Source organism: Streptomyces sp. sk2.1, assembly GCF_008120935.1.
Lineage (GTDB): Bacteria > Actinomycetota > Actinomycetes > Streptomycetales > Streptomycetaceae > Streptomyces.
Window position 1 is genome coordinate 829641 of sequence record NZ_RDBO01000077.1, and the last position, 57671, is coordinate 887311.

The window sequence follows — 57671 nt, forward strand, 5'->3', positions numbered from 1 at the left end:
CCAGAACCGCTCCTCCTCCCACCAGACGAAACGTCCCAGCCGTAGCGCTTCCCATCGAAACGCGGCAGGAATAGTAGGAAAAGATCCGATCTGCGAGGTTCCACAGGTTCGCCACGAGGCAGATCCCGAAGCCCGCCACGACGGCTCCAACCATGACAGCAAACATCAGCCACTCTTCCCACGCTCACGCGTTCAGATGAGTATGCATCTTCATACCCCGCTGCCCTGAGCAGCCCCCACACGGCGAACCGATCGCTTGCCCTCATTCAAGCCGTGCCGCCATAAGAAACGACCTCTTAGGCGCGTGAGTAGGCGTCGGCCGAAGGTCGCCTTCACTGTAGGCGGCACCACCATAGCCGGTAGGCATGCTGCCTCCCGTCACTTTCCAGCCCCCACAATCACAAGCCGACGAGTGCCTACTTCTCCTGCATGGCGCGGACGGCGAAAGGAGTTTGCCCCTTTTGGGAGGGATTCGGCCTCGTTGGCTTATCAGTGAGTCTGGTAGTAGCTGCGCCCATCCGGAAGACGCACGTGTTTCAGTATTGGTCTCCAGGCCCGCCGGAAGACGGTAGCGAGATGGCGGTGTGCGACAAGCGCCTCACCCGCCCGGTGGGATGCGTCGAAGGCCTGGGCGCGACGTTGCTGTGCAAGTCGCGTGGCAGAGCTCAGGGTTGGCTTTCGCAGGTACCGTATCTGGTCGTGGATGTAAATAGGAGAAAGCGGCTGGAGTTTGGCATTCATGTTGGCCCAGTGGCTGATGGGATCGTCGTCATGCTGTTTGTATCGGTATTTTGGGTGTCCTAGACGTCGCGCGATTTCGATGTGGAATTGGTGTCGGTCCCAGTTTGCTTCCTGCGCTGCTTGTCTCCAGTAGGACGACGCGAAAAGCGAGGCCAGCGCGACGGCTTCGGGGTAGACCGCGGCGCAGAGACGGGCCACGGAGAAGGTCGCTTCGGCTGTGCCGGGCGGGATGAGGACGTTGGCCCGGCGGATCCAGTCGTGCCACGCTTCGCCATTCTCGTTCTCCGGGAGTGACCAGAGCTGGCCGCAGATGAGTATCGCGGTGAGGACGGCGTCGTAGGTGATGGCCCAGCCGTGACGCTGGAGGATACGCAGATGTTTGCGTTGTGCCTGGACGATCTCTGGGAGGGTGTCGAGGGACGTACTCTGCCCGTCCGCGTCGGACGGGCAGAGCCATAGCCGGTGTCGAGCGCAGACATAGCGGTGGTGCGGCAGGATCCGGGTGACCTCGCCGCCGAGGTGTTTGGCGTTGCAATGATGGCAGCCTGATTGTGGCTGGTGGCGGTACATGGCCCAGTCGGGCTGTGGCATGCGTAGTTCGGGGAGGGCCCCGGCGAGGGAGTGGATGGTCCGGCCGGTGATGGCGGCGAGCCGTTCGGGGACGATGACGCGGCGCATGCCGCCAGAGGCTTCGCGTTCGGTGACGCACCGCCAGAGGACGTTGATGTCGAGACCGTGAAGGCGGGCCAGGCGGCCGATGTAGGAGGCAGCGATCTCGTGCTGTGCGGGCGGGACGGGGTCGGGTAGGCGGGGGAGGAGCATCAGGCGATGCGCCTGCGGCGGGAGCGGGGTTTCTCCGGGGCTGTGAGGGCTTGGCAGCGTTCGGCGGCGTAGTCCACCGGAACTGACTCCAAAAGGTCTTCTGTGATGCGTTCGCTGCAGTCTTCGATGGCGAGTACGCCGGCGCCCCGGACGAGTTGCGACAGGCTGCCGATCATGCCGCCGGTGCGGTGGTAGAGGTACTCGCTCAGACCCGTCAGCGTTCCGGGCTGATGGTGGTGCAGCCGGAGCATGGACTCCAGGGTGCCAACTAGGGATTGCCAGGCCTCCCGGTCCGTCCCGGAGGCGTAGGAGAACGGGGCGGCGGGGATAACGGTGAACCGTCCGGCGATCTGGCGGCCGCGGGTGCCAGCGAACAGGCCCTGGGCCTCAACATCGATGCCTGCGTAGGCGAATGTGGCGGGCAGTCGCTCGGCGAAGTACTTCAACTGGTCGGAGGCTTCGGCGCCGGTGCGGGTGGCGAGGTTCAGGTTGTGCAGCTCGTCGACCAGGACCAGGTCGACATGGACGTGAGCGCCGGTCGCGCAGACCGCGTTGACGACGTCGGTGATGTTGAAGCGGGTGGGGAAGTCCAAGCCGAAGAACCGGGCGAACTCCATGGCGAGCATCTTCGGTGTGGCGGCCGGCGGGACGGTGACATAGACGACCGGGAGCCGGGCGCGGTCGCGTGGGTGGCGCTTGCGGACCGCGATCTCGTGGGCCCGCCCGAGTTGGGAGAGGGCGGTGGTCTTCCCTGTGCCGGAGGCGCCGCTGATGATGACTCCCCGACGGGCGGAGATCTGCTGCCGGTTGAGCTGGATCAGGAGCCGTGAGGTGGCGATGACCTTCTGGATGGTCGGGGTGTTCACCAGCGGCAGGTCGGCGTGGTAGTTCCGGCGCGCGTCGTCATGGTGCAGCTTCTCCTTCTCGGACAGGGCGGCCTGCCGGGCTGCGGTCAGCAACGGAGGCGGGGACGGTTTGTGTTCGACGAAGCGACGCCATCCCTCCTTCGTAGTCAGCGGGCTGTCCGGCGGCAGCTCCTGCCCCGTTGCCTGCTGCGGGACGAACGTGGTGCGGGAAGGCCTGTTCATAGCCACCTTTCGGCTTCTGCGTGGGCGTCGAAGACACCGAACGGGATCACCCGGGCCGGTTCGGTGCTGGAGTCGGGCGGGGCTGGTTCCGGGGCTGCGGGCGGTGCGGGCGGCCGGTGGGAGGCGCCTGCGACACGTGTGCGGCCGACGACCTTCGCAGTACGGGTGTCCGGGCCGTGCTCGGCGCGGGTCAGCAACTCGTCCAGGACCCGGGCGACCGCCGCTTCATTGGTGTCGTCCAGCCCGGCTTCGGCGGCCAGCCGGCGGGCGTGCTGCCAGGTGAAGTCCGCGAACGGCGCGTTCACCAGCGGAAGATGCACCCAGGGGATTGTGACCCAGCCCCGCTGGGTGCGTACGAACACCTGAGACAGGTCGTAGGGGTCGTAGTGGATCTCCCAGAGACCGCGCTTGGCTGCATGCCCAGAGTGCTGGCGCCGCAGAGGCCCCAACTCGGCGCTGTCGTAGGTGCGGTAGTTGATCCGGATGCCGTAGCCGTTGATGGCCCGCCAGGTCACCGGCAGCAGTTCCAGGTAGTCCTCACCGCGCAGGACCAGCGGCAGGTAGCCGCAGGCCGCGACCAGCGAGGTGTACTTGTCGTTCGGCGACATCGCCTTCTTCGGGCGGAACGGGTCGCGCAGAGCATCGTGTGCTCTGGCTTGCCACCCGGCCAGCAGCCACTCATCCAGCAGGTCCTGGAGTTCGGGGACCGTCCAGATAGCCCGGTCCTCGATCCGTTCGCCGCGGCGGGAAACCTCCCGCCCTGTGTAGGCGGGAAGATGCTGGACGAACAGCGTGTTGACCGCGGAGAACGTCGCCTCCACGATGGCCTTGTCGGTCGGCGTGCGCGGACGCGCTCTCTGCACCGAGATGCCGAGCCGGTCGCAGGCCCGTACGAAGGTGTCGGAGATGAACACCTTGCCGCCGTCGATTACGACGGTGTCCGGCACGATCACCGGTTTCGCCGCGGCCTGCTCCATCCGGGAGTCCACGTCCAGCAACCGCAGGTGCGGCATGCGCGACGCTCCCATCCGCAGTGAGGCGGGCCAGCCGGGCCGCATAGGCTCGGGCACCAGCATCCGGGCCAGCAGTAGCGAGGCGTCCACCGCCTTGGTGCCCATCGGCCGCAATACTGCGGCGCAGATCGTCCGCGTCGCGACGTCGACCGCGATCGTCAGATCCGCGCGGGCGGTCAGCCCGGAATCGAGCACCACCATCACATCCAGGGGGGTGGAGTCGATCTGCACCTGTTCCCCGGGGCGGTCGGCGAACGTCGGGGTGAACGGGCCTTCGGGTCGGTTCGCCGTCTGCCGCCGCGTGACGGCCGAGCCGAAGGTGTGCCTCCCCGTGGATAGCGCGTCGATCAGCTTGTAGAAGGTCCGCTGACTCGGCAGCGGCACCACCCCCTCGCCGTGGGTGGCCTCCACCAGCTTGACCACCCGGCGGATCAGTCGGGATCGGGTCCCTGTCGAGGTGCGCGTCTCCGCTTCCAGGGCCTCCTGGACGGCCGCGACCAGCCGAGCGTCCGCCCGCCCCGTCGCCTCCCAGGTCTGCGTCGCCCGTTGGTCCACCAGCCCCCAGACCCCTTGCCGGACGTAGCGCGACCGTCGGCTCTGTACGGTCCGAACGGTCACCCCCAGCTCTTGCGCCTTCGCGGCCATCCGCTCCATCAGCGAGAAGGCGGCTGGGTCATAGCCGGGGCGGGGCGGCGTGCCCGGCGCGGTGCCGGGCAGCAGCCCGGTCTCGACCTCCACCATGTGCTGTTCCCACTCGCGCGCCGCCTCCAGCACCGGCTCCGGCAACGTCGCCAGCAACCCGGACGGCTCCACCGCGGGCAGCGGCTCCGTGCCGATGACGGCGAAGTCCGGCGCCGCCATCAGATGCGACGCGAGCACCACCGATTCCGCCCCCGTCGCAGAGCGCAGCCGCACCGATGTGCCAGCGAGCGCCACCACCTGGTGATCCCCGTCGTCGTAGGCGACCCAGTCGCCAGGCCGCAACACCGGCTTGCCCGGCCCTGGTGTCACCGCCGCACCCCCGCTGACACCAGCGAGAAGGCATGCAGTGGCACCGACACATTCGCTGTCAGCTCGTGCGACCACAGCAGGTGGAACAGCACCGGCAGCACCCTGATCGGGTCCCCCACCGAGGAGGCCCCGCCCATCAGCGGCTGTGGCTCGGAGTACGCCGCCAGCAGTTCGGAGGCCACCGGTTCCGGCCGGTGCCGGGGGTGGCGGTAGCCCGCCAGCCAGCGCACATTGCGCACCACGATCGCGTCTGGCGCACCCACCAGCCGGAACTCCCACCCCACCTGAGAGCAGGCTGTCTGCGTCGCCTCGAACTTCGCCACATCCCGTGGCTTGCGCTGATCCGCCGGGCGGCAGTCGACCACCACCGCCGTGCCGTCGTCACGGCGCGCGAAGTAGTCCGGCGCGTGCGAGACGCTCTTGCCCGCATCCGACCGCCAGAACAGCCAGAACGGCTGAGACGAGATCCCCACCACCGACGGGTCGAAGTCCAGGAGCATCACGTGGTCGCGCTCCAGCCAGGACTCGTACCCGATGTGCCCGCCCACCGTGGACGACCACCACAGGCCCGGCAGGTGCCGCTGCCCCTTGTACGACTTGAACGCGCGTACAGGCGCGGCGTCCTCGAACCGGACTGCCCAGGCATCCACCAGCGGGCGACGGAACCCAGACCCGTCCCGGTCGGCGTACGCGACTTCGAACCCCTTCGCCGGCGGCCCGGAGACACCGCCCGGCAGTACCTCTAACGAACCTGCCACGACTCTCTAACCCGAGCCCGCGACGAAAGGTCACTCTGCAAGGCGAAAGGCGAGACGAAGGACGAAGCTGCAAAACGAAGAGATCCATGTCAAAGGACAGCGACCGGCTGATCGCTCAGAGCGAACACTCTCCGGGGAACAATGGGCGGCTCAGGAGCATTGAGTCTGCATAGCTCAACTTGACTGCCGAAGGGGAGATCATGGCTACCGATTCCAATGCGGTCACTCCGCTCGCCCTGCCCGTGCTGCCGCTCGACGACGAGGTCGTGCTGCCCGGGATGGTGGTGCCTCTGGACCTGTCCGACACGGATGTACGCGTCGCGGTGGAGGCCGCGCAGGTCGCAGCCCGGGACGGCGGGGGCAAGCCCGAGGTGCTCCTGGTGCCGCGGATCGACGGCACGTACACCGGTACCGGTGTGATCGGCACCGTCGAGCAGGTCGGACGGCTTTCGGACGGAGATCCGGGCGCGCTCATCCGCGGCCGGGGCCGGGTGCGGATCGGGGCCGGTACCAGCGGGCCGGGCGGAGCGCTGTGGGTGGAGGGGACCAGGGTCGACGCGGTCGTTCCCGACCCGCTTCCCGGCGCCGCCGCCGAGCTGGTCAAGGAGTACAAGGCGCTCGCCACCAGCTGGCTGAAGAAGCGCGGCGCCTGGCAGGTCGTGGACCGGGTCCAGCAGATCGAGGACATCTCCGCGCTCGCCGACAATTCCGGTTACTCGCCCTTCCTCACCACCGCCCAGAAGGTGCAGCTCCTGGAGACCACGGACCCGGTCGCCCGGCTGAAGCTCGCCATCCAGTGGCTCGGCGAGCACCTCGCCGAGCAGGACGTCGCCGAGTCCATCGCCAAGGACGTCCAGGAGGGCGTCGACAAGCAGCAGCGCGAGTTCCTGCTGCGGCGCCAGCTCGACGCCGTGCGCAAGGAGCTCGCCGAGCTCAACGGCGACCCGGAGGACGAGTCCGACGACTACCGGGCCCGTGTCGAGGCCGCCGACCTCCCCGAGCACGTCCGTGAGGCGGCGCTCAAGGAGGTCGAGAAGCTGGAGCGCTCCTCCGACCAGAGCCCCGAGGGCTCCTGGATCAGGACCTGGCTCGACACCGTTCTCGAACTGCCGTGGACCGAGCGGACCGAGGACGCCTACGACATCCGCGGCGCCCAGCAGGTGCTCGACGCCGAGCACGCCGGTCTCCAGGACGTGAAGGAACGCATCACCGAGTACCTGGCCGTGCGCAAGCGGCGTTCCGACCGCGGCCTCGGGGTCGTCGGCGGGCGGCGCGGCGGCGCCGTGCTGGCGCTGGTGGGCCCGCCCGGCGTGGGCAAGACCTCGCTCGGCGAGTCCGTCGCGCACGCCATGGGCCGCAAGTTCGTCCGCGTCGCCCTCGGCGGCGTGCGGGACGAGGCGGAGATCCGGGGTCACCGGCGCACGTACGTCGGAGCCCTGCCGGGACGCATCGTCCGGGCGATCAAGGAGGCCGGCTCGATGAACCCGGTCGTCCTGCTCGACGAGATCGACAAGGTCGGCTCCGACTTCCGGGGCGACCCGGCCGCCGCCCTCCTCGAAGTCCTCGACCCGGCGCAGAACCACACCTTCCGCGACCACTACCTGGAGGTCGAGCTCGACCTCAGCGACGTCGTCTTCCTGGCCACCGCCAATGTGCTCGAAGCGATCCCGGAGGCCCTGCTCGACCGCATGGAGCTGGTCCGGCTCGACGGCTACACCGAGGACGAGAAGGTTGTCATCGCCCGGGACCACCTGCTCCCGCGCCAGCTGGAGCGGGCCGGTCTGGAGAAGGACGAGGTCGCGCTCGACGAGTCCGCGCTGCGCAAGCTGGCCGGCGAGTACACCCGCGAGGCGGGCGTGCGGAACCTGGAGCGGGCCGTCGCCCGGCTGCTCCGCAAGGTCGCGGCCCAGCACGAACTGGGCGACCGGGAACTGCCGTTCACGGTCACCGAGGCGGACCTGCAGGGCCTGATCGGGCGCCCGCACCACGTCCCGGAGTCCGCCCAGGACCCGGCCGAGCGCCGGACGTCGGTGCCGGGCGTGGCCACCGGACTCGCGGTGACCGGCGCCGGCGGCGACGTGCTCTTCGTGGAGGCGTCGCTCGCCGACCCGGAGACCGGGGCGTCCGGACTCACCCTCACCGGTCAGCTGGGCGACGTGATGAAGGAGTCCGCGCAGATCGCGCTGAGCTTCCTGCGGTCGCACGGCGCGGAACTGGAGCTGCCGGTCGCGGATCTGAAGGACCGCGGCGTGCACATCCACTTCCCGGCGGGCGCGGTCCCGAAGGACGGCCCGAGCGCCGGCATCACCATGACGACGGCGCTGGCCTCGCTGCTCTCCGGGCGGCTGGTCCGTACGGATGTGGCGATGACCGGTGAGGTCTCGCTGACCGGACGGGTGCTGCCGATCGGCGGCCTGAAGCAGAAGCTGCTGGCCGCGCACCGGGCCGGGATCACCACCGTGGTGATCCCGAAGCGGAACGAGGCCGACCTGGACGACGTGCCCGCCGAGGTCCTGGACACGCTGGAGGTTCACCCGGTGACGGACGTCCGCCAGGTGCTGGAGATCGCCCTGGCCCCGGCCTCGGCCCGGACCGACGAGAGGATCCCGGCCGCGGCGTGACCGCCACGGCGTGACGGACGCGGCGTCACGCGCGCGACCGGTACGGACGGCCCGCCTCCCCGGCAACGGGAGGGCGGGCCGTACCCGCGTACCCGTGGGCTTGAACGCCCCGCACCCGTACGCCTCAACATCCCGCGCGCCCGTGAGCCTTGAACGCCCCGCGCACCCGTACGCCTCAGCATCCCGCGTACCCGTGCGCCTCAAGCGCCCCGCGAGCGCTCCACCTACCGGTACTCCCCGAGCGCCCCGCGTGCCCCGGTCATACCTCCAGCCACCCCCGCAGCGTCGCCCGGGCCCCGCCTGGAAGCGGGTCTGCGCGCCCAGCTGGTCCAGCAGCACGCTGATCCGCCGACGGGGCCGCGCCCGGCGCAGGCACGCCCGCGAAGGCGGCCGGGGCACAGGCCGCCCCGGCGGCCGGGACCCCCCGGGACGCCCCCGGCGTCAAGGGCACCGGCCTGCGCGTCGACGGCACCGAGGTCCCCCTCGACCCGTACCACGACGAGACCACCGACCAGTACCTGATGCGGGACTGCTCCCGGCTGTGGAACACCAGCGAGGGCTCACTCGCCACCTGGGACGCCCGGGGCGTCGACGTGGCCGCCGCGTCCGGGCGCTGGCCCAGCGGCATCGACGTGTTCAGCCACCCCACCAGCGACTTCGGCAAGGACGCCGGCCAGTCCGGCGCGACGGACGCGCACTGGGCGGCCGGGCAGGTCCACGACTACTACAAGGAGCGGCACGGCCGCGACAGCCTCGACGGCCGCGGCATGAACATCGACTCGCTGGTCGGTGTCACCTTCAACGGCCGGCCGTACGTCAACGCCTTCTGGGACGGCCGGAAGATGGTCTACGGCAGCGGCGACAACGAGTACAAGCCGCTCTCCGCCGACCTCGACGTCGTCGGTCACGAGATGCCCCACGGCGTCGTCGAGTCCACCGCCGACCTGGTCCACGCGGGCCGGTCCGGCGCCCTGAACGAGGCGGTCGCCGACTACTTCGGCAACGCCATCGACGTCACCGCGTCCGGCACCCCGATGGACGACCCGGACGCGGGCCTGATCGGCGAGGACCTGTGCCGCACGACGGCGCCCCGCGCCTGCGCGTTCCGCGACCTCAACGACGGCGCCACCACCTCGAAGAACTTCCTCGGCGTGGCGTTCTCCACCGACAACGGCGGCGTGCACCTCAACTCCACGATCTACTCCGGAGCCCTCTGGGACATCCGCGAGGACCTCGGCGCCGAACTCGCCGACAGGATCGCCTACCGGGCGTTCGACTCCTACCTGACCCCGCTCGACGGCTTCACCCGGGGCCGTGCCGCCACCATCGCGGCGGCCAGGGAGCTGGGCGTCACGGCGAAGCAACTGAACGTCGTCAAGCGGGCGTTCGCCGCCCACGGCATCGTCCCGGGCCGGGAGCAGGCGCTCGGCGTCGACTCCGACAAGCTCTTCGGCAGGCTCAACACCGCGGGCACCGGCATCGGCGCGGGCGGCGGCTGGTGGGCCGCGTCCAAGTCGAACGACGACGGCTCGGAGCCGTACTCCGTCTACGCCGGACGCACCGACGGCCGGGGAGCTCCCCGGCTCGTCAGCCCCAACGACGGCCGCCACCACGTGTACCCGGCGACCGACGGGAAGACCGTGGTCTGGGCGGCGTTCGGCGACACCGGGATCGACGTCCTCCAGCGGCCGATCGCCGGCGGACCGATCAGGACCGTCTGGTCGTCCTTCACCGGAATCCAGGGGCTGCGCGTGGACGGGGACCTGGTGGTGTTCACCGAGTCCGACCCCTTCGGCAGCCGGCATGTCGGCCATGTGAACACCCGCACCGGCAAGCAGGCGTACGTCGACGGCGGGCGCTACCACCTCTCCACCGCCGTCGGGTCGGTCAAGGGCTCCACGATCGCCTACGGCAAGCTCTACCCGGGCGAGGAGGAGTACGAGCTCGGCGTCGAGGTGTTCGACGTCACCACCGGGAAGACCCGGCTGCTGCCGCAGAGCGGCAGGCCGCAGGCGCTCGGCCAGACCGCGGTCACCAAGGACTCGGTGTTGTGGCTGGTCGACGAGGTCGAGGACCGGGGGCAGCTCGCGGTGCGCCGGGCCGGCCACGACGGCACCGGACTCGAGGACATCAGCCCGGAGACCGGTGACGGCGCGCTCCTCGCGTACGACCTGACGGCGTCCGACGAGGCGGTCACCGTGTCGGCGCAGGTCCCGGACACGACGTACCGCAACGAGACGCTGTCCAAGCTGTGGCAGCTGACCCCGGACGGCTCGCGCGTCCAGCGGGTCTCGTGCAACCGCGGCGAGCAGTCGTACGCGGCGGCCGACGGCGGCCGGCGGGTGGTGTGGATCGACGGCACCACCGGCTGGACGGACCTGGTGACCCGGGAGCGGCCCGCGGGCGACTGCGGCTGACACCACCCCGGTACGGGGTACCGGGCACGGAACGGAGGAGCACGAAGGCGGGGCCCCCGGCGCACGGACGCCGGGGGCCCCGCCTTCGTGCGGTCCGGCTCAGGGGCGGTAGATGGTGCCGGGGACCAGCTCGGCGGGCGCCATCAGCTGGGGGACGGTGACGAAGGTGTAGCCCTGCTTCTTCAGCGCGTCGATGATGCCCGGCACCGCGGGCACCGTGCCCTTGTAGATGTCGTGCAGCAGGATGATGCCGTCCTTGCTCGCCTGGTCCAGGATGCGCTTCTTGATCAGCGCCGAGTCGTTCGTGGAGAAGTCCTTCGCGGTGGCGCTCCACAGGATCTGGGAGAGCCCCAGGTCCTTGCTGATCTCCGAGACGGTGTCGTCGGTGCGGCCCTGCGGCGGGCGCATCAGCCGCGGCTTCTTCCCGGTTATCGCCGCTATCGCGTCCTGGGTCTTCTCCAGCTCGGCGCGTATCTCGTCCGGTTCCCGGTCCGTCAGGACCTGGTGGGTCCAGGTGTGGTTGGCCACCTCGTGCCCTTCGGCGGCGAGCCTGCGCACCATGTCGGGGTGCTTCTTGACGTGGTTCTTGCCCAGCAGGAAGAAGGTCGCGTGGACCTTCTCCTCCTTGAGGATGTCCAGCAGGCGCGGGGTGTACTCGCCGGGTCCGGCGTCGAAGGTCAGGGCTATGCACTTCGCCTTGCGGCAGTCCACCGGGCCGAAGGAGCCCTTGGCGTCGGAAGCCGCGTCGTCACGTGCCGAGCCCGGTGCGGTGGTCTCCATGGAGCAGCCGCTCAGCGTCAGGGTGAGGGCCGTCACAAGGGCGGCGACCAACCCCGTACCGATCGACTTCGTCTTCAGGGACAAGGCGGTTCACTCCTCCATGGCGGTGCGGGCACACGTTGTGCGGCGGAGAAGGACTATACACAGGGTGTATACAGCGGGTTTATAGGGGGGGTCGCCCCTCGGACCGGGGAGGAAATGCCCGGCCGGGGGCGGGAAACGGTGACGCCCCGGTGACCGGGTGGGTCACCGGGGCGTCGCGATGCGGGGAGGTGTGCCGCGCGGCTCGCGGCGGGCCGGATCAGCCGTTGGCGAGCGCCTGGAGGCGGTCGTAGGCGCCGTTGAAGTGGTTGTGGTCGCCGACGTAGGGGCCGGACGAGGTGTACTGCCACATCGTGTAGAAGCCCCAGCCGGCCGGGAGCTCGCCGACGGTGGAGTTGTAGCGGGCCACCCACAGCGGGTTGGTGGTGCCGAAGCCGCTGTTGTTGCCGGTGCAGGTCTTCCACCAGCTGGTCGCGGTGTAGATGACCGCGTCGCGGCCGGTGCGCGCCTTGTACCGGTTCACGAAGTCGCGGATCCAGGAGACCATGCCGGCCTGGGTCTTGCCGTAGCACTGGTCGCCGTACGGGTTCCACTCGATGTCGAGCACGCCGGGCAGCGTCTTGCCGTCCCGCGACCAGCCGCCGCCGTTGTTCACGAAGTAGTCGGCCTGGGTGGCGCCGCTCGTGGTGTTCGGGGTGGCGAAGTGGTAAGTGCCCCGGATCATGCCGATGTTGTACGAGCCGTTGTACTGCTGAGTGAAGTACTCGTTCTTGTAGTACGTGCCCTCGGTGGCCTTGACGTAGGCCCACTTCACGCCGCTGTTCCAGAGCGTCGACCAGTTGACGTTGCCCTGGTGGCCGGAGACGTCGACGCCTTCGGTCTGGACGGCGAGGGTGCCCATCGAGTCGCTGTCCTGCTTGCTCTGGCCGTCGTGGGCGATGACGCCCATGCCCATGGTGGCCGTGCCGCGGGCGGGCTTCTTGGCGGCCCGGTCGTGATCGGCGGCGGAGGCCGCGCCCGGCAGGGCGATGAGCAGGGAGAGGGCCGCGAGCAGGGTTCCGGCCGCGGCGAGGCGGGGGCGACGGGACTTTCCGGACGTGGATCTGAGCACCGGCATGGGAGTGCCTCCGAGGACTTGGTGGGGGGACGCGGGGATCCCAGGGGGCGTCCTGCGCCCCCTGTCGCATGTCATGGTGTGGACATGCCATGCATGACTCTACGCACGTAGAAACGTGCTGCGGAAGAGGGTCCGGGCGCCGTCGTTGGTCTATGCCTGCGAAATACTGGCCGAGCTGCGGCGATGACCGGCGGCGAAAGAATTTTTCAGCGGCAGGAAAGCTTACGAGGGGTGTTGACGTGCACGGGAGCGAAAGCGGTAGTGAACGCGGCGCGACCGGGGAAAGTGGTGTGGACCACGCATTCCTCGCTCTGGAACGCGAGTTGGCCGTCTTTCTGCGCCGGGCGCGGGCCAATTCCGGGGAGATGGCGCGCGAGGTCCATCCGGAGCTGGAGTCCGCCGCGTACGGACTCCTCGTCCGGCTGGAGTCGGCGGGGCGGCAGCGGGCCACCGATCTCGCGGCCTACTTCGGGGTGGGCAAGGCGACCATGAGCCGTCAACTGCGCGCCCTGGAGGGCCTCGGACTGGTGGCGCGCGAGCCCGACCCGGCCGACGGCCGGGCCTTCCTCGTCCACCTCACCGCCGAGGGGCTGGCCCGTTACCGCAGCGTGCGCGACGCCCGCCGCGAGCGCTACGTCCGCAAGCTCGACGACTGGGACCGGGCCGAGGTGGCCGAACTGGCCCGGCTGCTGCACCAGTTGAACGCCCGCGCCGAGGAGTGACGCCGGGCGGGGCGGTCGTGGCCGCCGATCAGGCCCTTCGGTGCTTCGTTCTTCCGGTTCCCCGTCACAGCACCGCGTAGAGCGCCGTCGCGTCGTCATGGGTCTTGCCGCGGCGCGGACGCGCACGTTCCGTGTCCCCCTCCTCCAGGGCCCGCACCCGGTCGATCAGCCCCTGGGCCCCCTCCTTGCGCAGCACTTCGAGGCAGTCCGCCCAGTCGCCCTCGTGGAACATCTCCGTCCAGCGGGCCGCCCCGTCGGTCAGCGCGGCCAGCGCCCGCACCCGGCCGGCGGGGGTGCGACCGGTGACCGCGCGGTCCGCCACGGAGGGGTCGGCGGCGGCGGTGAAGAAGCCGCCCTCCTTGTTCCGCACCCGGGCGTCGGCGATCGCGGCACTGGCCAGTGAACCCGGCGGAAGGCGGTCGAGCCGGTCGTCGAGCAGGGGGCGCACGGTTCCGTCGTGTGCCTCGATCAGCAGTACGGAATCGGAGAGCACCAGATGCTCGACCCCGCCCTCGTCCCAGCGGGCCATGATGACCGTCGCCTGCGGTGTGCGGACGTGAGAAAGGTCACATGAGGCGCGGTGTGCGTCGGCGGTGCGCCGAATGGACGTGGCCAGAATCTCCTGGAGGGTCAGATCCCGCCGCGAAGCGGACAGTTCGACCAGGGTGCCGCCCAGCCGCGCGGTGAACCAGGGGACCGAGTGCACACAACCGTCATCGCCCGGGGGAGGAGTCACCCCGTCGAGCAGGACCAGCGCCCCACCCTGCCCGGACGCGGGCAGTGCGGTGGCGGCCCAGTCCTCGTTCGGGCGTTCCGGGCTGCCGGCGGCGGTGGCCAGGTCGATGCGCATGCGGCCAGTCTGCACGATGCCTTCACGAGGCCCACATCGGGCCGATATTGGCCTGTACCAGCAGGTCAGGATCGCGCCAGGGCGGAAGGGAGGCCTCCGTGCGGCGTGCGGGCGGGCATCCTGCCAAAGCCCGCGCGGAAGTTCCAACCGGCGGATCGCGGGTACCCGAGAAGGTTTGAAAGGAAACTTGTTTGCTAACTCTGGAGTGATGTTCACTCGTTCAGGTGGCGGAGTGGTTGATGCGCGCCCCCCTCTCAAAAGCACTGGAATGGTCGGAAGCCGTACCAGGGGTCGGGACGCTCATCATTTGTGACCGTGCGTCACCTCTGCTTCAAGGGCGGACGAGTACAAGATTGCGAGCACCGGTGCAGAAGAAGCGGCCTCGGAGCAAGGGCAGCAGGCACGGCGATTCCGGGGTCACGCCGCCGGAAGCCGCCGGGAGCGGGAGCACCAGGCGCCCCGTGCGCGTACGGAGTCGGCTGGTCGCCGGTGTCGCCGTCGTCGGCATCACCGTCATCGCCGCGGGCACCCCGGCGATCCTCACCGCCTCCTCCGTGCTGAACGATTCACAACGGCTGGTCACCCTCGCCGAGCTGAACCAGCAGGCCATCGCCCTCGCCCACGCCCTCGCGGACGAGCGCGACGAGCTCACCGCCCACATCGCGGCGGGCCGGGACGAGAAGTCCGGCCCGGCGTCGGACGGCGCGGGCGCCGGCAGCCGCAGCGCCCGCGTCGACCAGCAGGTCGACGAGATCAGGGAGGCGGCCCCGGCCGCACTGCGCCGCGACCTCTCCACCATCCCCTCCCTGCGCCGTGACGCGCTCGGCGGCAAGGGCACGGCACTGGACGCCCACCGGGCGTACTCCGAGGTCATCGCCAAACTCCACGACCTCGCCGACGAACTCGCCGAGAAGACCCCGCCGCGCGCGGCCGAGGCCACCCGCGCCCCGCTCGCCCTCGGGCAGGCCACCGAGCAGGCGTCCGCCACCCGGGGCCTGCTGATCGCCGCGCTCTCGGTGCCCCGGCCGGTCACGACCCCGCAGCTGGACCCGATCACCGGCCTGCCGGTCCAGCCCCAGGACGGGAGCGGCGACAGGAACGGGCGCGTCCGCGACGAGCTGAGCGCCGCCGCCCAGCAGTCCCGGGTCCGCGAACTCGCCGCGCTCTCGGACTTCGACCAGGCCGCGGGCTCCACCGCCCGCGACAAGCTGTCGTCCACCGTCACCGGGCCCGAGGTCAACAGCGCGGAGAAATACCTCAACACCCTCACCGACCGTCCCGAGCTGTCCGAATCGGACCTGCGGACCAGCCGCAAGAAGGCCCAGGCGGCGCTCTCCGCCCGGATCGACCGGATGCGGAGCGTCGAGTCCGCCCTCGGCACCCAGCAGGTGCGGCGCCTGGAGCAGCTGCGCGACGACGACGTCACCGCGCTCGAACTGCGCATCGCGCTGCTCGGCGGCTGCCTGCTGATCGCGGTCGGCGTCTCCACGGCGGTGGCCCGCACCCTCACCCAGCCGCTCGCCGTCCTGCGGATCGGCGCCGCCCGCCTCGCCGCGGAGCCCGAGACCGCCGAGCCGATCCGCTACACCGGCCGCAACGACGAGTTCGCCCAGGTCGTGGGGTCCCTCAACAGCCTGCACGGCAGACTCCGGGGGCTCCTCCAGGAGTTCAACGGCCGCTTCGAGGAACTGCGGACCGAGCGTGCCGAACTGGTCGCCGGGCGCGAGGCCCTCGATGCACAGCGTGCCGAGCTCCAGGCGCAGACCGCCGACCTCACCGCCCAGCTGAAGCGGCTGGAGCACACGGTCCACCACACCTTCGTCAACCTCTCGCTGCGCACCCTCGGCCTCGTCGAGCGGCAGCTCGGTGTCATCGAGAGCCTGGAGGAGCGGGAGCACGACCCGGAGCGGCTCGCGACCCTCTTCAAGCTCGACCACATGGCCACCGTCATGCGCAGGCACAGCGAGAACATGCTGGTCCTCGCGGGCACCGAGCACAGCCACGGGCACGCGGGACCGATCCCGCTGGTCGACGTGGCGCGCGCGGCCGTGTCCGAGATCGAGCGGTACGAGCGGGTCACGATCCAGTCCCTGCCGCCGCACGCCCAGATCGCCGGTTTCGCCGCCGACGACCTCAGCCATCTCGTCGCCGAACTCCTGGAGAACGCGACCTCCTTCTCGCCGCCCGACTCCCATGTCCAGCTCTCCGGCTGGCTGCTGGAGAGCGGCGAGGTGATGCTCTCCGTCCAGGACGCGGGCATCGGGATGTCGCCCGAGCGGATGGCCGAGCTCAACGCCCGCCTCGGCGACCCCGCGCTGTTCGACTCGGCCGAGCAGGACGGCGAGGGCGCATCGGAGGCCGGGCTCGGTCTCCGGGTCGCCTCCCTGCTGGCCGCGCGCCACGGCGTACGGGTCCAGCTGCGCGAGCACAAGGGCAGCGGGGTCACGGCCGTCGTCGTCCTGCCCGAGGCCCTGCTGCCGAAGGCGCCGCCGGCCGCGGTGCCGCCGCCGGTCCAGGTCCCCGGCGAGGCACCCGCGCTGAACCTGCCGGGTTCGGTCGCCGAGGCCAACTCCAACGCGCTGCCGGGAGGACGCGAGCCCGCCCGCTCCGCCGACCCGCTGATCGAGGCGGCCGAGCGGGCGATCCGCGCCTCGGGCGTCGACGGGCCGAGCACCGGGGAGGCCGGTGCCGAAAAGGCGGCCGCCGACGGGCCGAGCGCCGAAGAGGCGGACCTCGAAGAGGTGGGCGCCGGAAAGCCGGGCGCGGAGGAGCCGGGTGCCGACACGGACCCCGAGCCCGCCGCCGAGGCCGTGGCGGAGCCCGCCACCGCCCCCGAGTCCGACTCCGAGACCACGATGCAGTTCCGGCTCCCGGTGGCCCCGGCAGCCGTTCCCGACCCGGCGGACCCCGAGCCCGCTCCCGGGGCCGGTGCGCCCGGCCCGTACGCCATCGGCCCCGACCGCCACGAGCGCACCGCGGACGAGGCCCCGGAGCCGCACACCGCACCGGCCACCGCGCCGGCTCCCGCACCCACGACCGTGGCCGAAGCGCTGCCCGGCCCCCGGCGGCCGGAACCTGAGCCGGAGTCGGAGCAGGAGGAGGACCGGCCGCGGGCGACGGCCGAACGCCTCACGGACAAGGGGCTGCCCAAGCGCACCCCCAAGATCGTCAAGCCCGCCGCGGAACCCGCCGCCGAGCGCAGGGGAACCCTGGACAAGGAGGCGCTGCGCCGTCGGCTCGGCGGCTTCCACCAGGGCGCGAAGGACGGCCGCAGGGACGTCGAGGCGGAGATCGCCGAACTCACGGCGACCGGGTCGTTCCCGGTGGCCGCCGCACCCGGCGGGGGATCCGCACACACCGGGCGCGGCGAGAGCGACCGCGGTGTGACCGACCGCGGCACTGTCCGAAACGACCAGACGACGGATGAGACGGGGGACACAGTCGAGGAGGCACACAGTTGACTGCGCCCAGCACGCTCGGGCTGAGTACCGAGGCCCGGAACCTTCACTGGCTGCTGAGCAATCTGGTGGAGGAGGTGCCAGGGGTCCACTCGGTCACCGTCGTCTCGTCCGACGGACTGATGCTGCTCTCCTCCGACCCCGGCCACCTGGTCACCCGGACCGGGGGCCCGCAGGACGGGCCCAGGGGCTCCAGCGCGGACCTCGCGACCGTCGTCTCCGGCATCGGCAGCCTCACCATCGGCGCCGCCGGGCTGATGGACGGCGGTGGCGTCAAGCAGACCATGGTCGCCATGGACGAGGGCAGCGTCTTCGTCATGTCGATCAGCGACGGATCGCTGCTCGGGGTGCACGCCACGCCGGACTGCGACATGAGCGTCATCGCGTACCACATGGCGCTCTTCGTCGGCCGGGCCGGACACGTACTCACCCCCGAACTCCGCAGTGAGCTGCGCAAGTCGATGGAGGGCGCCGAGTGAAGCCCGCCGCCGAAACCGCCCGCAGGCTCCCCGTCCGCGGCGCCGACCGCAGGCCCGCACGGGTCCGCCCGTACTCGCTCACCGGCGGCCGTACCCGCTTCGGCCACGTCCTGCTCGTCGAGACCTTCGTCGCCGCGCTCGAAGCGCCCGAGGAGCGTCGCGAACTGCCCCAGGGCAACGGGTCCGCCCGCCTCATGCCGGAGCTGCGGGCCATCGTCGAGATCTGCCGCCGGATGCGTACCGTCGCGGAGATCTCGGCCCTGTTGAAGATGCCGCTCGGTGTGGTCCGGGTGCTGCTCAGCGACTTGGCCGACCAAGGAAAGATCCGCGTGTACGGGACCGGTCACGGCACCGGCCAGCCCGACCGCGCACTGCTCGAAAGGGTGCTCAATGGCCTCCGCCGTCTCTGAGTCGCCGCTCTTCACCCCTCGTCAGCCGGGCACCGGCAACCGGGCCGAGGAAGCGCCGCAGGCCTGGCAGCTGGACCACACCAGGGCCCCCACCGCCGCGAAGATCGTGGTCGCGGGCGGCTTCGGCGTGGGCAAGACGACCTTCGTCGGATCGGTCTCCGAGATCACCCCGCTGAAGACCGAAGCGCTGATGACGCAGGCCAGCGAGGAGACCGACGACCTCTCCGCCACGCCCGACAAGATCACCACGACCGTCGCGATGGACTTCGGCCGGCTCACGCTCGACGACGACCTCGTGCTGTACGTGTTCGGCACCCCCGGCCAGCAGCGCTTCTGGTTCATGTGGGACGACCTGGTGCGCGGCGCGATCGGCGCGGTGGTGCTCGCCGACACCCGGCGGCTCGCCGACTGCTTCCCCGCGCTCGACTACTTCGAGAGCTGCGGCCTGCCGTACATCGTCGCCGTCAACCACTTCGAGGGAACGCCGGCGTTCGAGGAGGAGGATGTCAGGGAGGCCCTGACCGTACCGCCGCACGTACCCGTCGTGATCATGGACGCGCGCAACAGGATCACGGTCGTCGAGTCGCTGCTGGCCCTCGTCGGCCACGCCCTCGACGCCACCCCGGCCTGACCCGGCCCGAAGCCCGGCCCGGGCTCGCGGGGCCCGGGCCGGGCCCTTCGGCCCCGTCCCCGGCCCCCGCCCGGCTCGTACGCAACACGTAACGGAGAACCGCGATGCGGAGAATACTCATAGTCGGAGCCGGTCAGTCCGGACTCCAGCTCGCCCTCGGACTGCAGTCCAAGGGCTACGAAGTCACCCTGATGTCCAACCGGACCGCCGACGAGATCCGGTCCGGCCGGGTCATGTCGACGCAGTGCATGTTCCACACGGCGCTCCAGCACGAGCGCGACTACCAGCTCAACTTCTGGGAGTCCCAGGCCCCGCGCATCGAGGGACTCGGCGTCTCCGTCGCCGGGCCCGACTCCTCGCGCGCCGTCGACTGGGTCGGCAGGCTGGACGGCTTCGCGCAGTCCGTCGACCAGCGCGTGAAGATGGCCGGCTGGATGGAGACGTTCGCCCAGCGCGGCGGCCAGCTCGTCATCCACGGCGCGGCCGTCTCCGACCTGGACTACTTCTCCCGCACCTACGACCTGGTACTGGTCTCCGCGGGCAAGGGCGAGCTGGTCTCCATGTTCGGCCGGGACGCGTCCCGTTCGCCGTTCGACGCCCCGCAGCGCGCCCTGGCCGTCGCATACGTCCACGGCATGGGCCCGCGCCCGGAGCACCCCGACTTCGACGCGGTCCGCTGCAACCTGGTCCCCGGTGTCGGCGAGCTGTTCGTGATGCCGACCCTGACCACGTCCGGCCGCGCCGACATCCTGTTCTGGGAAGGCGTCCCGGGCGGGCCGCTCGACGCCTTCCAGGGCATCAAGGACCCCTCCGAGCACCTCGCGAAGACGCTGGAGCTCATGGAGCGGTTCACGCCGTGGGAGTACGCCCGCGCCACCAAGGTCGAGCTGACCGACGCCAACGGCACCCTGGCGGGCCGCTACGCGCCGACCGTCCGCAAGCCGATCGGCCGGCTGCCCGGCGGCGGACTGGTGCTCGGCGTGGCCGACGTCGTCGTCGCCAACGACCCGATCACCGGCCAGGGCTCCAACTCCGCCTCCAAGTGCGCCAACGCGTACCTGGACGCGATCGTCGAGCACGGCGACCGGGAGTTCGACGCGGAGTGGATGCAGGCGACGTTCGACCGCTACTGGGAGACCGCGCAGCACGTCGTGAAGTGGACCAACGCGATGCTCGGCGTACCGCCGGAGCACGTGCTGAACCTGATCGGCGCCGCCGGCGGGCTCCAGCCGGTCGCCGACCGCTTCGCCAACGGCTTCAACGACCCGGCGGACTTCGAGAACTTCTTCTTCGACCCCGAGAAGGCCAACGCGTACCTCGCCGAGGTGTCGGGCGCCGCGTAGGCGTCCGGACATCGCGACGGGGCGGGTCCGGGACACCGGACCCGCCCCGTCGCGTCGCCGTCGTGCGGGGGCGTTCCCGGGGCTATCGCCCCGGCGCCGACGACGAGCCGTACCCCGTGTCCGAGCCGGAGGAGGCGCCCGACGGGAGCGCCGGCAGGCGGTACGAGGACAGCGACGCGCCCAGCGGGTCGGGCCGCACGGCGCCGAGCAGCGGGTTCGACGCCACCGGCGAGACCTTCACCCGCGAGCCCGGCCGGGGCGCCTGCACCACCAGACCGTTGCCGATGTACAGCGCCACATGGGTGGCCTTCGGGAAGTAGATCACCAGGTCGCCCGGGCGCAGCGCGTTCAGCGGCACCTTCCGCAGCTGCCGCCACTGCTCCTGCGAGGTCCGCGGAATGACCAGGCCCGCCCGCGCCCACGCCTGCGAGGTGAGCCCCGAGCAGTCGAACGAGTCCGGCCCCTCCGCGCCCCACACGTACGGCTTGCCGATCTGGTCGATCGCGTACGCCACCGCCTCGGCGCCCGCCCCGGACGGCCGCTTCGTCGAGGACAGCGCCCCCGAGGCGGCCAGGGCGCCCTGGGCCTTCGCCGTGCCCGCCTGTTCGAGCCGGGACAGCTCGGCGAGCTGCGTGCCGGAGAGCGTGGACAGCATTTTTTCCACCGCCCGCAGCCGCGTCCGGACCGTGTCCCGCTGCTTCTTCTGCCGCGCGGCCAGGACCCGCTGCCGGTCGAGCACCTTGCGGGACTCGGTCGCCAGTTCGTCGGCGCGCTTCTCCGCGGCGGCGAGCCGCTTCGTGGTCGCCGCCCGCCCGGCGGCCGCCCGCCGCATCATGTGCTCCTGTTCCAGGAGGTGTTCGGGGTCGGGGGACAGCAGGAGCCGCATGTACGCGGAGAAGTCGGACCGCCCCTGGTACTGCTCCCGCGCCAGCTGCCCGGCCGCGTCGCGGCTGTCGGCCAGCGCGGTACGGGCGGCGACGAGCGCGGTGTCGAGCTTCTTCGCCTCCGCCTTGCGCTTCTTCAGCTCCGCCGCGGTCCCGTTGTACGTCTCGGTGGCCTCCTCGGCCTGTTGGTACAGCTTCCGGAGGTCGGTCAGGAGCAGGGAGACGCTCCTGGCCGCGGTCGCGGGGGAACCGGACGACCCGGCCGTGTCACCCGCGACGGGGTCCGGGGCCCCGGGCGCGGCCACCGCCGGCGAGGTCACGACGAGGGCAGCCAGGGTCGCGGTGCAGACCGTACGAAGGACTCCGCCTGACACGACATCACCTCCGGTGACGGGGCGGTCGCGAAACTGCCCCATGAGTGAGCGCAACGGGTCAATACGGTCACTCGGTGCCGGGAGATGCAAGAACCGCGTGTGCGGCGGTGGACGGGTTCGCCCGGAAGGCGGCGGGGCCGGTGCGCCGCCCGGGTTCCGGACCCCCTTCGCCCGGAGCGGACACCGGAACGCGCCGCTCCGGACGAGGGGATCGGGGCCGGGGGCTCAGTCGACGGGCAGTGCGCAGAACATCCGGTCGCGCTGCACGACGACCAGCCGCCCGGTCGGCAGCACCCGGTACGGGGCGGTGACCGCGGGGCCCTCCGGGGCCTGGACCCCGATGTCCTGGAACTTCCACAGCCGTCGCCCGTCCTGCGCCGCGAACGCGGTGACCTGGGACTTGTCCGAGGCCAGCAGCGTTTTGCCGGTCGTGCTGAGCGCGACGGCGGGCGCGGAGGTGCCGGGCAGCACCTCGGTGGAGCGCCGCCAGCGCAGCCGCCCGGTCTCCCGCTCGACCGCCCCCACCTCCTGGGAGCGGTTGGCGGTGTGGAGCAGCGCACCGCTGACGACCGGGGTCCCGAACGGGCTGCCGGTGCCGTTCAGCGTCCACTTCGGCTTGCCGGACGGGGTCTCGAACGCCAGGAGGTCGTCGCCCACCGCCGCGTACAGCAGCCCCTGTTCGTCCCCCGAGGCCGCCCCGTCCGGTGCGACGGAACCGAGGGGCTTGCTCCACAACTGCTTGCCGGTCTTCCGGTCGAAGCACCGGAAGACCGCCTTCCCCTTGGCGGCGCGCACATCGCCGGGGGAGAGCGTGTCCTGGGTCTGGCGCACGACGATGTCGTTCTCCCGGAGCGCGATCAGCCGGTGGACGGGGGCGCCGCCGCGTCCGTTGGGCACGGGGGCCCGCCACAGCTCCTTGCGCCGCGCGATGTCGTAGGCGAAGAGGTACGACTTGACGACCTGCTTGTCCTTGCCGCGCTTCTTGCCCTTCTTCGGCGGCGGGGCCTTGACGGTGACCTTGTGGGAGCCGGTGAACCAGACCACCGGGTCGGACGAGCCGACGATCTCCGACACGGTGAGGCCCGGCGCCCCGGCGAACAGGTCCGCGTGCGCCTCCCGGTGCGTGACCTTGCCGTTCTCCGCCGAGAGCCAGAGGAATTCGGACGGACCGATGACGAAGCAGACGGAATCCCCGGCGGCGACGGCCGCCTTCCCCCGGGCCGCGTCCGCGTTCTCCCACGCGCGGCGGCCGGTTCGCAGATCGACGGCGGTCGCCCCGTTCTCCCCGGTCAGCACCAGCAGCCGGTCGTTCCAGAGGGTGGCGGTGAGCGGCGCGGGCAAGGGAGTCGACGGCCTCGGGCCTGCCGCTCGCGGCACAACCGGAGGCCCCGGCCGAAGGAACGGCCGACGGAACGACCGGGACACCTGCCGAGGGAACCGCCGCAGGAGCGGCCGACGGAACGGCCGACGGAACGGGGGCGGGCAGAGCGGGAAGGGCGGGAGCGGCGGGAACGAGGTCCGTGCCGGGGCCGGGGCCGGAGCCCGTCGGCAGGGCCGGGACGGGACCCGGCTGCGGGCCGGTGAGTTCGGCCGGGACGGACAGCTGGGTGGTCGGGCGGTCGGTCCCCGGAACGCGTCGTCCGATGCCGCTGAGCTGGGTGGTCCGGGTGTCCTCGACGAGGGAGGAGGACTCGGCGGTCGCGGCCCCCGTTCCGTCGGCCGTTCCGTCGGCCGCTCCTGCGGCGGTTCCCTCGGCAGGTGTCCCGGTCGTTCCGTCGGCCGTTCCTTCGGCCGGGGCCTCCGGTTGTGCCGCGAGCGGCAGGCCCGAGGCCGTCGACTCCCTTGCTCGCGCCTCCTGTTCCGCCAGCGCCGCGACCAGCCGTTCCGGCAACCAGCCGTCCTTCGCGAGTTCCGCGACCCCCTCCGGGGCCAGCTCCGCCGCCACCGTCTCCGCGCTCGGCCGGTCGGCCGGGTCCTTCGCCAGGCAGCGGGCGATCAGGTCGCGCAACTCCTCGGGAACCGCGCCCAGTTCGGGGTCCGTGCGGGCGATGCGCTCGGCTCCCTCGGCGGCCGGACCGTCGGCGAGCGGGGTGGTACCGGTCGCCGCGTACGCCAGCAGCAGGCCCAGTACGAAGAGGTCGGAGGCCGGGCCGGGCTCCTCGCCCTCGACCTGCTCGGGGGTGAGGTAACCGAGCCGTACGGACAACTGCCCGCCGGGCCGGGCCTCGGCGGAGGCCGCGGCGCCCAGGGGGCCGAACGCGGTGAGCCGCGGCCCGTCCTCGGCCAGCAGCACCGTCCGCGGGGACAGGCCCTGGAACACCGCCCCGGTGGCGTGCACCCGGGCGAGGGTCTCGGCGATGCCCGCGCCCAGTACCCGCACGGCGTGTTCGGGAAGCGGCCCCGCGAAGCCGATCGCCTCGGAGAGCGCCGTCGCGGGTACGTAGGGACCGGCCGTCCACGGCAGCTCCGAGTCCGGGGCGTCGGCCGGGACGTCCGGCCGGGGCCCGTCGCCGGCCAGTCGCTCCTCGGTACGGGCCTCCGCCTGGAAACGGCGCCGGAAGGCGGGCAGCGAGGCGAGTTCGGGACGGGCCGCGGTGATCACCACGGGATCGTCGGCCGCCGGGTCGTGCGCGAGGTACCGCACGGCGCTCGCGGTCTCGCGCAGCCGTGCCAGCACGGTGTAAGGACCGAAGCGGCGTGGATCGTCCTGACGCGGCGCCTCCATGGCGCATCCCCCCTAGGGTCTTTCGTTTGGATCAGGCCGGATCCGAACGAAAGACCCTCGCTGACCGTGCCCGAGCACCGGAGCGTCGATCTTAGAGCGTCCGGAAACCGGCGCGGGGCCCGCACCCGCCGCGCTCTCAGTGCGGTTTGGACCAGGGCCACTTGGGGGTGTTCCGTACCCGCCCCTCGGGGACGTACTCATAGACCCAGCCGCGCGGGATGCCCAGCCGCTTGGAGTGCCCGGCCGGTGCGCGACGGTAGGCGTACACGGTCGGGGGACCGCCGTCGGCGGCCGGGACCGGAACCTCGTACCACTTGGGCGGGTGGCCGGTCGCACCCACCAGGACGGGCAGCACCCGCCCGTCCAGGGGGCCACCGGTGAAGGGGGTGTTCTCGCTTCTCACCGCCCCAGTCTGACCGATCAGTCGGCGGGCAGCAGATGGCCCGCCCCGTCGGCCACCGCGACCAGCCGTTCCGCCAGCCGTCCGGCCGGTCCCTCGGCGTTCTCCAACGGAAGCAGCGCCTCCACCACCGACGCGGTCTGCGGGTCCGTCGCGGCCGTGACGGCCAGCAGCGCGAGCAGCTGATCGACCAGCCAGCCGCGCAGCTCGGCCGCGGCGGGCTGCTTCCCCTCGTCCAGCCAGATCAGGGACGCGGCCTCGACCGCCGCGATCCAGGTGCGCACCATCATCCGGAGCCTGGGGCCGGGCGCGGTCCCGGCGCCCGCGCCGAACCTGCCCAGGTGCAGCAGGATCTGCTCGGCCGCCGCGCGCCGCACCTCGTCGACGATCGCCGTCGTACGGGACGTCCCGACGACGCTGCCGCCGCGCAGCAACGCGCTGAACCCGGTGTCGTGCTCGTCGACGAAGGCGAGATAGCGGTCGAGCACCCGCGCCACCCGCTCGGTGGGCGGCCCCATCGGCGGCTCGGTGAAGCACAGGATCAGTTCGTCCGAGGCGGACCGCAGCGCCGCCTCGTACAACTGCTGCCGCCCGCCGGGGAAGTAGCGGTAGACGAGCGGCCGGGACACCCCGGCGACCGAGGCGACCTCGTCGAGCGAGACCTCGTCGGGGGCCCGGTGGGCGAAGAGGGTGAGGGCCGCGCCGAGAAGCTGGGCGCGACGCTCCTCGACGCTGAGCCTTCGGTACGCGCGGGTCGGCGGCACGGTGGCGGCAGTCATGACCGGAAGCCTAACGACCGGGGGAGCGGTGGGGGCGGGCCGTCATCGATGCTCCCCGAGCGCGCGGGTCGCCTCCCGCTGTATGTGCGCGGAGCGGTCGAGGAAGCCGAGGATCACGGCGAGCTCCGCGTCCGAGTACTCCGCGTACAGCTCGGCGAGATGGGCGGCGAAGGGGGTGAAGAGCGGGGCGAACCGGGCCTCGATGCCCGGGTCGATCTCGACGTTGACCCGTCTGCCGTCCTGCGGGTCCTTCACCCTGCGGGCGAACCCCTTGCGCTCCAGCCTGTCGACCAGCCCCGTGACGGAGGCCGGTGCCAGGCCGGTGAGCTCTCCCAGCTCGCCCGCGCTGAGCGCGCCCGAGCGCTGGAGCAGGTCGAGCGTCTTCTCCTCGACCGTGCTGAGGCCCATTCGGTCGCTGATTGCCGCGTGGTACATGACGGCCGCGTTGCTGTGCACCCGCCCTGCCTCCCCGAGCCGGGCGAGGAGTTCTTCCCTTGACGTTCCCATGAGCGCTCCATATATTTAGTTCGGCCGAACGAAATAATAGCAGAGGTGCACGGGGGAGAGGGAAGCGCATGGACACCCGGGAGACGGAGATCCGCGAGCTCTTCGCGGAGTACTGCAGGACCTGGACGGAGGCGGACTCCGCCGGGTTCGGGCGGCTGTTCACCGAGGACGCCGACTATGTGTCCTACGACGGAAGCTGGGCGGCCGGCTCCGCGAAGCTGGAGGACAACCACGACAAGCTGTTCCGCGGCGTGATCGCCGGTTCGGCGATGGTCGGGGAGATCGAGTCCCTGCGCTTCGTCACCGACTCCGTGGCCGTGCTGGTGGGCAATGGATCGGTCCTCATGCCCTGGCGCGACAAGCTGCCGAAGCGGCGGCTGTCGCGCCAGGTCATCGTCTGCGTCCGGACGCCGCGGGGCTGGCGGATAGCGGCGATCCAGAACGGGCGGCAGCGGCCGGTGACCGTTCCGGAGCCCGGCTCGATGCCGTCGAGGATGTCGCGGGGCATGACGCGGCTCGCGCGGCGCTTCGGCGTGGGCCGGGCGCGGGAGGTCACCCTGCCGTGAGCGGGGCCCGGGGCGGTGTCGAGGCCGGATGCCGGGCCGTGGCCGGGCGGCTCAGGCCAGGAGGCCGGACTTCTTCCACATCCTGCGCCCCACCCCGTTGAGCACCCCGATGTCGTCGAAGAAATCCGTCAGCCGCTTCGCGCCGGTCTGCATGACCTCCGCCCGGTGGCCGCTCGCCTTCACCTGGGCGACGGCTTCGTGCCGGTTCAGGCCGACGTTCTCGTACACCTGGGGGTTGATGAAGCAGACGGAGAAGACGCGGGCCGCCTCGCCGCAGCTCAGCCGGGTCAGCCGGCGCTCCCAGGCGGGGGCGGTCACCATCTGTCGGCGCAACTCCTCGCGGGCGTACCGGACGTGCCGGGCCTCCTCGACCACATGGATGCGGGTCACGCCGCGCACCAGCGTCTGGACCCGCTCGTCCGGGAAGGTCAGCCGCTGCATCCAGTCGAGGATCTCCTCGCCGAGCAGCGTCGCGGCGAACGAACCGGGCGTGGTGGAGATGGTCTTCAGTACGCGCGCGAGGTTGTGGTAGACGCGCGGCACGGGGTAGTCGGGCGTCCCGCCCCACTTGATCATGCGGCCGAACATCATCGAGTGCCGGCACTCGTCGGCTATCTCGGTGAGCGCGTAGCGGACGTGGTTGCTGGTCACCGGGCGGTCGTAGATGTGCCGGACCAGCAGCTGCATGAGGATGATCTCGAACCAGATGCCCAGTGAGGCCAGTGACGCCGCCTCGTGCCGGGAGAGGTCGATCCGCTGCTCCTCGGACATCTTCCGCCACAGCGGGGTGTCGTAGAGGGAGACGAGCTCGGGCGGCCAGAACCACTTGCCCTCCTCGACCGCCGAGGCCCAGTCGAGCTCCTTGTCCGGGTCGAAGGAGTGCTTGGCCGAGGATTCGAGCAGCCGCTCGGCGACCTGCTCCCGGTCCCGGAGCGGGCCGAGCGCGTCGCGCAGCAGCTGGATGTCGCGTTCGGACACTGTGGTCATGACTGGGGCACCTCGCGCGTGGGTTACCGGGGGTCACTCCTTATGAGACGCCCCGTCAGTAAGGCCGTCAATCCCTTGGGTGCGACTTGTTGACCCGGTGTCTACCAACGTGTGAACCTGCCAACTGACGTAAACGCCGCGGGAATTGTCGGAACATGCCAGGCGAAGGAGCCGTCCGTGTCGACACACGACCTCTACACCACTGCCCCCGAAGCACCGCTGTGGCAGGTGCCGGCCTCCGGCGCCGCCCGCTTCACCTGGGACTACGACGACGGCCGGGAGCGCCTGCTCGCCCTTTACCAGAAGGGCAAGGACAAGCAGTGGGACGGCAACAAGCGCATCGACTGGTCCCTGGAGGTCGACCCCGCCGACCCGCTCGGCACCCCGGACGAGGCCCTCACCCTGTACGGCACCCCGCACTGGGCGAAGATGACCGAGAAGGACCGGGGCGAGCTGCGCAAGCACTACACCGCCTGGCAGTTCAGCCAGTTCCTCCACGGCGAGCAGGGCGCCATGGTGTGCGCGGCCAGGATCGTGGAGTCCGTCCCCGACCTGGACGCGAAGTTCTACTCCGCGACCCAGACCATGGACGAGGCCCGGCACGCCGAGATCTACGGCCGGTTCCTGCACGAGAAGGTCGGGATGCTCTACCCGATCAACGACAACCTCCAGGGGCTGCTCGGCGACACCCTGCGCGACTCCCGCTGGGACATGCCCTACCTCGGCATGCAGGTCCTCATAGAAGGGCTCGCCCTGGCCGCGTTCGGCATGATCCGCGACACGACGACCAAGCCGCTGCCCAAGCAGATCCTCGCGTACGTCATGCAGGACGAGGCCCGGCACGTCGCGTTCGGACGGATGGCGCTGCGCGACTACTACAAGCAGCTGAGCGACGCCGAACTGCGCGAGCGCGAGGACTTCGTCATCGAGGGCTGCTACCTGATGCGGGACCGGCTCAGCGGAGTCGAGGTGCTGGAGAACTTCGGCATCGGCAAGCAGGAGGCCAAGGACCTCTCCGAGCACTCGGAGTTCCTGCAGCTCTTCCGGAAGCTGCTGTTCAGCCGGATAGTGCCGTGCGTCAAGGACATCGGCCTGTGGGGCGAACGGCTCCAGAAGGCATACGTCGACATGGGCGTCTTCGAACTCGGCGACTCCAACCTCGACCTGCTGATGGCCCAGGACGAGGAAATAGCCGAACAGCTCGACCGGGACCGCTTCGCGGCGGAGGAACGGGCCAGGGTCGCCGAGGTCGAGGAGGCGATAACCCAGGGCGGTTCCGGCACGCCGGGGAGCTGACGACGCGTCGGCCTCCCGGGGCGAGGAACCGCCCGGGGACAAGGAACCGCCCGGAGGCGAGGAACCGCCCGGCAGGAACGGCTGCCCGGAGGTACCACCGCGGTGCGACGGAACGGGGCGTCTTCGCGGGACGACGGGGCAAATGGATGTACGCCGTCGGCCGGGGCGGGAAGGATGACGGCATGACGCCACTGCCCCCGCCCCCTGCCGCAGATCCCGCAGCCGCCCGCCGCAGCCTGGAAGCGCTGGCCCTGGGCGACGCGTTCGGCGAGCGCTGGTTCCCTCTTTTCCGCGAGCCCCGCCGGGCGTTCGACGAGATCAAGGCGCGCCGCACCCCCGAGGAACCCGACTGGCACTGGACCGACGACACCGCGCTGGCCCGCGCCCTGCTGCGGGTCCTGGAGGAGCACGGCCGGGTCGAGCAGGACCGTCTCGCACTCTGCTTCGCCCTCACCTACGAGGCCGACCAGGCCCGCGGCTACGGACACGGCATGCACATGCTGCTGCCCCAGCTGCTGGCCGCACCGGCCGACTGGCGCACCCTGGCACCCGGACTCTTCGAGGGCGGCAGCCTCGGCAACGGCGCGGCGATGCGGGTCGCACCGCTCGGCGCGTACTTCCACCGGGACGTCGGGTTCGCCGCCGAGCAGGCGACGTTGCAGGCGACCGTCACCCACGCCCACCCGGAGGGGATCGCGGGCGCGGTGGCGGTGGCGGTCGCGGCGGCGCTGATGGTCCGCGGCGAGTTCACCCTGGCCGCGGTCGCCGACCGGACCCCCGAGGGGCTCGTGCGCGACGGGCTGCGCCGGGCCGTCGACGTCCCCTTCACCACCGAGCCGTGGAAGGCGGCCGATCTGCTGGGCAACGGGCAGCGCGTCCGCGCCGACGACACGGTCCCGTTCGCCCTGTGGACCGCGGCCCGGCATCCGGACGACCTGGAGACGGCGCTCTGGGCGACGGCCGAGGGCCTCGGCGACGTCGACACGACCTGCGCCATCACCGGCGGCGTCGTGGGCGCGGCCACCGGGATCGACGGGGCGCCCGAACCGTGGCTGCGGCGCCGCGAGCCGCTGGCCTGAACGGGGACGGCGGCGGGCGGACGACCCGGTTCCGCCCGCCACGCACCGCCGCCGTCCACCGCCCGCCACGCACCGCCGCCGTCCACCGCCCGACAACCGTCATCTGCCGCCCGCCACTCACCGCCCGACACCCGCCATCTGTCGTCCGCCACCCACCGCGCCCCGCTCGCACCACCGCCGATGACGAGGCCGCCACCGCCACCGACGAGGAGACCGTCACCGCGACGGCGGGGCCACCACCGCAAACAAGGCCGTCACCGCGACCGACGGGGCCGTCACCGCCGACGGGAGCGTCGGCAGGTCACGGTCGTACGGCGGGCAGGGCACTCTCCACCGCGCCGGCCGCCGCGAGCAGCGAGACGTCCGCCCCGCGCTCCGCGACCAGTTGCAGCCCGACCGGGCAGCCGTCCGCCGTGAAACCCGCGGGCACACTGGCGGCCGGATGCCCGCTGAGGTTGAACGCCCAGGTCAGCGCGGTCGAGTAGAGCTCGCCCGGGCCGTCGTGCCCATGCGGGCGGTTGGGCGTGGTCGGGGTGAGCAGCAGCGGGGCGCGGGCGAACAGCGCGTCGAGCCGGAGGTCGTTCTCGCGCCGGACCTCCGCGGCGGCGGGGGACTCCTCCCCGCCCCGGACCGCCGACCACGCCCCGCAGGGGTCGAGCAGCTCGCACGCATCGCCCACGAGCCGCACCACCCCGGCCGCCACCAGCCGTTCCACCGCGCGCCGCACCACGGCGGCGACCTCCGGATCGACCTCGGCGTACCCCAGGTCCGGGCTGAAGACGGCCGGCACGGGAAGGACCGGCGGCACCGGCTCGTACTCGTCCAGGACGGTGCGCAGATACGTTCCGGCCCCGGCCGCCGACCGGGCCAGCACCCCGGCGGACGCCAGTCCGGAACGGTCCGGGGAGGGCAGCAGACCGTTCGTCGTCTTCAGGCCGAACACCCCGCACCACGCGGCCGGAATCCGTACCGACCCCGCCCCGTCGCTGCCGGTCGCCAGCCCCACCAGGTCCGCCGCGACCGCGGCCGCCGAGCCCGCCGAGGAGCCGCCCGGGGTGCGGTCGGGGCGCCATGGGTTGACCGTACGGCCGTGGGCGCCCAGCCCCCAGGTCTGCCAGGACGTGCCGGGGCCGGGCACCGAGGTCGAGCCGACCGGGACGCCACCGGCCGCGATCAGCCGCCGGGCCGCGTACGACCGGATGCCCGAGCGCCCCTTGACCGCGAACGGCAGACCGGCCAGGGGCAGTCGACGGGCCGGTCCGGCGTCGGCGAGCGCCCGCTCGTGCCACACCTCGACGAACGCGCACAGCCGCGGATCCGTCCGGTCGATCCGCTCCAGCGTCCGGCGCACCCCGTCCGTCGTGTCGCTCATCCGGTCAGTCTCGCAGGGCCGCCTCCATGACGGAACGCGCGATCGGGGCCGCGCTGCCGCCGCCGCTGATGTCGGCCCGCCTCGCCGCCGCGTCCTCGACGACCACGGCGACCGCGACGGCCGGCTGCGCCGAACCGGGCGCCTGCGCCCAGGAGATGAACCAGGCGTACGGCGTGCCCGTGTTGTCGACGCCGTGCTGCGCGGTGCCGGTCTTGCCGCCGACGGTCACCCCGTCGATCGCGGCGTTGGACCCGGTGCCGTTCTCCACGACATCCACCATCATCTCGCGCAGCTGCATCGCCGTCCGCGGGTTCATCGCCCGGTGATAGGTGCGCGATCCGTTCCGCTGGACGGTCGCCCCGCCCCGGGTGGTCGTACGGTCCACCAGGTACGGGTGCTTGAGATCGCCGCCGTTCGCCACGGCGGACGCCACCATCGCCATCTGGAGCGGGGTCGCCGTCGTGTCGAACTGCCCGATCGAGGACAGCGCGAGCTGGTCCTCGGACATCTCGGTGTCGAAGTTGCTCTTCGCCACCCCCGGGGGGATCTTCAGCCCGGTGTCGTTGAAGCCGAACTTCTCCACCGCCTCCACCATGTCCGCCAGGCCGACCCGCACCCCCAGGTCCGCCATCACGGTGTTGCAGGAGATCCGGATCGCCTCGGCGAGCGACGCCTGCTCGCAGCCCCGGGACTCGTTGGGCAGCGTCGTCGTCGTGCCCGGCAGCACGTACGGGGACGGGGTGTCGGTCTCCGCGTGGGGATCGGTGACGACCCCCGCGTCGAGCGCCGCCGCGGCTGTCACGATCTTGAAGGTGGAACCCGGCGGATAGGTCTGCCGGATCGCCCGGTTGAGCATCGGCCGGCTCTCCGCCGCGTTCAGCCGCTGCCAGGCGTCGGTGACGGACGAACCGGTGCCCGAGAGCAGCCCGGGATCGTACGAGGGGGTCGAGACCAGCGCCAGGACACGGCCGGTCGCCGGCTCCAGGGCGGCGACCGCGCCCCGCCGCCCGCCGAGCCCGTCGTAGGCGGCGCGCTGCACGGCGTCCTCGACGGTCGTGACGACGTTGCCGCCGGGCTGCTGGGCGCGGGTGATGTCGTTCCACAGCGGGAACGGGGCGAGCATCGGATCGGTGCCGGAGAGGATGTCGTCCTCGGTGTACTCGATCAGGGAGGTGCCGTACGTCTGCGAGGCGTAGCCGGTCACGGGGGCGTACAGCGGGCCGTTCCGGTACGTGCGTTCGTACCTGAGCTGCTCGCCGGTGTCCTCGGAACCCGTGACGGACCTGCCGTCGACCAGGATGTTTCCGCGCGGCTGGCCGTAACGGGTGATCGTCAGGCGGCGGTTGGCGGGGTTGTGGTCCAGGCTGTCGGCGTCGATGACCTGGATGCGGGCGGCGTTCAGGAGCAGTGCCACGAGCAGCAGCAGACAGAGCGCGGCGGCGCGGCGGATGCAGCGGATCACGACCGGGCCTCCGGTGCTCGGGACGGGCCCGGTGGCCCGGCCGGCGGTTGCGGGTACGGGAACGGGTGCGACGCGACACGGGGGCGGGGGGACGGGCTCACCGGTCGCCCTCCGGCACCGGCGCGATGATTCCGGTCTCCACGGCGTCGGGCTGCGGTCTGCGGGCCTGGTCGCTGACCCGGATCAGCAGCGCCACGATGATCCAGTTGGTGACGACGGACGAACCGCCCTGGGCGAGGAACGGCATCGCCATGCCCGTCAGCGGGATCAGCCCCATCACCCCGCCCGCGATCACGAACACCTGGAGCGCCAGGATCGAGGCGAGGCCGATCGACAGCAGCCGCCCGAAGGGATCGCGCAGGGCGAGACCGGCCCGGTAGCCGCGGGCCACCAGGAGCGCGTACAGCAGGAAGATCGCGGTCAGCCCGGTCAGCCCGAGCTCCTCGCCCGCCGTCGCCAGGATGAAGTCGGACTTGGCGGCGAAGCCGATGAGGATGGAGTGGCCGAGGCCGAGCCCGGTGCCGAGCATCCCGCCTGCGGCGAACGCGAACAGCGACTGGGCCAGCTGGCCGGGTCCCCGGCCGGCGTCGATCGAGGCGAACGGATCGAGCCAGTCCTGCACCCGGCTGTGCACATGGGGTTCGAAGGAGCCGACGACGAACGCGCCGAGGGCGGCGAGCAGCAGCCCCACCGCGATCCAGCCGGTCCGGCCGGTCGCCACGTACAGCATGATCACGAAGAGGCCGAAGAAGAGCAGCGAGGTGCCCAGGTCGCGTTCCAGGATCAGCACGCCGACGCTGAGGAGCCAGATCGCCACGATCGGGCCGAGCACCCGGCCGGTGGGGAACTGGAGCTTCCAGAACCGGCGGCCGGTGTACGCGAGCGCGTTGCGGTTCGCCGCGAGGTACGCGGCGAAGAACACGGCGAGCAGGATCTTGGCGAACTCGCCCGGCTGGAAGGAGAGACCGCCGACCCGGATCCAGATCTTGGCCCCGTTCACCGCCGGGAAGAAGATCGGCACGATCATCAGCACCAGGGCCGCGGCGACCGACAGGTACGCGTACCGCTGGAGCACCCGGTGGTCGCGCAGGAGGACCACCACGGCGATGAACAGCGACACGCCGAGCGTGGACCAGATCAGCTGGGTGGGGGCCGCCTGGTCCTTCGGCGTCTCCAGGTCGAGCCGGTAGATGAGCACCAGGCCGAGCCCGTTGAGCAGTACGGCGATGGGCAGCAGCAGCGGATCGGCGTACGGGGCGCGGAACCGGACCGCGAGATGGGCGAGGAGGGCGAGCAGCCCCAGCCCCGCGCCGTAACCGGCCACGTCGGGCGGCACCGCGTCGTTCCTGGCCAGGCCGACGGCGACGTAACCGTAGACGGGGACGAGCACGGCCCCGACGAGGAGCAGCAGCTCGACCCCGCGCCGCTTGGGCAGGCGGGGAGCGGGCGGGGGCGCGTCCGCCGTCGTTGCGGTCATGCCACGCAACGTAGCAAGAGCGGGTGCCCATTTCCCTTATGTCGTAGCAAGTATGTCCGGGCGGGCCGACGAGGGCACGGACCGGCCGGACCTGCTTCCGGGGCGGCGTCCGACGACCCGTCACCCCTCCTCGCGCGGGCCGGATTCCGAGCCGCCCCCACCACCTGTCGTCCCGCCGTCCCGTGCCCCGTCGCCCGGCGCGTCGTCATCGGGCGCGCAGCCGTTCGGGTCCGGGGGCTCGGGGAGCACCACCCGGGCCATCGCCCCGCCGTCCGGGGCGTTGCGGAACGCGAGTTCGGCGCCGATCGCCTCGGCCTGGCCGGCCGCGATGGTCAGCCCGAGGCCGTGCCCCCGCCCGGCGCCCTCGGTGCGGAACCGCTGGGGGCCGTCGGTCAGCAGGTACTCCGGGAAGCCCGGGCCGTGGTCGCGCACGGTCACCACCGGCCCGTCGACCGTCAGCACCACCGGGGGACGGCCGTGCTTGTGGGCGTTGGCGACCAGATTGCCCAGCACCCGCTCCAGCCGCCGCAGATCGGTCTCCACGCGCACCCGCGCGGGCCGCCCCGGCCGGCCGGGACCCGGGTCCGCGATCCGGACCGCGGTCTCCGTCCCGGAGGCGCGCACCACCCGCTCGACGAGCGGGACCAGTTCGTACACGGCGAGATCGACCCGCTCCGTGCGGGCGTCGAGCCGGGAGATCTCCAGCAGGTCCTCCGTCAGCGCCCGCATCGCCCGGACCCGGTCCCGCACCAGCTCCGACGGCCGCCCCGGCGGCAGCAGCTCGGCGGCGGCCGAGAGACCGGTCAGCGGGGTGCGGAGCTCGTGCGCCACGTCGGCGGTGAAACGCTGCTCGGTCTGCAGCTTGCGCTGGAGCGTGGCGGCCATGGTGTCCAGTGCCCCGGCGACGATCGCGACCTCGTCCTGCGGCCGCGAGGGGTCCGTCGTACGCGGGTCGGCCACCCGGGCGTCCAGGTCGCCCGCGCCGATCCGGCGGGCCACCCGGGCCGTCTGGTGCAGCCGCCGGGTGACCCGGGTGACGGCGAACGCGCCGACCAGCACGGTGGCGGCGATGGCCAGCAGGGCGGAACCGACGATCGCCCTGTCGAGATTGTCGATCGTGCGGGCGCTCTGGCCGTAGTCCACCACCGCGGCCAGCGCGCGGCCGTCCGCCGGGGCCGCCGCCCACATGACCGGGTGCCCGGCCAGGTTGCCGACCAGCGTGCCGCGCTCGCCGCTCACGGCCAGGGCGCGCAGCCCGGCGGGGAGTCCGGGCAAATCGATCCCCGAACCCGGCGGCATCGCCTCGCCCGTCTGGTACGCGACGGTGGCGTCCGCCAGTCGGGCCAGGGCCTTCTCGCGGGACTGGCCGACGGTCTCGCGGGTCATCCCGGTGTGCACGAGCGCGCCCAGCAGCGCGGCGAGCGCGCAGCACATCACGGTGATGAAGAGGGCCGCCTTCCAGGTGAGCGTCGCGGTCCAGGCGGGCACCCGGACCCTGCGCCGACGCGGCGCGGCCCCGTCCGTACCGCGCCGAGCCGTGCCGCTCCGGCCGGACCCCCGGGTTCCCGCGTCGCCCCGTACCGCGTCGCCCCGTACCGCGTCGCCCCGTACCGCGTCGCGCCGCCCCGGACCGCTCCGGCCCGGTTCCCGGTCCCCCGCGTCGCGGCGGCTCATCGGCGTTCCGCGAGGACCCCGGGCGACGTGGCCGGGGGAGAGACGGCGGGCCGGGAGGTCGTGAGGGACGGCCGCGGCGTCCGGGACGGCGGGATCCGCAGGATCTCGTCCCGGGCGGGCAGCATCGCGCGCTGTCCGGCGTCCCAGGACCAGGCGGTGCGGTACTCGTACCCGGTGATCGCCGACGGCGCCCGCACGATCAGGTCCCGCCCGGCCAGCTCGACGCTGATCACGGCGTCCGAGGTGGACAGGATCCGGGTCAGCCCGCCCGAATCCGGCATGTACACCCGGATGGAGAGCTGACGGCCGGGCAGCTGGATGCCGATGACCATCTCCTCCCGCCCGTCGCCCGTCAGATCGCGGAAGTAGGGCGGGAGCACGGGACAGGAGGCCGGCTCGGCGGGGCACGCGTCGATCTTCCGGACGACGTCGGCGGGAAGGTCGGCCGTGCCGCTGGTCCGGTTGGTGCGGGCCCCGACGCCGGCCCGTACCACCGCCACCGGGTCCAGCCGCCGCACGTCGCCGTCCGGCACCGCGATCCCCGGGATGCGGGCGGTCTCGCCCTCGCCGTAGTCGTACGGGGCGGCGGAGGCGGGCGGCAGCCGGGGCCAGAGCCGGGCGGGGCCGATGGCCGTCGGGGTCGGCCCGGCGCTGTGCAGCCCGCCGGTGTCGCCGCAGCCGGACGACAGCGCGACACCGGCGACGACCCCGAGGGCCACCGCCGCACGGCGCCGCGTCCGGCGATCCGGGCGCATGACTCCCTCCCTTCCGGCGGTCCATACCAGATAGACCTTATGGGGAGGCAAGTCCGTTGTGCCCGTTCAGTGAAGGGAAGGGGTGGTCCGCTTCCGGGAGGCGCCGGGGGCGCCGCTGGGCACTCCGGGATGCCATGGGGTGCCGCGGGACGCCGGGGGCGTGGGCACCGGGTGGCGCCGCTCGGCCGCCCGTCCGGTGCCGACGAGGTCCCTCCCCGCCGGTACGGGGACGGGCCTCAGCTCTGGTACGGGTTCTGCCCCGGGGTGCCCTGCGCGTACCCCGGCTGTCCCTGCGGCTGACCGAACGGGTTGCCGTTCTGCACCGCCGCCTGCTGCGCCAGCAGCTGGTCGGCCTGCTCCTTCGGGATCTGCTGCTCGCCGCCGCAGAACGTGCACTGGGTCGCGTACTTCGTCGAGAACGGGAACAGCGGCACGAAGAACAGGGTGAACTTGGTGACCCTCTTGCGCAGCGTGTGGGCGGCCGGATTGCCGCACCAGCCGCAGACGAGCGTCAATATGGCCAGCTGGTACAGATAGCCTCGCGTACCGAAAATGATCATGTGGCGGGTCCCTTCCCCGTACCGCCCCGAAGGGCCTGCCGGCAGAACGCCAGCAGTTTCTCGTCCTCGTATGTGTCGTGGCTGCCGTACCCGCCGTCCATCGCGTTGTGACGGCGGACGGAGGCGAGCTCGGCGCGCAGCGCGCGTGCCGACTCAGACCCTGCACCAGCGACCCCCGACCGCGCCAGGCGTTCCGCCACCCGGACCCTGGAGTGACGGTTCGCCTCCCAGGCCGACAGGAGCAGCGGTACGGACTCGTCGGCCCGCCCGGTCACGTCCCACAGCGCGATCGCCGCGTCCAGCCGCAGCCACGGATCCTCGTGCCCCAGCAGCGCGCGCAGCCGCGGCGCGGTCACCTCCGCCCGGGCCCCGAGCCCGCCCAGCGCGTTCACCGCGGACCGCCGCTCGTGGACGCGCTCCGCCTGGAGGCCCTCGATCAGCACCGGCAGCACGGCGTCGGCGTCCCCGTCGACCGCCCACAGGGCCTGCGCGACCTCCGTCGCCGACGCCGACCCGGGACGCCGCAGCAGCGCCCGCAGCTCCGGCACGGCACCGTGCGCCGCGGGCCCGAACGCGGCGAGCGCCCGCAGCGCCGCGGTGCGCAGCCACTCGCCCCGGTGCGCCGGCGCGCCCCGCAGTATCCGCAGCACCTCCGGCAGCGCCTCCTTCGCCCGCAGCGCGGCCAGCCCGGTGAGCAGCGGGCCCGCCCGGTCGTGCGCCCTGCCGTCCAGCGGGACCTCGCCGAGTCTGCGGCACAGCACCTCGGCCAGCGGGTCCGCCGTCGCCCCCAGGAAGCCGATGGCGAACCCCACGTCGTGCGGTACCTCGGGCCGTTCCAGCGCGGCGGCCAGCGCGGGCAGGGACCGGGCGTCCCCCAGCCGGGCCAGCGCCTTCACCGCGCTGCCGAGCCCCGGCGGCCCGCTCGACCAGTCCTTCACCCAGGCGCCGGGGTCCGCCGCCACCCGCGCCGCCAGCGCGTCGGCCGCGGGCGCCGCGAGCCCGAAGAGGTCCTCCAGCACGTGCGAGGCGGCCTCGGCCAGCTGCGGATCGGGGGTGGCGAGCTGCTCACCGACCAGCCGGACGAGTTCCCCGTACGAACCGCGCCAGACCCGGATCAGCCCGCTGCTCATCCGGAGCGCGTCGATCCGCTGCCGGCGGTCGGGGCTGCGCAGCTGGTCGGCCAGGAGCGCCGTGCGCTCGGCGACCCGGTCGTCGAGCCCCACGTGCAGGGTGCGCAGCAGATCCGCGGTCCAGGGGGCGGGGTGCCCCGGCTCCTCCTCGCCGGACGGCCCCCGCAACTGCCCCACCAGGGTCACCGGCGCGGACCGCTCCTCGGCGGGCGGCTCGCCGGGCCCGCCCGCGTCCGGGTACGCCTCCACGGCCCCGACCGCCTCGGCCTGCTGCGCGTCGGCCGCGGGGGCCGTACCGCTCGTTCCGCCCGTCCCGCCCCGGCGCGCGGGCTTCGAGCGCAGCTGCCGCAGCAGCCCGGTCACCACCCGTACGACGTCACCGGGCAGTGCGTCCGGCGCGCACCGCGCCAGCTGGGCGAGCGCGGCCAGCCGCAGCCCCGGCGGGAAGCCCTCGCCCGCCAGCCGGCTCAGCCACGCCGCCGCCTGCCCGGCCAGCGCGCGGTGGCGCAGGGCCACCCGCCCCGCCGCCTCCACCAGCGCGAGCCGCACCTCCTCGGCCGGCTCGATCGGCATGCGCTCCCGCAGCAGCGCGAGGACCCGGTCCGGACGGCCGTGCAGCGCGGCGAGCGCCAGGGGGGCGGCGAGCCGGACCCCCGGGTCCTCGTCGGTCATCAGCTCGAAGAAGATCCCGGCGCCCGCGGTGACGGCGGTGGCCGCCATCGCGTAGTTGGCCGCGCCCTCGATCTCCTCCTCGTCGATCTCCTCCTCGTCGTCCTCGTCCAGATCGATGCCGCCGATGCTGGTGAGCAACTCGACGATGCTGCCGCGGTCCTGGATGCCCGGATCCGCCACCAGCTCGAAGAGGAAAGGAATGCTGGCCAGCGTGCAGGCGTACACATCGCCCTGGTGGTGCACGGCCCCGTACATCCCGTCCAGGGCCGTCTCGCGCTCCGCCGGGTCGGCGGACGCCAGGCCCCGCAGCATCGCGGGCACGTCATCGGCCGGCCCGTAGGCATGCTCCATCGAGGCCCAGTCGACCTCGTCGATTCCTGCGAACACGCCATCGCCTCCCCACGCAATTCAACGAAGCAGTGTCTGCGAGGAGTGTGCACCACAGGTCGGACGATCCGCCCTCCACATGCGGTCTTTTCCCGGCGGGCATGACAAAGGCCGGTTCCATGCGCTATCGGCACACGCTGACGAACAGCCAGAACCAGCCATCCGGAACCTTTCTGACGCTTCGTCGGGCACTGTCCCGCGTACCCTTCGCACACTCGTGCGCGGCCGACGGCCGCCCCGGGGCGGGCCCGGAACGGCCATCGGCGCACGCGTGCCGCGCCGCGCCCGCCGGGGCGCGTCCACCGGCACGCGTCCACCGGCGCGAAGGGGCGGCGGCGCGAAGGAGCGAATGCCCAACGGCGCTTGTCCGCAAGGAGATTCGACCCGACGGCCGCCCCGGCCGGTATCGGCGCCGGGTCAGTGGCGCCGGTGGCGCGGACGGTACGAGTCGATGTATCCGGCCGCCGGAGTACCGACCCCCGTCACGTCGTCGTAGCCCTCGACCGCCTTGAGCGAGGCGTCCTTGCCCAGGCTCCGCACCGACGTCAGCAGACCGTCCGAGGCGTCCACGCCGTTGGCGAAATCGACGCGGGCCACCGCGAGGTCACGGTTCGGTCCCAGTGGGTGGTCGGTGACGTCGTGGTACGCCTTCGAGCCGTACCGGGCGTAGATCGCCGGGTTGGCGAAACCGATCGGCAGACCGCGCCGGGCCTGCTGCGCGAGGGCCTGGACGCCCGCGACGACCGGGGCGGCGAGCGACGTGCCGCCGATGCGGTACTCGTCGTAGCCGAGCGATCCGTCGGGCAGCGTCTGGGTCTGGCCGACCAGGAAGCCGGTGTTCGGGTCGGCGACGGCCGCGATGTCCGGGGCCGTGCGCATCCGCCGTTCGCCGTTCGCCCGTGCGAGTGAGTCGGGCACGACGCCGCGCTGGTAGAACGGCTGCCCCACGGTCGAGCTGGTGCCGCCGCCGGCCCCGGAGGTGTAGGCGCCGGGGAAGCCGGTCCAGCTCCTGCCGTCGTCGGAGAGGTCCGCCTTCAGCGTGCCCCAGCCGGTCTCCCACCGGTACGTGTCGTGCCTGCCGACGGCCAGGGAGGTGCCGCCGACGGAGGTCACCCAGGCGGAGTTGGACGGGACGTCGATCTGCTTCGTGCCCGTCGAGGCGACGTTGTCGCCGTCGTCGCCGGAGGAGAAGTAGAAGCCGATGCCCTCGACCGCGCCCATCTTGAAGACCTGGTCGTACGCGGCCGCGACGTCCGGGGTCTCATTGGCCTCGATGTCGCCCCAGGAGTTGGAGACGATGTCCGCGAGCCGGCGGTCGACGATCTCGTTCAGCGAGTCCAGCAGGTCGGCGTCGTAGCAGGAGGCGGCGCCCACGTACACGATGTCCGCGGCGGGCGCGACCGCGTGCACGGCCTCCACGTCGAGGGTCTCCTCGCCGTACCAGCCGGAGGCGCCGCACTCCTCGGTCCTCGTGTAGTCGTCCGGCAGCACCTGCCGGAGCTGTCCGCGGCGGTACGGGGCGTCGCCGTTGCGCCGGGCGTACTCGGCGGCGTCCTTCCCGATCGTCGGCGAGGCGTACGCGTCGGTGATCGCGACGGTGACGCCCTTCCCGGTCCACCGGCCCGCCCCGTAGGCGGCGCGCAGCTGCTTGCCGGTGTAGCCCCGGACGGCGTACGGCACCTTGGTCCCGTAGGCGTCGGGCAGCGTCGTCGCGGTCCTCGAACCGTAATGGGTGGAGAACGGGCCGGAGTTGCGGAACACCGCGTCCGGCGGCGGCAGCGCCTCGTCGTGGCTCGCCCGGTGCGGCGCGTCGTCCAGGCCGGAGACGGCGAGAACGGCGTCGCCCAGCGCGGCGGGCACGGAGGCGGTGGAGGCCGGGGCGCGGTAGGTGTGCTCGCCCTTGCGGTAGTTGCGCAGCCGGGTGCCGAAGGTCCGCTCGGCCGCGGCGACGTCACCGGTGGCCGAGACGTAGTGCCGGTTGGTGCCGGTGACGGTCAGTCCGTTCGACTTCAGCCACGCGCCGACCCGGTCGATCTGCTGCGGGGTCGCCCCGAACCTGGCCTGCGCCCGGTCGGCGCTCAGGTACTTCCCGTACGAGGCGGACCGCGGGTCGGAGACGGCGGTGGCGTAGGCGGCCAGTCCCTCCGGGTCCCGTCCCGCCAGATGGACCCGGACGTGGACGGCGTCGCTGTCGGCCGCGGCCCCCCGGTCGGCCCCGGCGGTCGCCCAGGCGGGTTTGGTGCCCCGCAACGCGTCGCGCCCGCCCGGCGCGGAGTCGGCGTCGGCGTTCGATATCCCGAGGGCGAGCGCACCGGCGAGCAGCGGCAGCGTCACCGCGATGCTCAGCGCGGCGCGACCTCTGGTGCGGCTGGTTCTCATGCAACCCCCTGCGATGTGGGTCCTCGTGTGTGGCACATGCACCGGATGATGTGCACATGTAATGCGCCACTCTGGCGAGGAACCCCTCATGCAGGGGGCATGCATTCGCCAAGAATCGACCAAATGGTCGAGTGCGCAAGGGGGTTCGGGGGAGGTTCGCAGCAAAAGCGTGGGATTGCCCCACCGGGCGTCCGCGAGCGCTCCGGGGTGACGGCGTGTCGGCGATCCCGGCGTCGGACCGGTCGCACCGCCCCGCACCTATGCTCGCCGGATGGAGCAGAGCGAAGTGGTGAAGCGCGTGGTGGGCATCCTCACGGAGGCGGGCGAGATCCGTCGGCTCCTGGAGGAGAACGCCGACCGCGAGGACCTGGACACCGACCCCGGCGTGGTGACCGTCCTCCTGAACGAGACCATGCCCCGGATCTCCGTCCCCGAGGACGCCTCGATCGACGAGGTCGCGACACTCGTCGGCCGCGAGGTCGGCGCCGCGGTGGAACAGCTGGTCGGCGCGTTCACCCTGGCCTTCGCGATGCTGGCCCAGGTGCACGACTCCGGCCGGACGGACGTGACCTCCGCCGACGTGCTCCAGGACCTGGCCCTGAAGGCCGAACAGATCGGTTCCTCCGGCGGGTCGGAGGAACCGGGGGCGTAGCCCGGTCCGCACCCCTCGCCGGGCAGCCCGGCACCCTGTACCAACTCCCGTTCGTCCGTGCATACTTGGCGAACTCCGCCCCGTGGGGACGGGGCGTTCCGGGCTCCCGGACGGGCGGCTCCGGTACGCCGGTGCCGGGCCCGGACGCCCGGCAGGGGCTCACCCGGACGGAGGCGGCATGCGGACCGGTCACGGCGGGTGGGAGGACCGGGTCGGTGCGCTGTACTGGCAGGGCCTGGAAGCCCAGCGGGGCGGTGGTTCCGCGACGGGCGCGCGGGAGGAGTCGCTGCGCCTGCACCAGGAAGCGGTGGACATCGTCCGCGGGGAGCTGCGCTCCCGCCCCGACGAGCCGCGGCTGTTCGAGATGCTCGCGTCCCTCCTGTACACGATGGCCGCCTCGCACACGGCCCTGGAGCGGCCGGTGGAAGCGGTGCGGCTGCTGGAGGAGAGCGAGACCTCCTACGCGCGGTCGGGCGTCCCCGCGGCCAAGCGGCGCCTGCTGATCGCCGACGTCCGCATGCGCAGGGCACGGGCGCACGGGCTGGCCGGGCACGGGGTGTCGGCCCTGTTCTGCGCGGACCGGGCGATCGCGGCCTACGCCCTCGCGGGCATGCCCTCGGCCGGCCCTCCGAGGTCGCTCGAACTGGCCCGGGTGCTCAGCGTCGCGAGCGTGGTCCACCTGGGGCACGGAGATCCCGATCAGGCGCTCGCCTGCGCCGGGCAGGCGCTGTCCCGGTACCGCCAGGGCATCGCCGTGCTCAACGCCGACAAGGACGCACACCTCGGCTACGCGGTCGACATGGCCGCCGATGTCGCCGCCCGGATCGAGGCGGCCCGCGGCAACTGGGACAACGCCCTCGCCGTGGACGCGTTCGTACTGGAGGCGGTCCGGGTCGGCTGGGGGAGCCGGGCCCGCGCCCTCGCCCGCCAGGCGGTGCACCTGCGGGCCGCCGGGCGACCCGGCGCGGCCGCCGCACTGGGCCGGGCCGCCGAACTGGACCCGGACGCGGTCCGCAGGGAGGAACGGATCCTGTCCGCCGGCGTGCCGATCTCCCTGGCGGAGGCACTCGTGCGCGCGGAGGGCGCGCTGGGCGATCCGCGGGCACGGCGACTGCGGCAGGCCCTGACCGGCCGGGAGACCTACTCGACCACCGGGCGAGGAGAACCCGGCCGGCGGGCCGACCTGGCGGGAACCCTGGCCGACCTCGCCGAACGCCTGACCGCGCACGCGCCGCAAGCCGCATGGCGGGCGGCGGTCGAGAGCCATCTGCTGCATCTCGGCGCGTTCGCCGACCGGACCGACAGCGAGTACAAGTGGCTGATGGACCGGGGCCACGACTGGGCCCGGGCACTGCTGACGACGGCGCTGCTCGCCCGCGACCACCACGACGGACCGATGCGGGACGACGTGCGCGAGGCCGTGGACGACCTGCGCGCCCGCCTGCGGGCTCTGGGCACCCTGGTCCCGAAGGACCCCCGGGGCGCGGCCATGCTGGCCCCGGCGCTCCAGGGCCTGGCCCTGACGGACCGTGCGACGGAAGTGCTGTCGCAACCCGGCACGGCGACAGGAACGGCGGGGGCGGCGGAACCGGGCCGGGACGCGGCGGAGACGGACGCCCCGGCAGAGGCACCGACCCCAGCGCCCTCACCGGCTGCACCGGCCCCAGCGCCCTCATCGACGGCACCCGCTCCACCGGCTTCACCTGCTCCACCGACGGCACCTGCTCCACCCGCTCCACCGTCGAAACCGCTGCCCGCGCCGTCCGCGGAGCCCGGGACCCCGCCCCGGCGCCGGTCCTTCTTCCGCCGACGCGGAACGAAGCCGTGACGCCCGGCCCGGAACTCCGGGCGCGTGCGGGTCACCGGGAACCACGGACCGCCGGACATCCGCGCGGAGGCGGACGGCGCGGTGGCGCATCGACGGGAAGGGGCGGACGTGGACCGAGGGGCCAGTCGGGAAAGGCTGTACATCGGGGGGCTCCAGCACACGAGTCTCATCTTCTCCGCGGAGGGGCTGCGCGTCTGCCACTACCGCGACGAGCTGGGCTGGGACGGGGTGCGCGTGGTCGGTCACTACATGGCGCGCGAAGAGGTCTGGGAGTGGGACGAGATCGCCGGGTTCTCCTGGGGCACGTGGGGCGCCACCCTGCCGCAGTTCCGCATGGTCCCGGTCCCGGGGCCCCGGGGCGACGCCGTCTTCCCGCAGGGGCGCGGCGTGGTGCTCTGTTCGAGCCGCAACTTCACCCGTGAGGGATGGCGGCAGGTGGCCCGCGCGGTCGAGTACTTCACCGAGGGCCGGATCGTCGTCGTTCCGCGAGTGCCGAAGAAGAGCGGCCACTGGTGGAAGACGTCAAAAATCTAGAACCGGCCGCAGGGGAACCGGACATACGGACCGAAGGCAGGGGACCGGTCGCCCCGGGCAATGCGTGATCGCTCATGGAAAAGGCCCTCCGATCTGGCTTGTCGCCTGATCAGAGGGCCTGTTCGGCACCTTGTGCAAGGTGCCCCCGGCAGGATTCGAACCTGCGCACACGGCTCCGGAGGCCGATGCTCTATCCCCTGAGCTACGGGGGCGTATCGCTGTGTTGCTCGGCGACGGGTGAAACACTACCAGCTTCCGGAGGGTGTCCGTGAACAGGTATTTCCGGGCCGTCGGGAACGGTGCCGAGGGGGCCGGACGGAGGGCCGGGGAGGGGCGTGCGGTGCGCGCCGGATGCATCCGGCCAACGCCTCGCGCCACCCGTCCGGGGGCGGAAGTGGGTAAAACCCGGACGCAGCCACGGGGGCGCCCCTACTCTCGGAGTGTGTCAGGGGCGTGTGGCCGCGTGCTTGTTGTCGACGACAACAAGGTCATCCGGCAGTTGATCAGGGTCAACCTGGAGCTTGAGGGCTTCGAGGTCGTGACCGCGGCCGATGGTGTCGAGTGTCTGGATCTGGTGCATCGGGTCCTTCCCGATGTGATCACGCTCGATGTCGTCATGCCCCGGCTGGACGGTCTGCAGACCGCCACCAGATTGCGCTCCGACCCGCGGACCAGACATCTGCCCGTGGCGATCATCAGCGCCTGCACGCCCTACGAGGTGGACAGCGGGGTCGCCGCGGGCGTCGACGCGTTCCTGGCGAAGCCCTTCGAGCCGAGCGAGCTGGTACGGCTCGTGCGGCGGCTGGCGGACCGGGAGCCGCCCTCGTCGCTCGACGGCAGGCACGGGGCCGGTCGTGCGGAGAGCGCCGCGGGGTGACCGCATGGCGAAACGGGGTCGCGATGTGCCCCCCTTTCTCCCATACGCTTGTCCCGTGACCCCCGCCGACCTCTCCAGGACCGTGCTGCACGCCGTGCGCCGCGCGGTCGACGAGAACGCCCTGCGCGCGCCCGTCCCCGCGCGCGTGCGGGTGGAGCGGACCAGGCCCGGCGGGCGCGGGGACTACGCCTGCGCCGTCGCGCTCCAGCTGGCCGGACCCGCCGCGCTGCCCGCCAGGGACGTGGCCGAGATCCTCCGGGAACGGATCCGGGAGGCGCCGGGCATCGCGGGTGTCGAGGTCACCGGACCGGGCTTCCTGAACTTCACCCTGCCGGCCGCCGCGCGCGGGCTCGGACCGCTCGTCCGGACCATCCGGGAACGCGGCACCGGCTACGGGCACGGGGACGCCCTCGCCGGCACCTCCGTCTCGTTCGCACCCGTCGAGGAGGTCCGCGCCCGGGTCGTCACCGACACCGTCGAGCGACTGCTCCGGGCCCGGGGGGCGACGGTGGGGGAGCGGACCGCGGACGGGGAGGCGCTGCACGTGGTGCCGGTGCCCGCCGCCGACCGCGACCTCTTCGAGCGGCTCGGGACCGACGCCGCGCGCTGGGCGATGCTGCGGGCAGCCCCGCACGACCGGCCCCGGGGCACGGGGGGCACGGAACTGCTCGTGCAGCAGGAGGGCAACCCGCTGTTCCGGGTGCGCTACGCGTATGCCCGGACCCGCGCGCTGAGCGGCAACGCCCGCCGGCTCGGGTTCGGCGCCGCGTACGAGCAGGACGTGGACGCGCCCGCGCTCGGCGCGCTGCTCGCCGACCACCCCGACGTGCTCGCCGCCGCCGCCCGGCACCGCGAGCCGGACCGGGTCGCCCGGCAGCTGGAGGCCGTCGCGGCGGCCTTCTTCGACTTCCACGACAGCGCCTCGCCGCTCCCCGTCGGTGACGAGAAACCCTCGGCCGCCCACCGTTCCCGGCTCGCCCTCGCCGAAGCCGCCGGGACGGTGCTGGCCGGTGGCCTGTCCCTGCTCGGCGTCAGCGCACCCGAAGTCCTCTGAGAGACCCGAGAGAGCAGAGCAACACGATGAGCCGATCCGCACACCCCGCCGGTCCCCGCCACGCCGACGTCATGACGGAGGGCCACTACACGGCCCCGCCCGCCGACCTCAACGCCCTGGACCCGAAGGTCTGGGCCCGTACCGTCACCCGGGACGAGGACGGTGCGGTCACCGTCGGCGGGATCGGGGTGACCCGGCTGGCCGAGGAGTTCGGCACCCCCGCCTACGTCCTCGACGAGAGCGACTTCCGGGCCCGCTGCCGGGCCTGGGCCGACGCCTTCGGACGGGACGCCGACGTCTTCTACGCGGGCAAGGCGTTCCTGTCGCGCGCCGTCGTGCGCTGGCTGAAGGAGGAAGGACTCAACCTCGACGTCTGCTCCGGCGGGGAGCTGACCTGCGCCCTGGACGCCGGGATGCCCGCCGAGCGCATCGCCTTCCACGGCAACAACAAGACCGCCGAGGAGATCGAGCGGGCGGTCACCGTCGGCGTCGGGCGCATCGTGCTCGACTCCTTCCAGGAGATCGCCCGGGTCTCGCACATCGCGCAGCGGCTCGGCAGGCGGCAGCGCGTCCAGATCCGCGTCACCGTCGGCGTCGAGGCGCACACCCACGAGTTCATCGCCACCGCGCACGAGGACCAGAAGTTCGGCATCGCGCTGGCCGGGGGACAGGCCGCCGAGGCGGTGCGCCGGGCGCTCACCCTCGACGGGCTCGAACTCATCGGCATCCACTCGCACATCGGCTCGCAGATCTTCGACATGGCCGGCTTCGAGGTCTCCGCCCGGCGCGTGGTGCAACTGCTCGCCGAGGTGCGCGACGAGCACGGCGTGGAACTGCCCGAGATCGACCTGGGCGGCGGCCTCGGCATCGCGTACACCTCCGAGGACGACCCGCGCGAGCCGCACGAGATCGCCAAGGCGCTCGGCGACATCGTGACCCGCGAGTGCGAGGCCGCCGGGCTCGCCACCCCGCGGATCTCCGTCGAGCCGGGCCGCGCCATCGTCGGACCGACCGCCTTCACGCTGTACGAGGTCGGCACCGTCAAGCCCCTGGAGGGACTGCGCACGTACGTCAGCGTCGACGGCGGCATGTCGGACAACATCCGCACCGCGCTGTACGACGCCGAGTACACCGTCGCGCTCGCCTCGCGCACCTCCGACGCCGAGCCGATGCTCGTCCGGGTCGTCGGGAAGCACTGCGAGAGCGGCGACATCGTGGTCAAGGACGCGTTCCTGCCGTCCGACATCGCCCCCGGCGACCTGATCGCGGTGCCCGCCACCGGCGCGTACTGCCGCTCGATGGCGAGCAACTACAACCACGCCCTGCGTCCGCCCGTCGTCGCCGTGCGCGACGGAGCGGCGCGAGTGATCGTCAGGCGCGAGACGGAGGAAGATCTCCTGCGTCTCGATGTCGGCTGATGAAATAGATGTCTCAGGATCCGGACGGGTAGCAGAAACCCCCGTCCGGTGAGTGAGACTGGTCCACACATCGGATGTAAAGGAAACGAGGTCGGATGATGCGTACGCGTCCGCTGAAGGTGGCGCTGCTGGGCTGTGGAGTGGTCGGCTCAGAGGTGGCGCGCATCATGACGACGCACGCCGACGACCTCGCCGCGCGCATCGGCGCCCCGGTCGAGCTCGCCGGGGTCGCCGTGCGCCGGCCCTCCAAGGCGCGCGAGGGCGTCGACCCCGCGCTGATCACCACCGACGCCACGGCCCTGGTCAAACGGGGCGACATCGACGTCGTCATCGAGGTCATCGGGGGCATCGAGCCCGCCCGCACCCTCATCACCACCGCCTTCGAGCACGGCGCGAGCGTCGTCTCCGCGAACAAGGCGCTGCTCGCCGAGGACGGCGCGGCCCTGCACGCCGCCGCCGAGCAGCACGGGCGGGACCTCTACTACGAGGCCGCCGTGGCCGGTGCCATCCCGCTCGTCCGGCCGCTGCGCGAGTCCCTCGCCGGTGACAAGGTCAACCGGGTCCTCGGCATCGTGAACGGCACCACCAACTTCATCCTCGACCGGATGGACACCAGCGGGGCGGGATACTCCGAGGCGCTCGACGAGGCCACCGCGCTCGGTTACGCCGAGGCCGACCCGACCGCCGACGTCGAGGGCTTCGACGCCGCCGCCAAGGCCGCCATCCTCGCCGGGATCGCCTTCCACACCCGGGTCAGGATCGGCGACGTGTACCGCGAGGGCATCACCGAGGTCACCGCCGCCGACATCGTCTCCGCCCGCCGCATGGGCTGCACCGTCAAGCTCCTCGCGATCTGCGAGCGCGCCGCCGACGGGAATTCCGTCACCGCGCGCGTGCACCCCGCGATGATCCCGCTGAGCCACCCGCTGGCCTCCGTGCGCGAGGCGTACAACGCGGTCTTCGTCGAGGCCGAGGCGGCCGGACAGCTCATGTTCTACGGCCCCGGCGCCGGCGGCTCGCCCACCGCGTCCGCGGTCCTCGGCGACCTGGTCGCGGTCTGCCGCAACAAGCTCAACGAGGCCACCGGCCCCGGTGACTCCGCGTACACCCGACTGCCGGTGAGTCCCATGGGCGACGTCGTCACGCGGTACCACATCAGTCTCGACGTGGCCGACAAGCCTGGCGTGCTCGCCCAGGTCGCGACGGTCTTCGCCGAACAGGGCGTATCGATCGATACCGTCCGTCAGCAGGGCAGGAATCCGAGCGGCGGCGACGAGGCCGTCGCCGGGCAGGGCGGCGAGGCCTCCCTCGTCGTCGTCACCCACCGCGCGGCCGACGCCGCCCTCTCGGCGACCGTCGAAGCGCTGCGCGGGCTCGACACCGTGCGCGGTGTCGCCAGCATCATGCGTGTTGAAGGGGAGTAAGGACCCATGACCAGCAAGGGCACCCACCAGTGGCGCGGCATCATCGAGGAGTACCGGGACCGCCTTCCGGTCACGAGCACGACGCCGGTCGTCACGCTCCGTGAGGGCGGTACGCCGCTCGTCCCCGCTCAGGTCCTCTCCGAGCGCACGGGCTGCGAGGTGCACCTCAAGGTCGAGGGCGCCAACCCCACCGGGTCCTTCAAGGACCGCGGCATGACGATGGCCATCACCCGGGCCAAGGAGGAGGGCGCGAAGGCGGTCATCTGCGCCTCCACCGGCAACACCTCCGCCTCCGCCGCCGCGTACGCGGTGCGGGCCGGCATGGTCTGCGCCGTCCTCGTTCCGCAGGGCAAGATCGCGCTCGGCAAGATGGGCCAGGCGCTCGTGCACGGCGCCAAGATCCTCCAGGTGGACGGCAATTTCGACGACTGCCTGACGCTGGCCCGCTCGCTCTCGGACAACTACCCGGTGGCGCTGGTCAATTCGGTCAACCCGGTCCGCATCGAGGGTCAGAAGACCGCCGCGTTCGAGATCGTCGACGCGCTCGGCGACGCCCCGGACGTCCACGTCCTCCCGGTCGGCAACGCGGGCAACATCACCGCCTACTGGAAGGGTTACAAGGAGTACGCCGGGGACGGCATGTCCACGCACACCCCGCGCATGTGGGGCTTCCAGGCGTCCGGCTCCGCGCCCATCGTCCGCGGCGAGATCGTCAAGGAGCCGTCGACCGTCGCCACCGCGATCCGGATCGGCAACCCGGCCTCCTGGCAGTACGCGCTGAACGCCAGGGACGAATCGGGCGGTTTCATCGACGAGGTGACGGACCGCCAGATTCTGTCCGCCTACCGGCTGTTGGCCTCGCAGGAGGGCGTCTTCGTCGAGCCCGCGTCGGCCGCGTCCGTGGCCGGTCTGCTGAAGGCCGCCGAGGAGGGCAAGGTCGACCCGGGCCAGAAGATCGTCTGCACGGTCACCGGAAACGGCCTCAAGGACCCCGACTGGGCCGTCGCGGGTGCCCCGCAGCCGGTCACGGTCCCCGTCGACGCGGCCACCGCCGCCGAGAAGCTGGGCCTCGCGTAGGACCCCCGGGCCCGGCCGGTGCGGTCCTTTCCGGCCGGCCGGGCCCGAGGGCGCCCGCGGCAGCCGTTCGCGGCGGGCCGGGGGCGTCCGGTCGGCGGAAAATCCGGCCCGGCGCCGCCGAAGGAAGTGGGAAAAGCCGTTCCGGGCGCCGGAAAGCCGCGCGGAAGGGCCCGGCGGACCCGTCCGGCGAAGGACCCGCGGAGCCGCTGCGCAAAGCCCGGCACACCGGTCGGCAAACGCCGTGCGCCATTGCCGGAAAGCCGTTCCCCGGCGAGCAAGAACCCAGCTCAACCGCCCTTTTCGGGACGGAGAGCGCATAGGAGGCGTGCGACACGCATCGTGCGCCTCCTGTGCGCCCTATGTCGCCACAGAACCTTCCTTCGATAAGCTGTACTCAAGCCGTACCGCCGCATCTGCCGCGGTACAGGGGCCGTTGTGGCCATCGGGTTCCCCGGAATTCCACTCCCCACCGCCACAGCCCCCGCCGACAGAGAAATCGCTTCACCACCCCCGCCGCCTCACAAGGAGAGTCGTCCAACCGATGGCCGGTCCTGCCTTCCGAGCCGCCGCCGTCCGGGTGCGCGTCCCCGCGACCAGCGCCAACCTGGGCCCGGGTTTCGACGCCTTCGGCCTGTCGCTGGGGCTCTACGACGACGTCGTCGTACGCGTCGCCGACTCCGGACTGCACATCGACATCGCGGGCGAGGGCGCCGACACGCTGCCCCGCGACGAGAGGCACCTCCTCGTGCGCTCCCTGCGCACGGCCTTCGACCTGCTCGGCGGACAGCCCCGCGGCCTGGAGATCGTCTGTGCCAACCGCATCCCGCACGGGCGCGGCCTCGGCTCCTCCTCGGCCGCCATCTGCGCCGGGATCGTCGCCGCCCGCGCCGTGACGACCGGCGCCGACACCCGGCTCGACGACGCCGCGCTGCTGGAGCTCGCCACCGAGATCGAGGGCCACCCCGACAACGTCGCGGCCTGTCTGCTCGGCGGATTCACCCTCGCGTGGATGGACGGCGGATCGGCGCGCGCGATCAGGATGGACCCCGCAGAATCCATCGTTCCGGTGGTTTTCGTACCCAGCGAGCCGGTCCTGACCGAGACCGCCCGCGGACTGCTCCCGCGCACGGTCCCGCATGTCGACGCCGCCTTCAACGCCGGCCGGGCCGCACTCCTCGTCGAGGCCCTGACCAGGCGGCCCGAGCTGCTGCTCACCGCCACCGAGGACCGGCTGCACCAGGAATACCGCGCCCCGGCGATGCCGCAGAGCGTGGAGCTCGTGAACCGACTGCGCGCCGAGGGCGTTCCCGCGGTCATCTCCGGTGCCGGGCCGACGGTGCTCGCACTGGCCGAGGACGGTGCGGCCGACAAGGTCGCACAGCTGGCGGGCGAGGGGTGGGCGGCCAACCGTCTCGCCCTCGACGCCCCGGGCGCGAGTGTGCTGCCGCTCGCCCCGTAGCCGAGAAGTGATTGCCGGTGAGTGAGAGGGGGAATGTTTGTTGGAGCCGGTAGTGTTAACCTCAAGTCTGCAACCGACGTCTATGTGGCGCGTTGCTTCGTGTCCCTTTCCGGGACCACCAATTCTTCCGGGAGCCTCCCCAACTGCCTGAGCAGCCTGCCTGAGCAGTTTCGTGCACGCTCCGGAACCGGCACGACACCCCTCGCCCGTCCAGGAGTGGGCCGAGCAGGGGGATCTCGCGCCGGGCCCTTGCACACCTTCATCTCTCCGCCGTACCCGGCGGACCACCGCCCCGGCACGGTCCGCAAGAAAAGACCGCAGTCGGACAGCACAACCGGTCGCCGAGCCAGAAGGCCGACGTCCGCTCCAGGGAAGGACCCTTCGTGAGCGACACCACCGATCTGATGGGCGTGACTGCCGACAAGAGCGTCGACAGCGCCGCGCCCGCCGAAGGTGCTGCCACTGGCACCACCACACGGCGCCGCCGCTCCGGCACCGGCCTTGACGGCATGGTCCTGGCCGAGCTGCAGCAGGTCGCGTCCGGCCTCGGTATCAAGGGCACTGCGCGGATGCGCAAGGGCCAGTTGATCGAGGTCATCAAGGAGGCGCAGGCCGGTAGCTCCGCCGCGCCCAAGGCCGCCGCGCCCGCCGCGGAGGCCGAGACCAAGCCGAAGCGCCGGGCCACCTCCAAGGCGCGCACCGGGGACGACTCCGCCGCCGCGCCCGCCGAGAAGGCCGCGGCCCAGCAGCAGATCGACATCCCCGGCCAGCCGGCCAGCGACGACCAGCCCGCGGGCGAGCGCCGTCGGCGCCGTGCGACCGCGCAGGCGGGCAGCCCGGAGACCAAGGCCGAGAGCAAGCCCGCCGAGGCCAAGGCGGAGGCGCCGGCCGAGCCGAAGGGCGAGGAGCGCGCCGAGGCCGCCGCCGACACGGCCGAGGGCCGTCGCGGCGACCGCCAGGAGCGCGGCCAGCGCGGCGACCGCCAGGAGCGCGGCGAGCGCGGGGATCGCCGCGACCGGCAGCGCGACCGCCGGGGCAAGAGCGACGACCAGGGCCAGCAGGGCGGCCAGCGCCAGCAGCGCCAGGGCCAGGGCCAGCAGGGCAGCGGCCCGCAGGACGACGGCTACGACGACGAGGCGGGCGGCCGGCGCGGCCGTCGGGGCCGCTACCGCGACCGCCGCGGCCGTCGGGGCCGTGACGACTTCGCGAGCGAGGTCGCGGTCTCGGACGACGACGTCCTGATCCCCGTCGCGGGCATCCTGGACATCCTCGACAACTACGCGTTCATCCGGACCTCCGGCTACCTGCCGGGCCCGAACGACGTGTACGTCTCGCTCGCCCAGGTCCGCAAGAACGGCCTGCGCAAGGGCGACCACGTCACCGGTGCGGTGCGCCAGCCCAAGGACGGCGAGCGCCGCGAGAAGTTCAACGCCCTGGTGCGTCTGGACTCGGTGAACGGCATGGCGCCCGAAAGCGGCCGGGGCCGCCCGGAGTTCCAGAAGCTGACGCCGCTCTACCCGCAGGACCGGCTCCGTCTGGAGACCGACTCCAACGTCCTGACGACGCGGATCATCGACCTGGTCGCCCCGATCGGCAAGGGCCAGCGCGGTCTGATCGTGGCCCCGCCGAAGACCGGCAAGACCATGATCCTGCAGGCGATCGCCAACGCGATCACGGTCAACAGCCCCGAGTGCCACCTGATGGTCGTCCTGGTCGACGAGCGTCCGGAAGAGGTCACCGACATGCAGCGGTCGGTGAAGGGCGAGGTCATCTCCTCCACCTTCGACCGGCCCGCCGAGGACCACACCACCGTCGCCGAGCTGGCCATCGAGCGTGCCAAGCGCCTCGTCGAGCTGGGTCACGACGTGGTCGTCCTGCTGGACTCGATCACCCGTCTGGGACGTGCGTACAACCTCGCCGCCCCCGCCTCCGGCCGCATCCTGTCCGGTGGTGTCGACTCGACCGCGCTGTACCCGCCGAAGCGCTTCTTCGGCGCGGCGCGCAACATCGAGGACGGCGGCTCGCTGACCATCCTGGCCACCGCGCTCGTCGAGACCGGCTCGCGCATGGACGAGGTGATCTTCGAGGAGTTCAAGGGCACCGGCAACATGGAGCTCAAGCTCGACCGGAAGCTCTCGGACAAGCGCATCTTCCCGGCGGTGGACGTCGACGCGTCCAGCACCCGCAAGGAGGAAATCCTGCTGGGCGGCGAGGAGTTGGCAATCGTCTGGAAGCTGCGCCGGGTGCTGCACGCGCTCGACCAGCAGCAGGCGATCGAGCTCCTCCTGGACCGGATGAAGAAGACCCAGTCCAACGCGGAGTTCCTGCTCCAGATCCAGAAGACGACGCCGGCGCCGGGCAACGGCAACGACTGACGTCGCAGCGGACCGGTCGTCGGACCGGTCGGACCGCGGGGCCGCCCCCGTCACTTCGGTGACGGGGGCGGCCCCGTTCCGTGTACCGGCCCGAGACCTTCGCCACACGGCGGCCGTCGCGCCGGATGCCCCAGCGATGCCCGCGAAGGGCGAGAAACCGCAGGTGAGCGGGGTGTCACCGGCTGTCCATCAGTGCCGACCGCTCCGTATTTCCTCACACGGACCCAACAGTCGGCTGTGCAACCCTTCTTCGTACCGCCGCGTCGTACCAAGTACCGACAAGTCGCCAAAGGCGGCGAAAAGGTGACCGGGGCGCGCCGTCGGCGCGGACCCGTCCGGTGGCCGGGGCCGAGCGGCCCGGCGAACGCCGACGACCGAGGGAGAGGGATGGCCGAGCAGAGCGGGGGCGGCGGGCGAATACGCCCCACCGGCAAGCGCCGGAAGAAGCCCTCCCGTCGCCGCAGGGCGACGGTGATCGCGGCCTGGAGCCTGGCCGGTGCCGTGATCCTCGGCGGTGCCGGGCTCGGATACGCCTACGTCACGCTCAACGGCAACCTCAAGGCCGTCGACATCAACGCGGCGCTCGGCAAGGACCGCCCCGACGACGTCGACGACGGCTCCCAGGACATCCTCGTGCTCGGCTCCGACTCCCGGTCCGGCGCCAACTCCGCGTACGGCGCCGACGAGGGCACGGCACGCTCCGACACCGCGATGGTCCTGCACATCAACAAGGGCCACGAAACGGCCTCCGTCGTCTCCATCCCGCGCGACACCCTCATCACCCGCCCCGACTGCACCAGCGACACCACGGGGGAGCCCGTCGCCGGTGAGCAGCGCGCGATGTTCAACACGGCGTACGAGGTCGGCGGACCGGCCTGCGCGGTCAAGACCGTCGAGTCGATGTCCGGCATCCGCATGGACCACTACCTCGAAGTCGACTTCACCGGCTTCAAGAAGCTCATCGACGAGCTGGGCGGCGTGGAGATCACCACCACCCGGGCGATCGACGACCCCAAGAGCCACCTGAACCTCGAACCGGGCACGCACACCCTGGACGGCGAGCAGTCGCTGGGCCTGGTCCGTACCCGCAAGAGCGTCGGCGACGGCAGCGACCTCGGCCGCATCCAGCTCCAGCAGGCGTTCGTCAAGGCGCTGATGGAGCAGGTCAGGAGCGTCGGGGTGTTCTCGAACCCGAAGAAGCTGTTCGACCTCGCGGACACCGCCACCAAGGCCGTCACCACCGACTCCGACCTCGGCTCGGTCGAGGAGCTCACCTCCTTCGCCAACGGGCTCAAGGGCCTCGCCCCGAAGAACGTCCACATGGTGACCCTGCCCGTGCAGTACGACCCGGCCGACCCGAACCGCGTCGTGCCGCTGGAGGAGTCCGCCCGGCAGGTGTGGGCGGCGCTGAAGGCGGACCGGGCGATCCCCGCCTCCGCCACCGAGGGGTCGGCGGGCGACAAGGGCGTCGCGGGCGGCGTCGTCCGGTGACCCGGGCCCGGGAACGGACGACCGGGCGGGCCGTGGCGCGACGACCGGCGGGTCGTGAAGTGCCGACCGGCGGCCCGGGAACGGATGACCGGACAAGCCGGGAATAGTTGCGGACCGCCCCCGGTTTTGGGAGATACGGCCGGTCCTGGCAGACTGGTACGTCGGCCCCGGTTCACGGACGCGCAATCCGCGCGTGCGACCCGGCGCCCTCCCGAACCTAGGAGAAACCCTTGAAGCGCGACATCCACCCCGAGTACGTCGAGACGCAGGTCAGCTGCACCTGTGGCGCGTCGTTCACCACCCGGAGCACCATCCAGGGCGGCAGCATCCGTGCCGACGTCTGCTCCGAGTGCCACCCGTTCTACACGGGCAAGCAGAAGATCCTCGACACCGGTGGCCGCGTGGCCCGCTTCGAGGCCCGCTTCGGCAAGGCTGCCGGCTCCGCCAGCAAGTAGCGAGCCACTGCGCCGGTTCTCGGTGCCCTCTTCCGGGGGCATCGGGACCGGCGTTTTTTCCGGCCGGGGGCGCGGGGCCTCCCGCCTCCCCGTCCGGTCGGCACCACGCCGTCCAGCAGGCACGCAGAGTGAAGGAACCAGGAGCCCGAAGATGTTCGAGGCGGTCGAGGAACTGATCGGCGAACAGACCGATCTGGAGAAGCAGCTCGCGGACCCGGCGGTCCACGCGGACCAGGCCAACGCGCGCAGGCTCAACAAGCGCTATGCCGAGCTGACCCCGATCGTCGCGACGTACCGCTCCTGGAAGCAGACCGGGGACGACATCGAGACGGCCCGGGAGTTCGCCGCCGACGACCCCGACTTCGCCGCCGAGGTCAAGGAGCTGGAGAAGCAGCGCGAGGAGCTCACCGAGAAGCTCCGCCTCCTCCTGGTCCCGCGCGACCCCAGCGACGACAAGGACGTGCTCCTGGAGATCAAGGCGGGCGCGGGCGGCGACGAGTCCGCCCTGTTCGCCGGCGACCTGCTGCGCATGTACCTGCGCTACGCCGAGCGCGTCGGCTGGAAGACCGAGATCATCGACTCCACCGAGTCCGAGCTCGGCGGCTACAAGGACGTCCAGGTCGCCGTGAAGACCAAGGGCGGCAACGGCGCCACCGAGCCCGGCCAGGGCGTGTGGGCCCGGCTGAAGTACGAGGGCGGGGTGCACCGCGTGCAGCGGGTGCCCTCCACCGAGTCCCAGGGACGCATCCACACCTCCGCGGCCGGCGTGCTCGTCACGCCCGAGGCCGAGGAGGTCGACGTCGAGATCCACGCCAACGACCTGCGCATCGACGTCTACCGCTCCTCGGGCCCCGGCGGCCAGTCCGTCAACACCACCGACTCCGCGGTCCGCATCACCCACCTGCCGACCGGCGTCGTCGCCTCCTGCCAGAACGAGAAGAGCCAGCTCCAGAACAAGGAGCAGGCCATGCGCATCCTGCGTTCGCGGCTGCTCGCCGCCGCGCAGGAGGCCGCCGAGCAGGAAGCCTCGGACGTACGTCGCAGCCAGGTGCGCACGGTCGACCGTTCCGAGAAGATCCGTACGTACAACTTCCCGGAAAACCGGATCTCGGACCACCGCGTCGGCTTCAAGGCGTACAACTTGGACCAGGTGCTCGACGGCGACCTGGACGCCGTGATCCAGGCCTGCGTCGACGCCGACTCGGCCGCCAAGCTCGCCGCCGCGTAAACAAGCCAGCCCCGCCCGTAACACCGTACGG

The 57671-nt window shown here is 72.1% G+C and carries 45 protein-coding genes, 1 tRNA gene and 1 pseudogene; 24 read left to right on the plus strand and 23 right to left on the minus strand.

The genetic code is table 11. The features are described 5' to 3' along the window. Positions 1-489: 489 nt before the first annotated feature. From EAO76_RS30990 to EAO76_RS31005, 4 genes are read right to left on the minus strand one after another with little or no spacing between them, the layout of a single operon-like run. Entirely contained in the window at positions 490-1563 is a 1074-nt protein-coding gene (locus EAO76_RS30990; protein WP_148839189.1) for a hypothetical protein, read from the minus strand. Then, a complete protein-coding gene (locus EAO76_RS30995) occupies positions 1563-2651 on the minus strand; it encodes an ATP-binding protein (protein ID WP_148839190.1) in 1089 nt (362 codons plus the stop codon). The genes EAO76_RS30990 and EAO76_RS30995 overlap by 1 nt, the downstream gene beginning before the upstream one ends. Then, positions 2648-4675 (minus strand): Mu transposase C-terminal domain-containing protein, encoded by a 2028-nt coding sequence (locus EAO76_RS31000; RefSeq protein ID WP_187438844.1) that lies wholly within the window; start codon positions 4673-4675, stop codon positions 2648-2650. Before EAO76_RS31000 ends, EAO76_RS30995 begins: the two co-directional genes overlap by 4 nt. Then, positions 4672-5325, minus strand: a complete 654-nt coding sequence (locus EAO76_RS31005; RefSeq protein WP_148839191.1) for a TnsA-like heteromeric transposase endonuclease subunit — start codon at positions 5323-5325, stop codon at positions 4672-4674. The genes EAO76_RS31000 and EAO76_RS31005 overlap by 4 nt, the downstream gene beginning before the upstream one ends. Positions 5326-5633: 308 nt before the next feature. On the opposite strand from EAO76_RS31005, the gene lon reads away from it, so the two are divergent. Further along, complete coding sequence (gene lon / locus EAO76_RS31010; RefSeq protein WP_148839192.1) at positions 5634-8054, plus strand: endopeptidase La; 2421 nt, start codon at positions 5634-5636, stop codon at positions 8052-8054. 455 nt (positions 8055-8509) lie between these two features. After that, positions 8510-10471: a M4 family metallopeptidase gene (locus EAO76_RS31015; RefSeq protein ID WP_262376015.1), complete on the plus strand. Its 1962-nt coding sequence runs from the start codon at positions 8510-8512 to the stop codon at positions 10469-10471. 99 nt (positions 10472-10570) lie between these two features. Here the strand turns inward: EAO76_RS31015 and EAO76_RS31020 are convergent, their stop codons facing one another. Both EAO76_RS31020 and EAO76_RS31025 read right to left on the minus strand, forming a co-directional pair. Beyond that, entirely contained in the window at positions 10571-11251 is a 681-nt protein-coding gene (locus tag EAO76_RS31020; protein WP_187438909.1) for a polysaccharide deacetylase family protein, read from the minus strand. 301 nt (positions 11252-11552) lie between these two features. Continuing rightward, positions 11553-12410: a lysozyme gene (locus EAO76_RS31025; RefSeq protein WP_148839193.1), complete on the minus strand. Its 858-nt coding sequence runs from the start codon at positions 12408-12410 to the stop codon at positions 11553-11555. Positions 12411-12649: 239 nt separating this feature from the next. Between EAO76_RS31025 and EAO76_RS31030 the strand changes: the two genes are divergently transcribed. After that, the gene (locus EAO76_RS31030; protein ID WP_148839194.1) at positions 12650-13132 is read left to right on the plus strand and encodes a MarR family winged helix-turn-helix transcriptional regulator; all 483 of its coding nucleotides are present in this window, start codon (positions 12650-12652) and stop codon (positions 13130-13132) included. Positions 13133-13196: 64 nt separating this feature from the next. Here the strand turns inward: EAO76_RS31030 and EAO76_RS31035 are convergent, their stop codons facing one another. Continuing rightward, positions 13197-13982, minus strand: coding sequence for a protein phosphatase 2C domain-containing protein (locus EAO76_RS31035; RefSeq protein WP_148839195.1), 786 nt, complete (start codon positions 13980-13982; stop codon positions 13197-13199). A 365-nt stretch (positions 13983-14347) separates the two neighbouring features. Between EAO76_RS31035 and EAO76_RS31040 the strand changes: the two genes are divergently transcribed. The 5 genes from EAO76_RS31040 (at position 14348) to EAO76_RS31060 (ending at position 20303) form a co-directional block, all read left to right on the plus strand. Beyond that, positions 14348-17443, plus strand: a complete 3096-nt coding sequence (locus EAO76_RS31040) for a nitrate- and nitrite sensing domain-containing protein (protein ID WP_148839196.1) — start codon at positions 14348-14350, stop codon at positions 17441-17443. Next, the gene (locus EAO76_RS31045; protein WP_148839197.1) at positions 17440-17919 is read left to right on the plus strand and encodes a roadblock/LC7 domain-containing protein; all 480 of its coding nucleotides are present in this window, start codon (positions 17440-17442) and stop codon (positions 17917-17919) included. Before EAO76_RS31040 ends, EAO76_RS31045 begins: the two co-directional genes overlap by 4 nt. Next, on the plus strand, positions 17916-18329 hold the full coding sequence (locus tag EAO76_RS31050; protein ID WP_148839198.1) for a DUF742 domain-containing protein: 414 nt from the start codon (positions 17916-17918) through the stop codon (positions 18327-18329). The genes EAO76_RS31045 and EAO76_RS31050 overlap by 4 nt, the downstream gene beginning before the upstream one ends. Beyond that, positions 18310-18960, plus strand: coding sequence for an ATP/GTP-binding protein (locus tag EAO76_RS31055; protein WP_148839199.1), 651 nt, complete (start codon positions 18310-18312; stop codon positions 18958-18960). The genes EAO76_RS31050 and EAO76_RS31055 overlap by 20 nt, the downstream gene beginning before the upstream one ends. A 104-nt stretch (positions 18961-19064) precedes the next feature. After that, positions 19065-20303, plus strand: coding sequence for a styrene monooxygenase/indole monooxygenase family protein (locus EAO76_RS31060; protein WP_148839200.1), 1239 nt, complete (start codon positions 19065-19067; stop codon positions 20301-20303). Positions 20304-20385: 82 nt separating this feature from the next. On the opposite strand, the gene EAO76_RS31065 is transcribed toward EAO76_RS31060, so the two are convergent. The 6 genes and pseudogenes from EAO76_RS31065 to EAO76_RS31085 form a co-directional block, all read right to left on the minus strand. Further along, positions 20386-21561, minus strand: a complete 1176-nt coding sequence (locus EAO76_RS31065; protein ID WP_262375846.1) for a C40 family peptidase — start codon at positions 21559-21561, stop codon at positions 20386-20388. Positions 21562-21786: 225 nt separating this feature from the next. Then, complete coding sequence (locus tag EAO76_RS47385; RefSeq protein WP_316248382.1) at positions 21787-22902, minus strand: PQQ-binding-like beta-propeller repeat protein; 1116 nt, start codon at positions 22900-22902, stop codon at positions 21787-21789. Between the two features lie 649 nt (positions 22903-23551). Next, a pseudogene (locus EAO76_RS47390) lies at positions 23552-24286 on the minus strand (serine/threonine protein kinase); the annotation flags it as partial. A gap of 136 nt (positions 24287-24422) precedes the next feature. After that, entirely contained in the window at positions 24423-24689 is a 267-nt protein-coding gene (locus EAO76_RS31075) for a hypothetical protein (protein ID WP_148839202.1), read from the minus strand. A gap of 17 nt (positions 24690-24706) precedes the next feature. Continuing rightward, entirely contained in the window at positions 24707-25465 is a 759-nt protein-coding gene (locus EAO76_RS31080) for a TetR/AcrR family transcriptional regulator (RefSeq protein ID WP_148839203.1), read from the minus strand. 42 nt (positions 25466-25507) lie between these two features. Continuing rightward, complete coding sequence (locus EAO76_RS31085) at positions 25508-25972, minus strand: MarR family winged helix-turn-helix transcriptional regulator (protein WP_148839204.1); 465 nt, start codon at positions 25970-25972, stop codon at positions 25508-25510. A gap of 68 nt (positions 25973-26040) precedes the next feature. Here EAO76_RS31085 and EAO76_RS31090 point away from each other — a divergent pair, with 68 nt between their 5' ends. Then, complete coding sequence (locus tag EAO76_RS31090; protein WP_148839205.1) at positions 26041-26538, plus strand: SgcJ/EcaC family oxidoreductase; 498 nt, start codon at positions 26041-26043, stop codon at positions 26536-26538. 51 nt (positions 26539-26589) lie between these two features. Here the strand turns inward: EAO76_RS31090 and EAO76_RS31095 are convergent, their stop codons facing one another. Continuing rightward, a complete protein-coding gene (locus EAO76_RS31095) occupies positions 26590-27525 on the minus strand; it encodes a diiron oxygenase (RefSeq protein WP_148839206.1) in 936 nt (311 codons plus the stop codon). A gap of 177 nt (positions 27526-27702) precedes the next feature. Here EAO76_RS31095 and EAO76_RS31100 point away from each other — a divergent pair, with 177 nt between their 5' ends. Together EAO76_RS31100 and EAO76_RS31105 are read left to right on the plus strand one after the other, a co-directional pair. Then, positions 27703-28821 carry a ferritin-like domain-containing protein gene (locus tag EAO76_RS31100; protein WP_148839207.1) on the plus strand — a complete coding sequence of 373 codons (1119 nt, stop codon included), beginning with the start codon at positions 27703-27705 and terminating at the stop codon, positions 28819-28821. 182 nt (positions 28822-29003) lie between these two features. Next, entirely contained in the window at positions 29004-29900 is an 897-nt protein-coding gene (locus EAO76_RS31105; protein ID WP_262375847.1) for an ADP-ribosylglycohydrolase family protein, read from the plus strand. Positions 29901-30201: 301 nt separating this feature from the next. On the opposite strand, the gene EAO76_RS31110 is transcribed toward EAO76_RS31105, so the two are convergent. The 8 genes from EAO76_RS31110 to EAO76_RS31145 form a co-directional block, all read right to left on the minus strand. Continuing rightward, on the minus strand, positions 30202-31272 hold the full coding sequence (locus EAO76_RS31110; protein ID WP_148839209.1) for an amidase: 1071 nt from the start codon (positions 31270-31272) through the stop codon (positions 30202-30204). Positions 31273-31276: 4 nt separating this feature from the next. Next, positions 31277-32734 (minus strand): penicillin-binding protein 2, encoded by a 1458-nt coding sequence (locus EAO76_RS31115; RefSeq protein ID WP_148839210.1) that lies wholly within the window; start codon positions 32732-32734, stop codon positions 31277-31279. A gap of 97 nt (positions 32735-32831) precedes the next feature. Beyond that, positions 32832-34211 (minus strand): FtsW/RodA/SpoVE family cell cycle protein, encoded by a 1380-nt coding sequence (locus tag EAO76_RS31120; protein WP_148839211.1) that lies wholly within the window; start codon positions 34209-34211, stop codon positions 32832-32834. A gap of 120 nt (positions 34212-34331) precedes the next feature. Then, positions 34332-35885 (minus strand): HAMP domain-containing sensor histidine kinase, encoded by a 1554-nt coding sequence (locus EAO76_RS31125; protein ID WP_148839212.1) that lies wholly within the window; start codon positions 35883-35885, stop codon positions 34332-34334. Beyond that, positions 35882-36640: a hypothetical protein gene (locus EAO76_RS31130; protein WP_148839213.1), complete on the minus strand. Its 759-nt coding sequence runs from the start codon at positions 36638-36640 to the stop codon at positions 35882-35884. Before EAO76_RS31130 ends, EAO76_RS31125 begins: the two co-directional genes overlap by 4 nt. Positions 36641-36876: 236 nt before the next feature. Next, positions 36877-37200 (minus strand): zinc-ribbon domain-containing protein, encoded by a 324-nt coding sequence (locus EAO76_RS31135; protein WP_148839214.1) that lies wholly within the window; start codon positions 37198-37200, stop codon positions 36877-36879. Further along, positions 37197-39389: a HEAT repeat domain-containing protein gene (locus EAO76_RS31140; protein WP_148839215.1), complete on the minus strand. Its 2193-nt coding sequence runs from the start codon at positions 39387-39389 to the stop codon at positions 37197-37199. Before EAO76_RS31140 ends, EAO76_RS31135 begins: the two co-directional genes overlap by 4 nt. A 417-nt stretch (positions 39390-39806) precedes the next feature. Further along, positions 39807-41768 carry a protease pro-enzyme activation domain-containing protein gene (locus tag EAO76_RS31145; RefSeq protein WP_148839216.1) on the minus strand — a complete coding sequence of 654 codons (1962 nt, stop codon included), beginning with the start codon at positions 41766-41768 and terminating at the stop codon, positions 39807-39809. A gap of 271 nt (positions 41769-42039) precedes the next feature. Here EAO76_RS31145 and EAO76_RS31150 point away from each other — a divergent pair, with 271 nt between their 5' ends. From EAO76_RS31150 to EAO76_RS44900, 3 genes are all read left to right on the plus strand, one after another. Next, positions 42040-42420, plus strand: a complete 381-nt coding sequence (locus EAO76_RS31150; protein ID WP_187438846.1) for a hypothetical protein — start codon at positions 42040-42042, stop codon at positions 42418-42420. 178 nt (positions 42421-42598) lie between these two features. Next, positions 42599-44248, plus strand: a complete 1650-nt coding sequence (locus EAO76_RS31155) for a hypothetical protein (RefSeq protein ID WP_148839217.1) — start codon at positions 42599-42601, stop codon at positions 44246-44248. 108 nt (positions 44249-44356) lie between these two features. Further along, the gene (locus tag EAO76_RS44900; protein WP_187438847.1) at positions 44357-44782 is read left to right on the plus strand and encodes a hypothetical protein; all 426 of its coding nucleotides are present in this window, start codon (positions 44357-44359) and stop codon (positions 44780-44782) included. Between the two features lie 140 nt (positions 44783-44922). On the opposite strand, the gene EAO76_RS31165 is transcribed toward EAO76_RS44900, so the two are convergent. Beyond that, a tRNA-Arg gene (locus tag EAO76_RS31165) sits at positions 44923-44994 on the minus strand. Between the two features lie 230 nt (positions 44995-45224). On the opposite strand from EAO76_RS31165, the gene EAO76_RS31170 reads away from it, so the two are divergent. The 10 genes from EAO76_RS31170 to prfA all read left to right on the plus strand — a co-directional run bounded on the left by EAO76_RS31170 (position 45225) and on the right by prfA (position 57640). Then, the gene (locus tag EAO76_RS31170) at positions 45225-45659 is read left to right on the plus strand and encodes a response regulator (protein WP_148839218.1); all 435 of its coding nucleotides are present in this window, start codon (positions 45225-45227) and stop codon (positions 45657-45659) included. A 55-nt stretch (positions 45660-45714) separates the two neighbouring features. After that, positions 45715-46713 (plus strand): ArgS-related anticodon-binding protein NrtL, encoded by a 999-nt coding sequence (gene nrtL, locus EAO76_RS31175; protein WP_148839219.1) that lies wholly within the window; start codon positions 45715-45717, stop codon positions 46711-46713. A 26-nt stretch (positions 46714-46739) separates the two neighbouring features. After that, positions 46740-48131 carry a diaminopimelate decarboxylase gene (gene lysA / locus EAO76_RS31180; protein WP_148839220.1) on the plus strand — a complete coding sequence of 464 codons (1392 nt, stop codon included), beginning with the start codon at positions 46740-46742 and terminating at the stop codon, positions 48129-48131. Between the two features lie 95 nt (positions 48132-48226). Then, on the plus strand, positions 48227-49555 hold the full coding sequence (locus EAO76_RS31185) for a homoserine dehydrogenase (RefSeq protein ID WP_187438848.1): 1329 nt from the start codon (positions 48227-48229) through the stop codon (positions 49553-49555). 6 nt (positions 49556-49561) lie between these two features. Beyond that, positions 49562-50632, plus strand: coding sequence for a threonine synthase (gene thrC / locus EAO76_RS31190; protein ID WP_148839221.1), 1071 nt, complete (start codon positions 49562-49564; stop codon positions 50630-50632). Between the two features lie 541 nt (positions 50633-51173). Then, complete coding sequence (gene thrB, locus EAO76_RS31195) at positions 51174-52091, plus strand: homoserine kinase (RefSeq protein WP_148839222.1); 918 nt, start codon at positions 51174-51176, stop codon at positions 52089-52091. Positions 52092-52474: 383 nt separating this feature from the next. Further along, positions 52475-54466 carry a transcription termination factor Rho gene (gene rho, locus EAO76_RS31200; RefSeq protein WP_148839223.1) on the plus strand — a complete coding sequence of 664 codons (1992 nt, stop codon included), beginning with the start codon at positions 52475-52477 and terminating at the stop codon, positions 54464-54466. A gap of 387 nt (positions 54467-54853) precedes the next feature. Then, the gene (locus EAO76_RS31205; RefSeq protein WP_148839224.1) at positions 54854-55957 is read left to right on the plus strand and encodes an LCP family protein; all 1104 of its coding nucleotides are present in this window, start codon (positions 54854-54856) and stop codon (positions 55955-55957) included. Positions 55958-56187: 230 nt separating this feature from the next. Further along, positions 56188-56412 carry a 50S ribosomal protein L31 gene (rpmE, locus tag EAO76_RS31210; protein ID WP_148839225.1) on the plus strand — a complete coding sequence of 75 codons (225 nt, stop codon included), beginning with the start codon at positions 56188-56190 and terminating at the stop codon, positions 56410-56412. Positions 56413-56563: 151 nt separating this feature from the next. Then, positions 56564-57640: a peptide chain release factor 1 gene (gene prfA / locus EAO76_RS31215; RefSeq protein ID WP_148839226.1), complete on the plus strand. Its 1077-nt coding sequence runs from the start codon at positions 56564-56566 to the stop codon at positions 57638-57640. The last annotated feature ends 31 nt before the right edge of the window (positions 57641-57671 follow it).

Coding starts and splice junctions, on each gene's coding strand:
- EAO76_RS31080 (WP_148839203.1), bottom strand. CDS start 25,465: ATGACTGCCGCCACCGTGCCGCCGACCCGCGCGTACCGAAGGCTCAGC.
- EAO76_RS31105 (WP_262375847.1), top strand. CDS start 29,004: ATGACGCCACTGCCCCCGCCCCCTGCCGCAGATCCCGCAGCCGCCCGC.
- EAO76_RS31125 (WP_148839212.1), bottom strand. CDS start 35,885: ATGAGCCGCCGCGACGCGGGGGACCGGGAACCGGGCCGGAGCGGTCCG.
- EAO76_RS31055 (WP_148839199.1), top strand. CDS start 18,310: ATGGCCTCCGCCGTCTCTGAGTCGCCGCTCTTCACCCCTCGTCAGCCG.
- EAO76_RS31090 (WP_148839205.1), top strand. CDS start 26,041: ATGGACACCCGGGAGACGGAGATCCGCGAGCTCTTCGCGGAGTACTGC.
- EAO76_RS31110 (WP_148839209.1), bottom strand. CDS start 31,272: ATGAGCGACACGACGGACGGGGTGCGCCGGACGCTGGAGCGGATCGAC.
- lon (WP_148839192.1), top strand. CDS start 5,634: ATGGCTACCGATTCCAATGCGGTCACTCCGCTCGCCCTGCCCGTGCTG.
- EAO76_RS31150 (WP_187438846.1), top strand. CDS start 42,040: ATGGAGCAGAGCGAAGTGGTGAAGCGCGTGGTGGGCATCCTCACGGAG.
- EAO76_RS31145 (WP_148839216.1), bottom strand. CDS start 41,768: ATGAGAACCAGCCGCACCAGAGGTCGCGCCGCGCTGAGCATCGCGGTG.
- EAO76_RS31205 (WP_148839224.1), top strand. CDS start 54,854: ATGGCCGAGCAGAGCGGGGGCGGCGGGCGAATACGCCCCACCGGCAAG.
- EAO76_RS31135 (WP_148839214.1), bottom strand. CDS start 37,200: ATGATCATTTTCGGTACGCGAGGCTATCTGTACCAGCTGGCCATATTG.
- EAO76_RS31060 (WP_148839200.1), top strand. CDS start 19,065: ATGCGGAGAATACTCATAGTCGGAGCCGGTCAGTCCGGACTCCAGCTC.
- EAO76_RS31085 (WP_148839204.1), bottom strand. CDS start 25,972: ATGGGAACGTCAAGGGAAGAACTCCTCGCCCGGCTCGGGGAGGCAGGG.
- lysA (WP_148839220.1), top strand. CDS start 46,740: ATGAGCCGATCCGCACACCCCGCCGGTCCCCGCCACGCCGACGTCATG.
- EAO76_RS31130 (WP_148839213.1), bottom strand. CDS start 36,640: ATGCGCCCGGATCGCCGGACGCGGCGCCGTGCGGCGGTGGCCCTCGGG.
- EAO76_RS31185 (WP_187438848.1), top strand. CDS start 48,227: ATGATGCGTACGCGTCCGCTGAAGGTGGCGCTGCTGGGCTGTGGAGTG.
- EAO76_RS31095 (WP_148839206.1), bottom strand. CDS start 27,525: ATGACCACAGTGTCCGAACGCGACATCCAGCTGCTGCGCGACGCGCTC.
- EAO76_RS31025 (WP_148839193.1), bottom strand. CDS start 12,410: ATGCCGGTGCTCAGATCCACGTCCGGAAAGTCCCGTCGCCCCCGCCTC.
- thrB (WP_148839222.1), top strand. CDS start 51,174: ATGGCCGGTCCTGCCTTCCGAGCCGCCGCCGTCCGGGTGCGCGTCCCC.
- EAO76_RS31035 (WP_148839195.1), bottom strand. CDS start 13,982: ATGCGCATCGACCTGGCCACCGCCGCCGGCAGCCCGGAACGCCCGAAC.
- prfA (WP_148839226.1), top strand. CDS start 56,564: ATGTTCGAGGCGGTCGAGGAACTGATCGGCGAACAGACCGATCTGGAG.
- EAO76_RS30990 (WP_148839189.1), bottom strand. CDS start 1,563: ATGCTCCTCCCCCGCCTACCCGACCCCGTCCCGCCCGCACAGCACGAG.
- EAO76_RS30995 (WP_148839190.1), bottom strand. CDS start 2,651: ATGAACAGGCCTTCCCGCACCACGTTCGTCCCGCAGCAGGCAACGGGG.
- EAO76_RS31120 (WP_148839211.1), bottom strand. CDS start 34,211: ATGACCGCAACGACGGCGGACGCGCCCCCGCCCGCTCCCCGCCTGCCC.
- EAO76_RS31020 (WP_187438909.1), bottom strand. CDS start 11,251: ATGGAGACCACCGCACCGGGCTCGGCACGTGACGACGCGGCTTCCGAC.
- EAO76_RS31155 (WP_148839217.1), top strand. CDS start 42,599: ATGCGGACCGGTCACGGCGGGTGGGAGGACCGGGTCGGTGCGCTGTAC.
- thrC (WP_148839221.1), top strand. CDS start 49,562: ATGACCAGCAAGGGCACCCACCAGTGGCGCGGCATCATCGAGGAGTAC.